The organism is Mesorhizobium sp. KACC 23794, from assembly GCF_052180275.1.
In the GTDB taxonomy this organism is placed as follows: Bacteria; Pseudomonadota; Alphaproteobacteria; order Rhizobiales; family Rhizobiaceae; genus Kumtagia.
Genome location: NZ_CP197465.1, coordinates 5,762,418 through 5,819,787, shown reverse-complemented (window position 1 = coordinate 5,819,787; position 57,370 = coordinate 5,762,418). Strand labels below are relative to the sequence as shown.

The 57,370-nt window shown below is 61.2% G+C and carries 51 protein-coding genes and 1 pseudogene (2 of these 52 only partly in view); 19 read left to right on the top strand and 33 right to left on the bottom strand.

Features of this window, described 5'->3' with window-relative positions:
* From ACSBOB_RS28345 to ACSBOB_RS28335, 3 genes are all read left to right on the top strand, one after another.
* On the top strand, positions 1-328 hold the 3' portion of the coding sequence (locus ACSBOB_RS28345) for a MarC family protein (RefSeq protein WP_442579360.1). Its footprint begins 260 nt before the window's first position; only the last 328 of its 588 coding nucleotides appear in the window; its start codon lies off the left edge, out of view; its stop codon occupies positions 326-328.
* Between the two features lie 165 nt (positions 329-493).
* Positions 494-1,846, top strand: a complete 1,353-nt coding sequence (locus tag ACSBOB_RS28340) for an amino acid permease (protein WP_442579359.1) — start codon at positions 494-496, stop codon at positions 1,844-1,846.
* 62 nt (positions 1,847-1,908) lie between these two features.
* Positions 1,909-2,361, top strand: a complete 453-nt coding sequence (locus tag ACSBOB_RS28335; RefSeq protein ID WP_442579358.1) for a hypothetical protein — start codon at positions 1,909-1,911, stop codon at positions 2,359-2,361.
* Between the two features lie 111 nt (positions 2,362-2,472).
* On the opposite strand, the gene ACSBOB_RS28330 is transcribed toward ACSBOB_RS28335, so the two are convergent.
* The 7 genes from ACSBOB_RS28330 to ACSBOB_RS28300 all read right to left on the bottom strand — a co-directional run bounded on the left by ACSBOB_RS28330 (position 2,473) and on the right by ACSBOB_RS28300 (position 13,396).
* Positions 2,473-3,240, bottom strand: coding sequence for a TorF family putative porin (locus ACSBOB_RS28330; RefSeq protein WP_442579357.1), 768 nt, complete (start codon positions 3,238-3,240; stop codon positions 2,473-2,475).
* Between the two features lie 186 nt (positions 3,241-3,426).
* Positions 3,427-4,362 carry an amino acid ABC transporter substrate-binding protein gene (locus ACSBOB_RS28325; protein ID WP_442579356.1) on the bottom strand — a complete coding sequence of 312 codons (936 nt, stop codon included), beginning with the start codon at positions 4,360-4,362 and terminating at the stop codon, positions 3,427-3,429.
* A gap of 20 nt (positions 4,363-4,382) precedes the next feature.
* The gene (gene potE, locus ACSBOB_RS28320; RefSeq protein ID WP_442579355.1) at positions 4,383-5,741 is read right to left on the bottom strand and encodes a putrescine-ornithine antiporter; all 1,359 of its coding nucleotides are present in this window, start codon (positions 5,739-5,741) and stop codon (positions 4,383-4,385) included.
* Positions 5,742-5,774: 33 nt separating this feature from the next.
* Positions 5,775-8,138, bottom strand: a complete 2,364-nt coding sequence (speC, locus tag ACSBOB_RS28315; protein ID WP_442579354.1) for an ornithine decarboxylase — start codon at positions 8,136-8,138, stop codon at positions 5,775-5,777.
* Positions 8,135-10,396: an Orn/Lys/Arg decarboxylase N-terminal domain-containing protein gene (locus ACSBOB_RS28310; RefSeq protein ID WP_442579353.1), complete on the bottom strand. Its 2,262-nt coding sequence runs from the start codon at positions 10,394-10,396 to the stop codon at positions 8,135-8,137. The genes speC and ACSBOB_RS28310 overlap by 4 nt, the downstream gene beginning before the upstream one ends.
* Before the next feature lie 248 nt (positions 10,397-10,644).
* The gene (locus ACSBOB_RS28305; protein ID WP_442579352.1) at positions 10,645-12,072 is read right to left on the bottom strand and encodes a spinster family MFS transporter; all 1,428 of its coding nucleotides are present in this window, start codon (positions 12,070-12,072) and stop codon (positions 10,645-10,647) included.
* A gap of 1 nt (position 12,073) precedes the next feature.
* On the bottom strand, positions 12,074-13,396 hold the full coding sequence (locus tag ACSBOB_RS28300; RefSeq protein WP_442579351.1) for an amino acid permease: 1,323 nt from the start codon (positions 13,394-13,396) through the stop codon (positions 12,074-12,076).
* A gap of 93 nt (positions 13,397-13,489) precedes the next feature.
* Between ACSBOB_RS28300 and ACSBOB_RS28295 the strand changes: the two genes are divergently transcribed.
* Together ACSBOB_RS28295 and ACSBOB_RS28290 are read left to right on the top strand one after the other, a co-directional pair.
* The gene (locus ACSBOB_RS28295; RefSeq protein ID WP_442579350.1) at positions 13,490-14,416 is read left to right on the top strand and encodes a cation diffusion facilitator family transporter; all 927 of its coding nucleotides are present in this window, start codon (positions 13,490-13,492) and stop codon (positions 14,414-14,416) included.
* A gap of 247 nt (positions 14,417-14,663) precedes the next feature.
* Entirely contained in the window at positions 14,664-15,194 is a 531-nt protein-coding gene (locus ACSBOB_RS28290; protein WP_442579349.1) for a hypothetical protein, read from the top strand.
* Between the two features lie 209 nt (positions 15,195-15,403).
* On the opposite strand, the gene ACSBOB_RS28285 is transcribed toward ACSBOB_RS28290, so the two are convergent.
* Entirely contained in the window at positions 15,404-16,063 is a 660-nt protein-coding gene (locus tag ACSBOB_RS28285; protein ID WP_442579348.1) for a VIT1/CCC1 transporter family protein, read from the bottom strand.
* Between the two features lie 265 nt (positions 16,064-16,328).
* Between ACSBOB_RS28285 and cax the strand changes: the two genes are divergently transcribed.
* The 3 genes from cax (at position 16,329) to ACSBOB_RS28270 (ending at position 21,352) form a co-directional block, all read left to right on the top strand.
* Complete coding sequence (gene cax / locus ACSBOB_RS28280; protein ID WP_442579347.1) at positions 16,329-17,399, top strand: calcium/proton exchanger; 1,071 nt, start codon at positions 16,329-16,331, stop codon at positions 17,397-17,399.
* Positions 17,400-18,059: 660 nt separating this feature from the next.
* Positions 18,060-19,328, top strand: a complete 1,269-nt coding sequence (locus ACSBOB_RS28275; protein ID WP_442579346.1) for a tyrosine-type recombinase/integrase — start codon at positions 18,060-18,062, stop codon at positions 19,326-19,328.
* A 275-nt stretch (positions 19,329-19,603) separates the two neighbouring features.
* Positions 19,604-21,352 (top strand): HsdM family class I SAM-dependent methyltransferase, encoded by a 1,749-nt coding sequence (locus ACSBOB_RS28270; protein WP_442579345.1) that lies wholly within the window; start codon positions 19,604-19,606, stop codon positions 21,350-21,352.
* On the opposite strand, the gene ACSBOB_RS28265 is transcribed toward ACSBOB_RS28270, so the two are convergent.
* The 12 genes from ACSBOB_RS28265 to ACSBOB_RS28210 all read right to left on the bottom strand — a co-directional run bounded on the left by ACSBOB_RS28265 (position 21,278) and on the right by ACSBOB_RS28210 (position 36,042).
* Positions 21,278-22,066, bottom strand: a complete 789-nt coding sequence (locus ACSBOB_RS28265; RefSeq protein WP_442579344.1) for a hypothetical protein — start codon at positions 22,064-22,066, stop codon at positions 21,278-21,280. The two genes, ACSBOB_RS28270 and ACSBOB_RS28265, sit on opposite strands and share 75 nt — an antisense overlap.
* A 62-nt stretch (positions 22,067-22,128) precedes the next feature.
* Complete coding sequence (locus ACSBOB_RS28260; RefSeq protein ID WP_442579343.1) at positions 22,129-24,351, bottom strand: hypothetical protein; 2,223 nt, start codon at positions 24,349-24,351, stop codon at positions 22,129-22,131.
* 2 nt (positions 24,352-24,353) lie between these two features.
* Positions 24,354-28,163 carry a DEAD/DEAH box helicase gene (locus tag ACSBOB_RS28255; RefSeq protein WP_442583863.1) on the bottom strand — a complete coding sequence of 1,270 codons (3,810 nt, stop codon included), beginning with the start codon at positions 28,161-28,163 and terminating at the stop codon, positions 24,354-24,356.
* The gene (locus tag ACSBOB_RS28250) at positions 28,132-29,037 is read right to left on the bottom strand and encodes a hypothetical protein (RefSeq protein WP_442579342.1); all 906 of its coding nucleotides are present in this window, start codon (positions 29,035-29,037) and stop codon (positions 28,132-28,134) included. Before ACSBOB_RS28250 ends, ACSBOB_RS28255 begins: the two co-directional genes overlap by 32 nt.
* Positions 29,034-31,844 carry a hypothetical protein gene (locus ACSBOB_RS28245; protein WP_442579341.1) on the bottom strand — a complete coding sequence of 937 codons (2,811 nt, stop codon included), beginning with the start codon at positions 31,842-31,844 and terminating at the stop codon, positions 29,034-29,036. Before ACSBOB_RS28245 ends, ACSBOB_RS28250 begins: the two co-directional genes overlap by 4 nt.
* A gap of 320 nt (positions 31,845-32,164) precedes the next feature.
* Complete coding sequence (locus ACSBOB_RS28240) at positions 32,165-32,542, bottom strand: DUF6527 family protein (protein ID WP_442583862.1); 378 nt, start codon at positions 32,540-32,542, stop codon at positions 32,165-32,167.
* Positions 32,542-33,963, bottom strand: a complete 1,422-nt coding sequence (locus ACSBOB_RS28235) for a ThiF family adenylyltransferase (RefSeq protein WP_442579340.1) — start codon at positions 33,961-33,963, stop codon at positions 32,542-32,544. Before ACSBOB_RS28235 ends, ACSBOB_RS28240 begins: the two co-directional genes overlap by 1 nt.
* Entirely contained in the window at positions 33,960-34,340 is a 381-nt protein-coding gene (locus ACSBOB_RS28230; RefSeq protein WP_442579339.1) for an E2/UBC family protein, read from the bottom strand. Before ACSBOB_RS28230 ends, ACSBOB_RS28235 begins: the two co-directional genes overlap by 4 nt.
* A gap of 6 nt (positions 34,341-34,346) precedes the next feature.
* Positions 34,347-34,607 carry a multiubiquitin domain-containing protein gene (locus tag ACSBOB_RS28225; RefSeq protein ID WP_442579338.1) on the bottom strand — a complete coding sequence of 87 codons (261 nt, stop codon included), beginning with the start codon at positions 34,605-34,607 and terminating at the stop codon, positions 34,347-34,349.
* Between the two features lie 32 nt (positions 34,608-34,639).
* Entirely contained in the window at positions 34,640-34,867 is a 228-nt protein-coding gene (locus ACSBOB_RS28220; protein ID WP_442579337.1) for a DUF2188 domain-containing protein, read from the bottom strand.
* 102 nt (positions 34,868-34,969) lie between these two features.
* Positions 34,970-35,692, bottom strand: coding sequence for an ImmA/IrrE family metallo-endopeptidase (locus ACSBOB_RS28215; RefSeq protein WP_442579336.1), 723 nt, complete (start codon positions 35,690-35,692; stop codon positions 34,970-34,972).
* A 2-nt stretch (positions 35,693-35,694) separates the two neighbouring features.
* A complete protein-coding gene (locus ACSBOB_RS28210; protein WP_442579335.1) occupies positions 35,695-36,042 on the bottom strand; it encodes a helix-turn-helix domain-containing protein in 348 nt (115 codons plus the stop codon).
* Between the two features lie 192 nt (positions 36,043-36,234).
* Between ACSBOB_RS28210 and ACSBOB_RS28205 the strand changes: the two genes are divergently transcribed.
* The gene (locus ACSBOB_RS28205) at positions 36,235-37,062 is read left to right on the top strand and encodes a type IV toxin-antitoxin system AbiEi family antitoxin domain-containing protein (RefSeq protein ID WP_442579334.1); all 828 of its coding nucleotides are present in this window, start codon (positions 36,235-36,237) and stop codon (positions 37,060-37,062) included.
* Positions 37,059-37,937 carry a nucleotidyl transferase AbiEii/AbiGii toxin family protein gene (locus ACSBOB_RS28200; protein ID WP_442579333.1) on the top strand — a complete coding sequence of 293 codons (879 nt, stop codon included), beginning with the start codon at positions 37,059-37,061 and terminating at the stop codon, positions 37,935-37,937. Before ACSBOB_RS28205 ends, ACSBOB_RS28200 begins: the two co-directional genes overlap by 4 nt.
* A 6-nt stretch (positions 37,938-37,943) precedes the next feature.
* Here the strand turns inward: ACSBOB_RS28200 and ACSBOB_RS28195 are convergent, their stop codons facing one another.
* Together ACSBOB_RS28195 and ACSBOB_RS28190 are read right to left on the bottom strand one after the other, a co-directional pair.
* Positions 37,944-38,993: a PIN domain-containing protein gene (locus tag ACSBOB_RS28195; protein WP_442579332.1), complete on the bottom strand. Its 1,050-nt coding sequence runs from the start codon at positions 38,991-38,993 to the stop codon at positions 37,944-37,946.
* A 177-nt stretch (positions 38,994-39,170) separates the two neighbouring features.
* Positions 39,171-39,776 carry an abortive infection family protein gene (locus ACSBOB_RS28190; RefSeq protein ID WP_442579331.1) on the bottom strand — a complete coding sequence of 202 codons (606 nt, stop codon included), beginning with the start codon at positions 39,774-39,776 and terminating at the stop codon, positions 39,171-39,173.
* Between the two features lie 27 nt (positions 39,777-39,803).
* On the opposite strand from ACSBOB_RS28190, the gene istA reads away from it, so the two are divergent.
* The 4 genes and pseudogenes from istA (at position 39,804) to ACSBOB_RS28170 (ending at position 43,806) form a co-directional block, all read left to right on the top strand.
* Positions 39,804-41,333, top strand: a complete 1,530-nt coding sequence (gene istA / locus ACSBOB_RS28185; protein WP_442583861.1) for an IS21 family transposase — start codon at positions 39,804-39,806, stop codon at positions 41,331-41,333.
* Entirely contained in the window at positions 41,323-42,135 is an 813-nt protein-coding gene (gene istB / locus ACSBOB_RS28180) for an IS21-like element helper ATPase IstB (protein WP_442577702.1), read from the top strand. Before istA ends, istB begins: the two co-directional genes overlap by 11 nt.
* Positions 42,136-42,192: 57 nt before the next feature.
* Positions 42,193-42,519 (top strand): annotated as a pseudogene (locus tag ACSBOB_RS28175) (transglutaminase-like domain-containing protein); the annotation flags it as partial.
* A 216-nt stretch (positions 42,520-42,735) separates the two neighbouring features.
* Positions 42,736-43,806, top strand: a complete 1,071-nt coding sequence (locus ACSBOB_RS28170; protein WP_442583860.1) for an AI-2E family transporter — start codon at positions 42,736-42,738, stop codon at positions 43,804-43,806.
* 100 nt (positions 43,807-43,906) lie between these two features.
* On the opposite strand, the gene ACSBOB_RS28165 is transcribed toward ACSBOB_RS28170, so the two are convergent.
* From ACSBOB_RS28165 to ACSBOB_RS28150, 4 genes are all read right to left on the bottom strand, one after another.
* The gene (locus ACSBOB_RS28165; protein WP_442579330.1) at positions 43,907-44,413 is read right to left on the bottom strand and encodes an Hsp20/alpha crystallin family protein; all 507 of its coding nucleotides are present in this window, start codon (positions 44,411-44,413) and stop codon (positions 43,907-43,909) included.
* Positions 44,414-44,531: 118 nt separating this feature from the next.
* Positions 44,532-44,981 (bottom strand): Hsp20 family protein, encoded by a 450-nt coding sequence (locus tag ACSBOB_RS28160; RefSeq protein ID WP_442579329.1) that lies wholly within the window; start codon positions 44,979-44,981, stop codon positions 44,532-44,534.
* Positions 44,982-45,383: 402 nt separating this feature from the next.
* Positions 45,384-45,662, bottom strand: coding sequence for an usg protein (locus ACSBOB_RS28155; protein ID WP_442579328.1), 279 nt, complete (start codon positions 45,660-45,662; stop codon positions 45,384-45,386).
* A gap of 21 nt (positions 45,663-45,683) precedes the next feature.
* Positions 45,684-46,028, bottom strand: a complete 345-nt coding sequence (locus ACSBOB_RS28150) for a hypothetical protein (RefSeq protein ID WP_292772849.1) — start codon at positions 46,026-46,028, stop codon at positions 45,684-45,686.
* 334 nt (positions 46,029-46,362) lie between these two features.
* On the opposite strand from ACSBOB_RS28150, the gene ACSBOB_RS28145 reads away from it, so the two are divergent.
* From ACSBOB_RS28145 to htpG, 5 genes are all read left to right on the top strand, one after another.
* On the top strand, positions 46,363-46,677 hold the full coding sequence (locus ACSBOB_RS28145; protein ID WP_442579327.1) for a co-chaperone GroES: 315 nt from the start codon (positions 46,363-46,365) through the stop codon (positions 46,675-46,677).
* Positions 46,678-46,736: 59 nt separating this feature from the next.
* A complete protein-coding gene (gene groL, locus ACSBOB_RS28140; protein WP_442579326.1) occupies positions 46,737-48,368 on the top strand; it encodes a chaperonin GroEL in 1,632 nt (543 codons plus the stop codon).
* A 68-nt stretch (positions 48,369-48,436) separates the two neighbouring features.
* The gene (locus ACSBOB_RS28135; RefSeq protein ID WP_442579325.1) at positions 48,437-48,664 is read left to right on the top strand and encodes a hypothetical protein; all 228 of its coding nucleotides are present in this window, start codon (positions 48,437-48,439) and stop codon (positions 48,662-48,664) included.
* Positions 48,665-49,130: 466 nt separating this feature from the next.
* Positions 49,131-49,436 (top strand): DUF982 domain-containing protein, encoded by a 306-nt coding sequence (locus ACSBOB_RS28130; protein ID WP_442579324.1) that lies wholly within the window; start codon positions 49,131-49,133, stop codon positions 49,434-49,436.
* A 107-nt stretch (positions 49,437-49,543) separates the two neighbouring features.
* Positions 49,544-51,436 carry a molecular chaperone HtpG gene (gene htpG, locus ACSBOB_RS28125; protein WP_442579323.1) on the top strand — a complete coding sequence of 631 codons (1,893 nt, stop codon included), beginning with the start codon at positions 49,544-49,546 and terminating at the stop codon, positions 51,434-51,436.
* Between the two features lie 115 nt (positions 51,437-51,551).
* Here the strand turns inward: htpG and ACSBOB_RS28120 are convergent, their stop codons facing one another.
* The 7 genes from ACSBOB_RS28120 to ACSBOB_RS28090 all read right to left on the bottom strand — a co-directional run.
* Positions 51,552-52,187: a hypothetical protein gene (locus ACSBOB_RS28120; protein ID WP_442579322.1), complete on the bottom strand. Its 636-nt coding sequence runs from the start codon at positions 52,185-52,187 to the stop codon at positions 51,552-51,554.
* The gene (locus ACSBOB_RS28115; protein ID WP_442579321.1) at positions 52,184-53,131 is read right to left on the bottom strand and encodes a DUF72 domain-containing protein; all 948 of its coding nucleotides are present in this window, start codon (positions 53,129-53,131) and stop codon (positions 52,184-52,186) included. Before ACSBOB_RS28115 ends, ACSBOB_RS28120 begins: the two co-directional genes overlap by 4 nt.
* A 56-nt stretch (positions 53,132-53,187) precedes the next feature.
* On the bottom strand, positions 53,188-54,192 hold the full coding sequence (locus tag ACSBOB_RS28110) for an ATP-dependent DNA ligase (protein ID WP_442579320.1): 1,005 nt from the start codon (positions 54,190-54,192) through the stop codon (positions 53,188-53,190).
* Positions 54,189-54,812, bottom strand: coding sequence for a cupin domain-containing protein (locus ACSBOB_RS28105; RefSeq protein WP_442579319.1), 624 nt, complete (start codon positions 54,810-54,812; stop codon positions 54,189-54,191). The genes ACSBOB_RS28110 and ACSBOB_RS28105 overlap by 4 nt, the downstream gene beginning before the upstream one ends.
* Positions 54,813-54,981: 169 nt before the next feature.
* Positions 54,982-55,365 carry a GFA family protein gene (locus ACSBOB_RS28100; RefSeq protein ID WP_442583859.1) on the bottom strand — a complete coding sequence of 128 codons (384 nt, stop codon included), beginning with the start codon at positions 55,363-55,365 and terminating at the stop codon, positions 54,982-54,984.
* Between the two features lie 46 nt (positions 55,366-55,411).
* The gene (locus tag ACSBOB_RS28095; protein ID WP_442579318.1) at positions 55,412-55,708 is read right to left on the bottom strand and encodes a PRC-barrel domain-containing protein; all 297 of its coding nucleotides are present in this window, start codon (positions 55,706-55,708) and stop codon (positions 55,412-55,414) included.
* Positions 55,709-55,843: 135 nt separating this feature from the next.
* Positions 55,844-57,370 carry the 3' portion of an FAD-dependent oxidoreductase gene (locus tag ACSBOB_RS28090; protein ID WP_442583858.1) on the bottom strand. The gene runs 6 nt beyond the window's last position, so the window shows 1,527 of its 1,533 coding nt (coding positions 7-1,533); its start codon lies beyond the right edge, outside the window; its stop codon occupies positions 55,844-55,846.

The window sequence follows — 57,370 nt, the reverse complement described above, 5'->3', positions numbered from 1 at the left end:
CGACGTTTTTGAGCAGACCGTCGGGCTTGCCCTGATGCCGATCGCGTACCCGATCATCGTCACCCCTCAAGGGGTGGCCGCAGTAATCGTCTTCGCAACGCTTGCCGACGGCCAATTCGAAGGCAGTACGGTGGTGATCGGTATCGTCCTCCTGATCCTCGCCCTCAATTGGATTTCGATGCTTTTCGCCGCAACGATCCTGAAATGGGCTGGTACGATCCTGCAGATTTTCGGAGTGGTTCTTGGCGTGACGCAGGTTGCGCTTGGTCTTCAGATCATCCTCCACAACCTCAGCCTCATCGGCGTTTTTGCGGAGCGCGGTCAGTGACCTGCCGCTTTCTTTGCCGGATGTGGCGAAGGCCAAGTTGACCGTAAGTTACCTCGGTCCAACGCCATCTTGCGATAGTGTGAAGCAGGCCAAACCATTCAAACATGGCGCTCAGGCGATGCTTCCGATCCCATACTTCCTCGCAACGGCTCGAAAGCCGTTTTGATGTCGCGACAAGACAATGCGACCTCGATAACGGCACAGGATAAATCCAGCGGGCTCGGACTGGCCGCGTGCACGGCTTTGGTCGTCGGCAACATGATCGGATCGGGCATATTCCTGCTTCCCGCATCCTTGGCAGCCTTCGGGCCGATATCGCTGGCCGGATGGGTCGTGACATCGTTTGGCGCATTGGTTCTGGCGATCATCTTCGGCAGGTTGTCGCGGATCGTGACAAAGACCGGTGGCCCATACGCCTATACCGAAGCGGGTTACGGTGAATTCGCCGGCTTCATCATTGCCTGGGGCTATTGGATCGCTCTTTGGACAGGCAATGCGGCGGTCGCAGTCGCTTTGGCTGGATATGTTGGCTATCTTTTTCCGTCGATCAGGGATTCGAACACCTACAGCCTCCTGGTTGCGCTGGCGGCCATCTGGACCCTTACGCTGGTGAATGTCCGCGGCGTGGCGGGGGCCGGTCTCGTTCAGATTGCGACCACCATATTGAAGCTGGTTCCGCTGGGGTTGATAGGGACGGTTGGCTTTTTCTGGGTCGAACCGGCCAACTTTTCACCGCTAAACACCAGCGGACAATCCAATCTCGCCGCCATCTCGGCGGCTGCGGCGCTGACCCTGTGGGCCTATCTCGGCCTCGAGTCGGCCACGGTTCCTTCAGGCTCGGTCGTCGATCCGGAGAAAACCATTCCCCGCGCCACAATCGTAGGTGTGCTGATCGCAGCGGCGGTCTACATCGCGGTCACCACCGTTGCCATTGGCGTGGTGCCTTCAGCGACGCTGGCGACCTCATCGGCTCCGCTTGCCGAAGTCTCGCGTCGGATGTGGGGAGAGGTCGGGGGAGTGCTGGTCGCCATCGGCGCGATTATCTCCACCTTCGGCACGCTCAATGGGTTTACCCTGCTGACCGGGCAGGTCCCCTACGGCGCGGCTCTCGACCGCGTCTTCCCGGAACGCATGGGGCATCTTTGCCGCTACGGAACGCCTGCCAACGCGCTGATCTTCTCGAATGCGCTGGCATCGCTGCTTGTCATCATGAACTTCGCACATGGCCTTGTCGGGGCCTTCAATAAGATCATCCTGCTCGCGGTCATGTCGAGCCTGCTGCCCTATGCGCTCTGTTCGCTCGCCGAGATGATGATAGCGCTGCGGACGGGTCGATTTACCCCCGGTCCCGGCAAACTGAAGATCGCCTTGCTTGGGCTCGTGGGCTTCGTCTACGCGGTATGGGCGGTCTATGGAGCCGGTGCCGAAACGGTCTTTCTCGGATTCCTGCTCATCCTTGCCGGCGTCCCCATCCATGTCGCGATCAAGTGGCGATATTCCCGGTTTCAGAGCGGGTAAACCGGCGACGAGCGAGTTTCGGAGAAAATGTCTTTCGGGAGAGGTTAGCCGCGATGCGAACGTTGAAGGACACCAAAAGGCGTGGAAAGCCTGCATCTCTGGTGTATCGCTGGAGGCTATCGGCGAGCCTCGTGGTGTTCGCGTCTGTGCTTACGGGCGGCGAGGCGCTGGCTCAGTCGGAGGGCGCGCTTCAAGGGGCGTGGAGCATGGTCGGCACTGAGTGCCCGCAAGTGTTCGAGTTCTCCAACGGCCAGCCGGAATTCCGCGACAGGGGTTCGTCCGTCAACACGGGTATAATCATCCGAGGGAAAACAATGATCGGACCGATGTCGACTTGCAGCATCGGCCGTGTAAGCGAGAACCAGGGCCTGTATAAGGTAAGCCTGAACTGCGCCAGTTCGATTATGTTCGACGAGATTTCGGTCTCTCTCAAACTGGTCGACGCTCAACATTTCCATCGCATCGACCCGGATTTTCCCGAGATCTCGCGCGAATATCAGAAATGCTCGCCTTAACCTCGAGTCCGCCGGGGCTCGATCGGAATGGGATAAGGCAATTGCCTGCCCCACTACATCGTCCCGGCTGCCCTATGGAGCCGGCCGGCAAAATGTCGTGTAGCCACTTTCCTATTTGCCAGTCATCCAGTCCTTGGCTTCCGACCAGCTCGTGTCAAAGGATATTGTCGCGACGACGCGCGAGTCGCAACCGTCCGAGAAACCGCTGCGGGCGACGCATTCGTTATCCGAGAGATCCGTGCCCCAGTAGCGCAGATCCAAAGTGACGGCCTTCCAGTTGTAAGACAGGCCCGCTGTCCAGGCGAGCTGCTCGAAAGCGTCGGGGTCCTCGAAGAACTGGTATCCGATGCCGCCATAGACCGAGAAGTCATTGGGCAACGGCACCCTGACGCCGGCAGCGACCCAGGTGGCTGTGTTTCCGCTCTGGTTGTAGTCCGGCGCGAAGAAGACGCGCGCGCCGACCGTGAGCTTGTCGTCGAAATTGTAGTCGGCCTTGGCGAAGATTTCGCCGTAGTCGGGACTGACATGCTTCGGCGAGTAGAAATAATGGACATAGCCGAGGTCCAGGGAAAGCTGGCCGAATTGCGGCCTGATACCCGCCGCGACATCGATCTCCGCGCCCTCGAACCCTTCGCCGTAGTCGACGTTGGACGCCCAGACATTCACATAGGCCGTGCCGATAGTAGGCAGCTCGATATAAGGTTCGATGTAGCCTTGAATTGCCGGCGAGCTGTTGTTGTTGGTTATGCCGCGCGAGACATAGTCGGTCGTCAATGAGACTCCAAAGGCGATGTCGAAGGGAACTCCGGGCGTGGTCGCGAGCGGGGCGTACTCCTCGCCGGGCGCGATATCCTGCTCCGCGGCCGAAGCGCATGTCATCACCTGACTTCCGCAGAATACAAGTACAGCGAGAAAGGCAATTGTCCTATGCACGCTGCGCGACAGATAGAGCGAAAACTGTTTCATGAATCGTCCCCTTCGAATCATGGTGATGCCGGTACGATACCAAATATCCTGACCATTGTTGCCGTGAAGTGGTTCAATTCCGCGCGAAGCTTCAAGAACCTACTCCGGCAGGGCGCTCTGACGGATGAAGGTGACGATCCTGTCATCGGGTGCACCGAACCATTTGGTATAGAGTTCCCGAAAGTCGGTGGATGGAAAGAATTCGCTCAGCGCGCGATCCACCACGAGCCTGAAATCGTCGTCGTTTCTGGCCATCGCCAAGGCAACGGGCTCGGATGTGAAAAGCCTGTCGAGGATGATCAGGTCGTCAGGCGACGGACTGCCTGCGGCAGCTTCGATCAGGGTAGGACGTTCGCCGAAGAAGACGTTCGACGTGCCATCCAGTACGCTCGACACCCCGGCCTTGTAGTCGGCGACCGGAACAACGGTGGCAGTGAGCTGAAAATGCTGGAGCCGCTCCGATAGCCAGGCTTCGCCCGTGGTGTCCTTGACCACCGCGAACGTCTTGCCGGTCACGATCTGGGCCGGCGATCCGCGCCAGATCGGTCCCGACGCCGGACGCCCCGCAAGCACATCCTGCAAGGCCTTCGACGAGTCGGCCCGCAGCATCGCTGCGATGCCGCCCGGATAGATGGGGATGGAGAAGGAAGCCTGCTTGCGGGCCTCCAGCGTGACGGAAGAGCTTGCGCACACGAGATCGATCTTGCCCTGTTCGAGCGCTGCAAAATGTTCCCCGAGCGTTATGGGCACCCACTCGACGTCCAACTCGGCTACGCCGAGTTCGGCCTTGATCTCCTCTGCAACCTTGCCGCACAGGGCGACCGAATAGCCGGCCGGCCCGCCGCTTCCTTCCGCGAAGGAAAACGGGCGTGCGTCCGCCCAATAGCCAAATGTCACCTTGCCTGCCTGGCGGATCTTGTCGAGGGCCGCCGCTTGCACGGAGGTGGCGCCGAGAAGCATCGCGTTGAGTGCAAAGCCTGCCGCAAGCCAAGCCACGACCCGATAGCGGCGGTGGGTGTTCCGTTCATTGGACATGACCGATCTCCTCTCGACGCCTACTCTGCCGCAAGCCCGTGCACGGCAGGCTTGCGTCCGCTCGCCGCTTCCGTTCGTGCCGAGAAACGAGGAGCGATGAAGCCCCAGATGATGAAGGTGATGGCGGTCACCAGCATGCCGCCCATGACAGCGGAATGGCCGGACGCATAGAGCGCGTAGGTGCTGTAGAGCATCGCCACCAGGGCGATGGCGACGTTGAAATTGTACTTTGCGCCGCCGACGCCAGCCGACTTCATCATAATGATCAGTGCCGACAGCGAGATGATGTAAGGTATCACATTGGTCACGACCGCGAGATTGACCAGGGCGGAAAACTGCTCGCTCAGGGTCGGCGATATGGTCGACAGAGCGAGCAGCGTCTGGACTATTCCAAGCACGATCATCCCGGTGACAGGCGCGCCCATTCGGTTGACCTTGCTAAAGAAGGCGGGGAACATCCGTTCATCTGCAGCGGATTTTCCGGTCTGGGCAAGGGTGAACTGCCATCCCAGCAACGAGCCCAGGCAGGCGACGATCGCAAGGATCATGATGATCGAGCCGACGACCGGACTGAACATGTGGGCATAGGCCAAGCCGAACGGACCTGTCGATTTGGCGAGTTCCTCGTTCGGCACAATGCCTTGGATGACCGTTGTCGAAAGGATGTAGATGACCGCCGCGCCGAGCGTGCCGAACAGGCATGCCAGCGGAACGTCGCGCTTCGGATTCTCGACCGCGGCGGAGTTTTGCGCGGCCGATTCCATGCCGAGGAAAGCCCAGAGCGTCAGCGCGATACTGGAACCCATGCCTTCCGCCAGGCTCAGTCCATGCGGGTTCCAGGCGGCCGCGAAGGTCGCCGAACTGAACCAGAACCAGCCGATGATCGAGAGTAGTCCGACCGGAATGATGACGCCCCAGACGGTGAAGGAACCGATGCGCCCGGTGACGCTCGGACCGCCGAAATTCGCGGCCGTGGTCAGCCACAGCAGGGCGATGACCCCGATGCAGGTGGCCACCGGCGTCGATGAAAGCCAGGGGAAGAATGATGCGAGGTATCCGACGGCCGAGATGCCGATCGCGACGTTGCCGATGGCCAGCGACAGGAAATAGAGGAGGAAGACGAGGAAATAGCCGGATTTTCCATAGGCATCTTCGGCATAGGCAGACATGCCGCCCGGCCGTTGATTGAATAGCCCAGCCTGCGCAAAACCGTAGGCGATCGCCATGGAGCCCAGCGCGGTTACGATCCAGGACAGCAGCGAGATCGCGCCGACCTTCGCCATGTTGGTCGGCAGCATGATGATGCCCGAGCCCATCATGTTGACCGCGACGATGAAGGTCAACTGGATCAGGTTCATGCGTTTCGGCTGTTCAGCCATAGCCAGTCCTCCCCAGTGTCTCGCCCCGGCCGGTCACGCTCGGACCACGTAGGTGTGGAACTTGATGCGGCCGTCGATCTTCTCCTGGAAGACGCCCTGCACCTCGTAGTTGAAGCCCGGAAATCGATTGAACGACTCCTCGAAGGCATGGAAATAATCCAGCATCGGCTGGGCCCGTTCGTCCCAGCGCTCGCCGGGCACGATCACGCCAATGCCGGGCGGGTAGATAAGCGCGAGCGTGGCCGACACGCGGTCCTTGATGTCGTCCAAGGGGACATAGTCGACATCGTTGGCCACCAGCGCCGCATAAGCATCCTCCGGCGACATGGCGAGTTCCGGAAAACTCGTGGCCCGGAAGCATCGCCGCTGCAGATCCTTGATGTTGGCGGAGCGGTAGAAGTCATGCATCTCGTTGCAGATCTGGCGGATCGTGTATCCGGCATAACGGGCACTGTTGGCCGCGCAGACCGTCGGCAGCACGTCCGGCAGGGGCGCGTCGCGGTCCCAGAGGTTCTTGAAACGGACCAGCTTGGCGATCAGCGTGTTGAGCTTGCTCTCATCCTCGGCGGGCGTCATCAGGAACAGCACGCTGTTGAGGTCGCACTTCTCGGCCACGACGCGCTGCTCGCGCAGATAATTGGCGACCACGGTCGCTGGCACGCCGAAGCTCAGATAGTCGCCGGTCGTGCGATCAATGCCCGGGGTGAGAAGGGCCAGCTTGTTGGGGTCGACCATCGCATAGCCGTCGACATAACCCGCGTAGCCGTGCCAGCGTGCCTGCGGATGGAAATTCCAGCATTGCTGTTCGCGCTTCAGCACGTCGGTGGGCAGGCTTTCCCAGGGAACGTCGGTGACGTCTTCCGTAAACGCCGACTTACGGATCGTCACTTTGTCGGGCACAAACGGGTCGAAGAACCATTTGTCCTGCTCGTCCCGGCCGTTCTCACGATAGTACTGGCCGAATTCGCGGAACTTCTTCCGGCATTCGATGCCCAGCGCGATGCACCGGTCCCAGAGCATCTCGCCGGCCTTGCCTTCGTGGATCTTGGCGTTGACCTCGATGGAGGCAAACAGCGGATAGAACGGCGATGTCGAGGCGTTCATCAGGAACGATTCGTTGAAGCGCTTGTGCTCGACATAGCGGCGCTGGCCGCGAATGTGGTCGTCTCGTTTGTGGATCTGCGACGCCTGCGAGAAGCCGGCGCCCTGCTTGTGCACAGACTGGGTGGAAAACAGCCCCGCCATCTCAGGGTCCGGCGCTTCCAGCCGCATCGGGCTGTGGTCTTCGAAGAGCGGGTGGAACGCATTGTAGCCGATCCACGCCTCGTCCCAGAGCACGTAGTCGCAGAGATGGCCGATCTTCTCCAACACCTTGCGGACGTTGTAGACCGTGCCGTCATAGGTCGCGAGCTGGATGCAGGCGAGCCGGAACGGGCGATCGACGTCGGCGCGCGCCTTGTCCTTGAGCAGGGGATTGGCGCGGATCTGGTCGCGCAGATAGGTCTCGTCCCAGGCATCCCAGTCGACCGCGCCGATCATGCCGAAGGCGTTGCGGGCTGTCGGCAAAAAGATCGGAATGGCGCCGGCCTGCACCAAGGCGCCCTGGTGCAGGGATTTGTGGTTGTTGCGGTCGAACAGGACCAGATCGCCGCGCTTCAGCACAGCGTTCGTCACAATCTTGTTGGAGGTGCTCGTGCCGTTCAGCACGAAGTAGGTCTTGTCGGCGCCGAACACTTTTGCCGCATAGCGCTGCGCCTCGACAGCCGGACCCTCGTGGATGAGCAGATCGCCGAGATCGACATCGGCATTGCAAAGGTCATTGCGGAAAATGCTCTCGCCAAAATGCTTGAAGAAGAGCTGGCCGGCGGGAGATTTCCGGTAGAACTGTCCGCCCTGGTGACCAGGGCAATCGAAGGCGATGTTGGCTTCGCCGTCATAGGCCATCAGCCCGCCGAAGAACGGCGGCAACAGGGTCCGCCCGTACATCATCAGGCTGGCGATGACCTTCTTGGCGTAGAAGGCCGGTGTCTGCTGGCCGAGATAGATGTAGCCGTCCACCTGCCCGGTAAGGTCGAGCACAGCCATTTCCGAAAGTTTTCGCGAATCGGCCAGCGCCCAAAGCGGTGTCTGGAACCCGATCCCGCGCACGGCAAGCGCCAGTTCGCGCGCGCTTTGCAAGCGATCCCCATCGACCATGGCGATGTATGCGCCAACCTCCGAATCCTCGGAGACGTCACGGGCAAAATTGTCGCTGATTTCGATTTCGAAGTTTTCCGCGGCGATGTGGTCGAGAAGCTCCCTGGTTTGAGGGTTCTTCTCGTCGACGATGGCAACGATCTTCAGCAGATGATTGAACGGTATGGCGACCGTCGGAGCCTTGACGTCGCGAGGGATCATTTCCGCGCGCCCTCCCTGATGCAGTCGATCAGGTAGCGGCGGCCATTTGGTGTGTGCTCGAAGCGCAGGCCATGGATGTCGGTTTCGAAACCTGGGAACTTCTTGTCGAAGTCCCGCGCATAGATCAGGTAGTCGTGGATGGATTTGGTCGCCGCCGTGATCCGTTCGCCGGGCATGATCAGCGGGATGCCGGGCGGATAAGGGACAACCATCACGCCCAGCGTGCGGCCCATCAGGTGGTCGATCTCGACGCTCTCGACGTTGCCGCGCACCAGGCATTCGTAGGCGTCTGCCGGCCGCATCGCCATCTCGGGCAGGGTCGTATACATGTCCCGCTGCGCCTTGGGCAGGTTGTCCTCGCGATAGGTGCGATGCACCATGTCGCACAAATCCTTGAGACCCATATTCGCATAGGCATCGGGATGAGCCTCCGCCAATGACGGCAGCACGTTCTTCAGCGGGGCGTTGGCGTCATAGAGATCCTTGAAGTTGAGCAACTCGGTGACAAGCGTACTCCACTTGCCCTTGGTGATCCCCATCGAGAACAGGACGAGGAACGAATAGAGCCCGGTCTTTTCGATCTCGATCCGCCTCGAAGAAAGGAATTTTACGACAACCGCCGCGGGAATGCCGAAATCCTGCATGTCGCCATTGGCGGCCAGGCCGGGGCTGAGGATCGTCACCTTGATGGGGTCGACCAGGACGTGGTTCTCGGCCAGGCCCTCGAAGCCATGCCAACGCTCGCCCGGCTTCAGGATCCATTCGGCCTTGGTTTCCGCCGGCCGCTCGGCGATCGCGTCGGGCTGCCAGACGTCGAACCACCACGAATCCTCGATCTGTTTTTTGACGGCGGACATTGCGCGGCGGAAGCTCAGCGCCTCCTCGATCGTCTCCTGCACGAGGGCGCGGCCCGCCGGCTGCTCCATCATCGCGGCGGCGACGTCGCAGGAGGCGATGATTCCGTATTGCGGCGAGGTCGACGTGTGCATCATGAACGCGTCGTTGAAACGGGCCATGTCCAGCCGCTTGGTCTCGGCATGCTGCACGTGGATCATGGAAGCCTGCGACAAGGCCGCCAGCAGCTTGTGGGTCGAGTGCGTGGTGAAGGTTATGGCTTTCTCCGGGCGGGCCGGATTGCCGGACGAAATACCGTGATAGCCGTCGTAGAATTCGTGGAAATTGGCGTAGGCGTACCAAGCCTCGTCGAAATGCAGGATTTCGACCAAGTCGCCGACCAGTTCCTTGATGGCGTCCACATTGTAGCAGAGGCCGTCATAGGTCGAGTTGGTCATCACCATCAGGCGGACTTTGCCGTTGGTCTCCTTGGCGAATTTGCTTTCAGAAATCTTCTTTTCGATCGACTCGCGTGTGAACTGGTCCCGCGAAATCGGGCCGATGATCCCGAGGCCGTTGCGCGACGGGATCAGGTAGATCGGCGTCGCGCCGGTCATGATCAGCGAATGCAGGATCGACTTGTGGCAGTTGCGGTCGCAAAGCACGAGATCGCCGCGGCCCACCGTTCCGTGCCAGACGATCTTGTTGGCGGTCGATGTGCCGCCGACCACGAACAGCGTCTCGTCGGCACCGAAGATGCGCGCGGCGTTGCGCTCGCCTTCGGCGATCGGCCCGGTATGGTCGAGCAGCGAACCGAGCGAGCCAACCGACACGGATATGTCGGAACGCAGCGTGTTCTCGCCGAAAAACTCGTAGAAAAGCTGGCCCACCGGGCTCTTGCGGAACGCGACGCCACCGCCGTGACCGGGAGTATGCCAAGAATAGCTCGCCTGAAGGGTATACTCCATCAACGCCTTGAACATCGGCGGCGGCAGCCGATCCAGATAGAGTTCCGCGGCGCGCACGATGACGCGCGCCATGAATTCCGAAGAATCCTCGAACAGGCGCATAAATGCGTTGGCGTGCTTCAGCACGCTCGCCGGCACCATCTCGGCCGTCATCTCGTCGCCGAACAGGAAGATCGGCAAGCGGTTGTTGCGGCTTCGCTTTGCCGCCAGCACCTCCTCGAGGATCTGCCATTTGGTCGCCGAGTCTTCGGACCCGTCGACGGACACCAGCCAGCAGGATTCGTTGTTGAAGATCTTGGCGAGTCGCTGGGCGTCCTTGTAGGTGACGCCGGCCACCACGCGAAACCCTTCCTTTTCGATCGCGGCGGCGAGTTGCTGCATGCCGCGGCCGGCGGCATTCTTGCCTTCATAATCCTCGTCGATGATGGCGATCGGAAACGCCTGGACTTCCCGCATCCGTTCCTCCGCTCTGCGTCAGGCGGCTTCGTTCTTATTGCTGCACCTGGCGCGCATGCTGGTGGGCAAAGCACGAATACTGCCGACACGACGGTCGCGCCGGTTGCGGGACACATCAACCGGTCGGCGTGTTAGTTACAGTTAATGGTCAGGTGCTTGCGGAGACGCAACGGAAATACTTGATCGGCCACGGAAACGCCGCCGCGGAAGCTGTTTGTGGCGCACTTGATTCCGAAAAAATATGTCGGCTAACCATTGCGGACGGCGATGGTCTTGACCTGCGGACTGCCATCGCAGGGCAGATCCTTGGTCACAGACTGAGCAGCACGATTTTGCGATCGGGCAGCCATCAAGATCGCGACGCCCGTTATGGCCAAGGTTGCCGGGATCAGGAACATCGCGTCATGCAGTCCCAGCGCCCGGAAATGGTCCGTCATTTCGGACACGCCGGCTTGCTGCATCGCCAGAATGGAGAGGTGATCGGAAAGAAACCCGATTAGGATCGGGCCAAACACACCTCCCGGAATTGATAGAGCCGCCAGGAACACGCCCATGGCTGTCGAGCGGAGCTTTGGCTCGACAATCTCCTGGATGGCCGGATAGAGGGAAACGTAGTGTGCGTATTGAAAGAGCCAGCCAAAGCCAAAAAGTGCAACGAACAACGAAGCATGGTCTGCCGGCAGCAGCAACGCGAACAATGTCAGCGGGGTGGCCAGTGCAAAGCAGATGGCGCCCATCACCAGCCGCCCGGCATTTATCCGCTGGTTCAGATAATCGGCCGCCCATCCCCCAAACGTCAGACCGAACAGGCCCGTCACGCCGACGACGATTCCGGCCGAGATCGCCGCGGTTTTAAGATCCAGGCCGAAGTACCGCTGCATCAGCGCCACGAGGAAACCGTTGGTCGCGTAGAACGATATGTTGGAGGTGATGCCTGCAACGATGATCCAGCGCATCGTGGTGATGTTGAGAATGCCGAGAACGGAGGACGAGGCTGAACGGCTAATTTCGTTAGGAGTCTTGGCCGCGCTGCGCTCCGGTTCGGGGATAAGAAACATCAATCCGGCTATCGCAAAGCCGGCAACCGCCGCCAGTGCGAAGGCTGCACGCCACGATCCGAAGGTTTCCACGATGTGGCCGATGGTAAAGAAAGCAAGCAGCAGGCCCAGCGGCAACCCGAGCATGAACAGGCCGGTCGCACGCGACCTCCTGTTTGCGGGAAACAGGTCGCCGATCATTGAATTTGCCGCCGGAAGGTAGCTTGCTTCGCCGATTCCGACGCACATGCGCGTGAACAGGAACGCCCCGAAACTCCAGGAAACGGCGCCCAGGCCCATGAAGGCGCTCCAGAACGTCAAGCCCCATCCCATGACCTTCCGGCGTTCCATCGAATCGGCCAAAAGTCCGAGAGGGATGCCGGCAATGGCAAAGACGCCCGTGAAGGCTGCGATGATCAAGCCGATATGCAGATCATCGAGGTTCCATTCGGCACGGATCGGCTCGACCAGGACGGCCGGAACGGCGCGATCGAAGAAGTTGAGGAGATTGCCGAGAAATAGAATTGCCAGGACGAGGCCGGCATTTGTCGCTCGCCTTTCGTTGCCCGACACCATGCAAAGTCCTGAAGACGTTTCCAAAACGTCCTCCTTACCGCCGGTCTTGTGGAGCAAGGTCATTTTACAACTGTTCGGGCGGCGCACCCGAATGCTGCCGCTGCCAGACGAACACGGGAATACCGAGCAGCAGGAGGACCAGTCCATAAAGCACCGGTTCGGCGCCGCATCCGTAAAGCGTGAACATTGCGAATACGAACGCGATGATCTCCACCACCGTCACCCGCGGTATCCTCGCCCCGTTACCGACCCGCGCCGCGACCAGACCGCTCGCCAGGGCACAGAAGGCATAAGGTATAACGGCCGCCATGGTGCTCAGCCCGACGACGAGACTGTAGAATGCCGAGAAACCCTCGGAGCCGGCAGCCTGGAGAAGTACCAGCACCGTCGCCAGCGTCGCCGAAACGACAATTCCCGTGGCAGGAACGTTCCTGGAAGAAAGTTTGCCGAATAAGGGTGGAAACAATCCGTCGCGCGCCGCCGCCATCGGCACCTGGCCCATGAGAAGCGTCCAGCCGTTGAGCGCGCCGATCGAGGACAGGACCACCGCGATGGAAACGGCGATCTCGCCGCCGCGGCCCCACATCACATTGGCGGCGTCGGAGAATGGTGCCACTGACCCGACAAGTTGCTCGCGCGGCAACAGCCCCATGACCACGATGGTTCCTAGCACATAGAGGGCCGCTGCGATGCCAATTCCGAGCACGGTTGATCGGGAAATGGTCCGTTCCGGGTCACGGACGTCCCCGGCCGGCACGGTGGCCGACTCCAGGCCGAGATAGGCGAACATCGTCAGCGGCGCGAGTGCGGCGCATGCTTGCAGGAGCGGGACGCCGCTGGGGTTGAAGTCGCCGAAATGCGAGGTGTCGATGTAGAAGAGCCCGAGGATCGCGATCGCGCCGAAGGGCACCAGCTTGGCGTAAGTCGTCACCTGCGCGAAACGGCCGGCTGTGCCTACGCCCCGCAGGTTGACGAATACCACGAGCCATATCGCGCCGAGTGTGAGCAGCACGGCCGCACCGCGTCCTCGAAAAGCCGGGAACAGGTCGATGACCACGCCGGCAAAAGCAACGGCAATAACCGGCAACGACGCCCAGATCGATATCCAATAGCCCCAGGCGATGAGAAAGCCGGGGAAGTCACCATAGGCGAGGCGCGTATAGGCGTAGGGACCGCCGGTCGCTGGCGCGAGTCGCGCCAGCTTCGCGAAGGTGAGGCCCAGGCAGATCGCGCCGGCCCCCATGACGATCCAGACCAGGATCGCGAGATTGCCATAGGGAGCGACCGCGGCAGGGGACAGATAGAAGCCGGAGCCGACCATATTACCGACCACGATGGCCGTGCACGCCGCTATTCCCAGGCTCTTGACGTTGTTTCCTGCAGCCATGGTCGCCTCCGTCCCCGCGCTGCGAAGTCACCGCCTCTGCCGGCTGCTGTTTATGATAGTATACTTTGACCGCGAAAACATGCGAGAAATGAAATGCTCAACGAACAACGCCTTCTGCGCATTTCCATCTATGCGACCGTCGTCGTTGCCTCATTCGGCGTCGTGCTGGGATTGCTGTCCGGCTCGTTCTCCATCGTCTTCGACGGTGTCTATTCTCTCGGCGACGCCGGCATGACCGCTCTTGCCCTCTGGATCTCCAGCCTGATCGTGAGGTCGGCGCAGCATGAGAAGCCTTATGGAAGGCTTCACGGTCGTTTCACCATGGGCTTCTGGCACCTGGAGCCGATCGTCCTTCTGCTCAACGGCACCTTGCTGATAGCCGTCGCGGTCTACGCGCTGATCAATGCCATCGCCAATATATTGGAAGGAGGCCACGAGCTTCGGTTCGACTACGCCATCATCTACGCCGTAATCACGGTGGTTATTTGCCTGACCATGGCCTGGCTGGAGGGGCGGGCGAACCGTCGGCTGCAATCCGATTTCATCGCCCTGGATGTCAGAGCCTGGATCATGTCCGGCGGCATCACGCTCGCTCTGCTGATTGCCTTCGTCACCGGCTATGCCGTGAAGGGAACACCGCTGGACTGGATCGCTCCTTACGTGGATCCGGCAGCCCTGGCGCTGGTATGTGTCGTCATCATCCCCTTGCCGATCGGCACCGTGCGGCAGGCGCTTTCCGACATCCTGCTGATCGCCCCCACCGACCTGAAGACCCACGTCGATCAGGTGGCCGCCGAAACCATCAAGCGGCATGGCTTTCTTTCCCACCGGGCCTATGTCGCGCGGGTCGGGCGCGCGATCCAGATCGAGATCTACTTCATCGTTCCTCGAGGGCAGCCCCCAAAGGCCATCGAGGAATGGGACCATATACGCGACGAGGTAGGCCAGGCGGTTGGTGAGGAGGGGCACGACCGTTGGCTGACCATCGCGTTCACAGGCAATATTTCCTGGGCCGAATGAGCAACGACGTCTGCCTGTCGCACGATCTGAGGCAATATTCAGAGATATCGAAATCGAAGAGAAGTCTCTCGGATGCGGCGCGAACCAGCAAGGGACACCGGCTCGCTCATTTGATTGAGCCCCTTCCCCGGGAGGTGTCGGGCTCTCAAAATCCGAAATTCATCGACAAACACCGCCACTCGTGCGACAATTATTCTGTCGTTTCGTGCAAAAGCGCCGTTACCGCGCCTTCAGCGAGGACATCACCATGAAAACGTTTCGGATGCTATTGACCGCGACAGGTCTCGCGATGGCTGTTTCGGTGCTCGGCGTCACGCAAGCCAATGCCGCGCCATTTCCCATTCAAAAGACCATCGACGTTCAATCTGACGTCGTTCAAGTTCGGGACGGTGTCAGATGGCGCCACAATGGCTATCGCGGATACCGCAACTATGGGCGCGGATATCGCTACGGGGGCTACCGGGGTTATCGCTACTATGGAGGCGGATACCGTTACGGCAATTACTGGGCGGCTCCGGCAGGCGCCTTTATAGCGGGCGCTCTCCTTGGCGGCGCGATTGCGAACAACGGCTATTATTATGGCGGCGGTTTCTACGGCAGCGGGTATTATCCGGGCGATTATTATGCCGGCGACGTATACCAGCGGCGCGTTTACTACCCACCACGATATTCCTACCGGCGGGGTTATGCCGACGGCTACCGGGCTGGTTACGATGACCGCGTCTACGGTGGGGGTCTTTCCTGCACGCCGAGGCTAGCAGACGCGGGCAACTGCTGAGCCAAAAGTGGGGTCTGCCCGACCGCTGTCCATTTCGACGCAATTGGCGAATTCGGACGCCGCTTGAACTCAGAGTGCTTGCCGGCTCGATCTTCCCTGCGGTCGGTGGTGCGGAACGAGGGCGAAAGAAGATTGGCAGGCTAGCCTTGTGGGCTTCCTGCTCATGCCGGTCGTATTGTAGCGTTCGACAGCGACCCAGAAAGCCAAATTCAACCGCCAAGTGCTATGGTCAACCCCACCAGCAAGCTGCCAAGCAGCACGAACCACCCTGCCGCTACCCAAGGCCGGTAGCCAGCCAAGCGACCGAATGCGTAGCCCGCACAGGACATCATGGCAACGGCAATGGCGTTCGACGTCCGCAGCGCCGCCCCGATGTCGCTGAACAGCATGAACGGCACTATGACTGGGAGGGTGGCGACGAATACCAGTAGGAAGACGGCTATTGCACCCAGCCAGTCTTCTTTCTGCAACCTTGCTCGATCGCTTGGCTCGGGCATTCGTGCGACTTCCGAGCGAATCCGCTCGACGTCCGCGCGCCTCAGCGCTGACAGGACAACAGGCGGCAGGACTTCGGCGATGATGCGCTCCGCTTCTCCCGTGTTCGTAGCCCGTCGCAGCGCAAGACTGATGCGTATATCCGTTGCCCGTTGCGCAAGCGAGTTCAACAGATACATGATGGCGTCGATCAATCCCCAGGCGAGATTGCAGCCGATTGCTCCGATCAGCATCGTCCGCACCTCCGATTGTCCTGACTCGGCGGCACTGAGCGAGCCGGTGAAGGTCAGGATCATGATCAGCCCGAAGAGCACTTCTGATATCCGCTCGATCGGGTCGAGGACTCGCTTGGAGGATTCCTGCTGAATGCTCACGCGTTTTCGCCCTCGAAAATGCCCATGATGCCGGAAGTTACATCGCAATACGAGATCAAGTACCGCGCTCCGGGCAATCTACAAGCGCCCAAATCAGCTCGTCACCGTTCTGCACAGAGCGAGGCAGGGCTTGCTGCCGATAGCCGCCTCTGATGGCAACAGTAAGTTACGCTCAAATGCTCGCGTCCGCTCGCGCTTCAGTGCATGGCTATCCCGATACGCCTGATGACGATCCCAAAAGGCAACTGTTGAGGTTGGGCGACAAATGCTGAACTGGCTGCTCGCTTTTGTACCCTTAACCATCGCTCTGGAATATCTCGCCCCCGAGCAGCATTTCTTCATTTTCATCGGATCGGCGATCGCCATCCTGCCGCTCGCCGCCTGGATGGGCCGATCAACGGAGCAACTGGCGGAACGGATGGGCGAAGGCGTTGGAGGGTTGCTCAATGCGACCTTCGGCAATGCGGCTGAACTCATCATAGCCCTCGCCGCGCTTCGTGCCGGATTGCACGACGTGGTCAAAGCATCGATCGCCGGGTCCATAGTGGGCAACATCCTGCTGGTTCTCGGTGCGGCGATGCTCGCAGGCGGGCTGCGCCATCCGGAACAGAGCTTCAATGCCCAAGGCGCCCGATCGCAGGCGACAATGCTGACGCTGGCGGCAATCGCGCTCATCTTGCCCGCCGCATATCAGGCAGGGCTCGGCACCGGCGCGTCGCCGGCGCTCGGCGCGTTGAGTGTTTCGATATCGATCGTTCTCCTAGCCGTCTATGTGCTGTTTCTCTTCTATTCGCTTGTGACGCATTCGTCGCTGTTTGCCGGTTCGCACGAGGTCGGGGGTACGAGCGATCACCAGCCGTGGCCGATCAGGCGTTCGGTCATGATCCTGGCAGTTGCAACAATCTTCGTCGCCTGGATGAGCGAGATCTTGGTGAGCGTCATCGAGCCGACTGCGCACAAGCTGGGTCTCAGCAATGCCTTTGTTGGTGTATTCGTGGTCGCAATCCTTGGTAACGCCGCCGAGCACGCCACCGCGATCACGGCTGCGAGCAAGAATCGCATGGACCTTTCGTTGTCGATCGCAATTGGCTCCAGCGTGCAGGTAGCCTTGTTTGTGGCGCCCCTGCTCGTCTTGGTAAGTCTCTTTGCCGGTCCTGCCGTAATGGATCTGGCTCTGCCGGCAGGCTTGGTACTTACAATCCTGCTTTCTATCCTGGTCACTGGCCAAATTGCTGGCGACGGCCGTTCTGACTGGCTCAAGGGCGTACAACTGCTCGCGGTCTATCTGGTTCTGGGGATCACGTTCTTTTTCCTACCCGCCGCGATTGGCGACTAGCTGGTGTCTTGTCGCAGCCGGCCTGAGGTGCATCTGAACCTCACCTATCGCAGGTCCAACCGGCTCTCGGCGGTAGGATGGGGGCTGTATCGCCTAAGATGCAACCACCATCATTCTGGTAAAAACGGGGACGCATCCAGAGCGCAAAAGAGACGCGCCTGCGCACAGCCGAACAATAGCCGAATAGCTGATAAAAACTTCGAGATTTTCGTAGATCTTTGAATTTGATGATACGTCCAATGGAACCCCTCTGCGCCGTGAGAGACAGCAAATTAAACGGCGCTGTCGCGGGTACGTAATGACGTACGAAGTCCCTGCGCAACATTTTTGACAAAATTCAATTGGCCAGGCTAGCGGAGGAAAGGTCGGCGGAAAGCCAGACTGAAGCGAATTGTGGTCGCCAAATGTGTTGAAGTTATTGTAATTTTTGAAGTGGTTTGGTGCCGCTTGCGTGACTCGAACACGCGACCCCATCATTACGAACTTCATGGAGAGTGTACGCCACGGTACGCAACAACACGAAAAATGTCGATTTTACAGATAGTTATTGACATCAACATACGAGGGGTTATCCTTCCATAACCTACGAAACGAGTTTTCTTGGAGACATTTTGGAGACACTGGCCCGTCCTCAGAGTTTTGTCTCCAGGAGAAAATGGCATGCCGACCACCAAGCTGACAAAAAGGGCCGTCGACTCATTCGCGCCGGCGTCCGACAAGCAGATCGTCTACTGGGATAGCGAAATTCGCGGGTTTGGTGTCCGCGTCCTGAAATCGGGCCTCAAGACGTTCGTCCTGCAGTACCGCAATTCCGAGGGGATCAAGCGCCGCATCAATCTGGGCCGGTTCGGCATCATGACCGTTGAGCAGGCGCGAGATTTGGCCAAGATCAAGCTCGGGCTGGTCGTGGCCGGTGAGGATCCCGCCGACGAAGCACGCCAGGCTCGCAAGGGCATGACGGTTGCGGAGATGTGCGACTGGTATCTCACAGAAGCGCGTGCCGGAAACATCCTCGGCCGAAAGAACCGACCGATCAAGGCATCGTCGCTGAACATGGACGAAAGCTCCATCAGGACCCACATCAAGCCTCTCCTCGGAAAACGCGTTGTCCGCCATCTGACGGTCGCAGATGTGGAGCAGATGCAGGCCGACGTCAGGAACGGAAAGACCGCGAAGCCACGCCCCGAAGGGCGTGGCGGCAAAACCTCTGGCGGTGCGGGCGTCGCAGGTCGGTGCGTGGGGACGCTTCAAGCCGTCATCGGCCATGCCAAGCACAAGGGACTTCTCGCTGAGCACCCGACGAAGGGAGCGAAAAGGCTTAAGAGCAAGAAGAAGGACCGCCGCTTGAGCGTCGCGGAAATCGAAGCCCTCGGCACGGCCATCGCCTATGCTGAACGCAACGGTGAGAACCCGACGGCTCTCGGTGTCGTGCGCCTACTCCTGTTGACCGGCTATCGGCGTGAAGAAGCGCAAGCCATGCACCGCATATGGGTTCACCCGGAAGGCGGCTATGTGGCCTTCCCGGACACCAAGGGTGATGCGCAGCTCCGTGCGCTCGGTCCGGCGGCCGTCCGTGTCATCGAAGCTCAACCCTGCGCCATCGGCAATCCGCATGTGTTTCCGTCCGCGGAGACGGACGGGTCCTTTACGGCGGTCAGCTCGTGCCTGGATCGCGTCTGCAAGCTCGCCGGCATCAGCGGAGCGACACCGCACACTCTCCGGCACACCTTCGGCAGTGTTGCAGGGGACCTCGGCTTCTCGGAGTTGACGATCCGCGCCATGCTTGGCCACGCATCGCAAAACGTTACGCAGGACTACGTGCACATCGACGAAGCGTTGAAGCTCGCCGTCCGGATGACATCCGACGAAATTGAAAAGCTGCTGGCCCAGGGCGCCAACAAGCTCGCAGCGATTCCTCTGGCCGCGTGAACCGTGCCGCGCGAATGAATGCAGCGAGCGCGGCGACCGTATCATTGCGATGGGACCGCGAGTTCGTGACGACACTACAGGGAGATGGCTGGGGGCCATCGACCTTTGGCGCCTGCTCACCCGAACCGAATGACTCTGTGCAAGTGAGTGCACCGTGACAAAACGCATCATCGCGCCAGGGAGTGCAAAAAGGCCGGGCCTTTTTGCACTAGGGCACGATATCCCTGCAGACAGGACCATCCTCCGACGCTACGATGCGAGCGGGGGGTAGTGGTATGAAAGAATTCCTCAGTTTCCTTCGACGAGAGCGGTCCGCAATACTTGCGGCCTACGACACTCCATTCGCGTTCTGCCAAGCCCTTTCCACCCGGAACGCGCCATCTGGCCTCGGTGCTCAAGCTGCTGTCCATCTTGTGGACATGGCCCCCCACCTTCGCGATTATGCGATCGCGAGCGGCTACGCCCTGCTGATCGGTTCCACACGCCGCAAGGCGCTGTCGGCCTACTTCACTCCGCCCCCCCTCGCGAAGGCGGCGATCAGCGCAGCCGAGACGTTTCTGGCAGCGCGACCCGACGGGCTCGTGCTGGATCCGGCCTGTGGAGGGGGGTCTTTTCTCGTCCCAATTGCCGAGCACCTCATCCGGCGGGAGGCGAAGGGCAAGAAGCCAACTAAGGAACTGTGCGCAGGCGTGCTCCGCCGAATGCGCGGACTGGAGATCGATCCAGGCCTGGCGACACTGTCCGAGCATTTGCTGTCCGCCATGCTCGTCCGTGAATTTGGCTACAAGCGGCCCAAAGCAAGTGTCGCCGTGAGGGCGGCGGACTCTCTCACGGTGGCGATCGAAGAGCGCTTCGATCTCATTATTGGGAATCCTCCTTATGGGAAGGTCGGGAAAGGCGCCGACGGCGCGATACTGTCGCGAGCTGGTTTCGCCAATATCGGCGGCCACACAAACCTCTACGGGCTTTTTCTGCTTCGATCGCTCGACTGGCTCAAGCCGGGGGGCGGCCTTGTCTTCATCGTGCCGACGAGCTTTGTTGCAGGTCCGTACTTCTCGGGCTTGCGGCGGGAGATCCTAGCCCGGGCTCAGGTCATCCGCATAGATCACCACGAGCAGCGCGAAGACCTTTTCATCGATGCCGTCCAGGACGTGTGCCTTGTCGTGCTACGACGGCGCGCCCTGTCTCGCGAACAGATCGATAATCCTTATCAGCTCGGTTGGATCGACGCGGCTGGCGCCTGCCATGAGCTTGGATCCGCGGAGGCTACCCCGGACGGAGAACCGTGGACGCTTCCAGTTCGGGTCGGTGCCGTGCAAAGCAACGACGCGAAGCGGAGCGACGCATCCCCGCGCTGCTACGTGCTGGCCGATTATGGCTATCGGCTTCGGGTCGGGAAGGTCGTCCCGACACGGGAGCGCGATCGTTTGCTGGCCGCTCCATCAAAAACGAGCCTGCCGCTTGTCTGGGCCTCCGACGTACGGCCAGATGGCAGCTTCTCGTTCGCATCCGCCCGCCGCGCCACGGTCTGCCCGTGGTATGAGCCTCCAACTCCCGCTCCAGCATATGCAACCCGCGCAACCTCGATACTCGTTCAACGAACCAGCAACCGCGATCAGCCGCGGCGGCTGAACGCGGCCGTTGTCAGTCCATCCTTCCTCGCGGCGCATGCCAAACGCGGCTTTGTCGCCGAGAACCATGTGATTGTTCTTGAGGTCACATCCGAGCCACCGCCCGTCTCGCCGCAAACTGTCGCGTCGCTTTTGAACTCGGCTGTCCTCAATCAACGCTTTTCAGCGGTATCCGGCAGTTTTAGCGTGTCCGCGAAGCTTTTATCCCGCCTGGCATTGCCGGATCCCGAGTTGCTGCGTTCCTGCGACGGCAACGATGAGGCTTTTGAAGTGCGTCTTCGCGAGGCGTTCACGCAGGTACCGCACGTCCTGGCTCCCTCAAAGACGCCGGGCGACACGCATCACGGCGTCGACGAGCCGGGTGACCTGCTGCGCCGCGGCGCCGTCAACTAGAAGGCCGGTCTCCAACGACGTTCCGTCGCCGGAGCCCAAGACGTTGGCGGAACCAACATACGCAAGCGTATTATCGGCTAGCAGGATCTTGGCATGGAAAGTCTCGACTGGAAGCGCGCGTCCTGAACCGTGCGAATGCGGCAAGTGATAGTCGTAGACGCCGATGGCCCCGGCCACGATCCAATCGTTTTGATGCACTCCCAACTCAACCGCATATTTGTCGGCGTCACGAAGCACCAGGGCCTTTTGGACAAGCGGAGCTGCCGCTTGCGTGACAGCTTTCAACCAACCAAACCCGCGCGAGTCCAGGAAAGGCGTCATGACCACCAATCGCTCGCGGGCAGCCCGTGCTACCCTCAGAAAGGCGTCATTCGTCGGCAGATAACCGCCCGGTCGGCCAGGCGAACTTCCCAATTCCGGCTCCAGACGACTCGGTGCCATGGGCATGGTCACTGCCAGCTCGACGGAGTTGGCCTCAAGGCGGAGACGGCGATAGTGCTCAGCACCCCGGAGCATGACGGCCAAGCGGCTGAGTTCCGCAGGCGCCTGCAGACTGATCCAGTGGTCGGCGACCGGCGACTTTGCGCAAAGACCGGCCGTTGCCAACCCCGCAAGCACCGGGACGGCATCGCCGGGATCTATGCCAATCGCCGCGGCGCTGCATACGTCCTCGGGTCGCCAAGGCTCCAATCCGAGCGTCGCAATAGCGTCCACGAGCCGGGCAGCCAGGCCCGGCCATGGCGCTGCGCATCGTATGACGTCAACATCCTGCGCCATTAGCCGGTGTCTGAAGTCGGCCGCGTTGCCCTCAGGTCTCGAACGACCTCGAAGTAGCCTTGTAGTGGGGTCTGATCCATGTCCCAGAGGGGCGCCCGCCCTCCGACAAGAGCGGCACGCGACAGAAGTTGATTGCCCGCTATGCACGAGGTTTCAGGGATCATCACGCATGCCGGGCAAGCGCCACCGCGATGGTCGCAAAGCGTGCCAGAACCGCACCGCAGTTCACGCCTCGCGACGAGGTAGTTGAGGAAGGCCCCATTGTGATCCCGCCACATGGACGAGATGTTGCCCAGGTCTTCAGTCATCCCGCGTCGGTGCACGACGAAAGCCAGATCGGCGGGGAAGATCGCCTCGCTCATTGAGCCCAGGTCGAGCCCGGAAAATCGGGCGACACCATGCATAACATGGTGCGCCATCGTATGAAGCAGGAGGTAAGTGGCCGACGCCGGGTCGCGCGAACGGACTCGCGATGCCTCGTCGCGCACCCCGAAATCCCGGAGGAACAATCCGAAATCCCGGTAGTTTTCTATGACCACCGACCCTAGGGTCCGCGGGGCGGTCGGTGCGACAGGCAAGACGCCGTTCCGGCGCAGAAACTCGGCGACGGCATCGGCCTGCAGGCGCACATAGATCGCCTCGTTCTGCTGCTCGATGACATAAATCGGCCGTTTGTGGTTGGGCAGGGGTGGAAAACCCATCAAACGAACCGGCATGCGTCGGTCCTTTTGGACCGTCTCCGGCGTCGCCGATACGCGGGTAAAGCCAAACGAGAACTCAACCATGTCGAGGTTGCGCACCAGTCGAGCCTCGGCGATTCCGGCACGGTCGAGATCGTCCGCGACCCTTGCCTCGTAGGCGCGCTCGAGTTCCTCGATACCGTGCTCGGCACATAGATCCGGGTGAGCGCGTCGCAAATCCGCCGACGCAGCGGTAGCGTCTATTCGCTCGCGTCGGAGAGCATCATGTTCGATCGTCGACCGGATCGGATCGTAGCGCCGCGCGTAGTTGAGCCTCTCATGAACGCGCTCGATCAGCGCGGCGCTGGCCTGCGCCGTCCTTCGCACAAAATCCGACTGCAACCAGCCTTCGCGCATAAGCCGAGCCGACTCACCGAACACATCGGCAAGCTGCAAATTGCCCGCCGCTCGCATCGCGTCCTCCTGATCCCGCATCGCCTTGTATCCGGGCCACAGCGCCGCACGGCCACCCTGTTGCAGTTGCTCCCGCATCTCATCGTCGGTCGGATCGACTCCGCCGAACCCGTGCAGCGTGGCAACCTTCGAGATCAACTCGTCACGCCGGCTCGGCTTCATCAGCGCAACGACGTTCTGGTCATTGTAGACGATAAACCGCGCCGCCTGGACGTAGAACACCGGTGAGGCCCGATACGAGATCGGGATCATATTGATCTCGCTCCATTCGTGCGGGACCTGTTGGTCTATTCTGGGCTTGAGCAAATTGAGGCTGAAGGGATCTGTCTGGTACACCTCCCGCTCAGCACGGCAGCCCGTGCATCGGAAGCGCCACCGGGAAAACTGGTTGCCTTGCTTGATCAGTTCAAACTCTTCCGAGCCGCACTGACACCGCGGAATCTTTCGCACCTCACCCGCTTGGTCAGCGGTGTACCTGAAAGGCGAGAGGCCCTCGAGCCCGCCCGACCAATGAACGTAGACAACATCGAGTTGGCGCCACCGCGATTCGTGGGTGTCTGCCCCATCCTGTCCGCACCTATGGCTCAGCGGCTCGGCCACCTGATGAGCCGGCGAGATGTATTCCTTCACCTTGCCGCAGGTGTCGCAGCGATAGACGAGTGGCCCGGGCAGATAGCCCATTCGTTCGGGGCGCATGAACTCAAACCGATCAAGGGCGATCTCAACGGAGCGACGCACCGGATTGTAGAAGCAGCTATCGAGAAGCTGGACCTCATAGACCGGCGCGGGCCGGTTGATCGCCATTCCGCGTGCGAGCCAGTTCTGACAATATTCCTCGAGGTTCTCGACGATCTGATCACGCCGGGTGGGTCGCGCCGAAAAGTCGATCGCCGGTCCGTCGATCGGAACAGACAGGCATGCACCCTTGCCGCCCTCCCAGGTAAACATCGACCCCGGTGCATATGCCGTTGCCAGCTGAGGCTGTGACCGCGTCATCGTCGGTGGATACGTGCGGACCGCGCCGGTGCCCCGCGATCCGCCGGTCGTAGCTGACCCTTCATCCGACATCTTCAGTCCTCCACATCATTCATCGGCGGATCAGCATCGACCTCCGAGCGCACCGCCATGCGCTGGCCGCGAATAACGCGCATTACCTGCCGCACCGTTTCCAGGTTCACGTTCCGCCCGCGGTACGGGTCCCGCCATGCGCCCTGGATCACTCCCCCAGCGTCGACGTCACGCAGTGACGTCATCGGCTTTCGAATTTCGCGCGTCTGCACACTCTCCCAGAAATTCGACAAACGGCTGCTGTCCGAGCGAGATGTGAAGACGTTGAGGAGATCGAGCACACGGTCTTCGACGAAGCGTCCGTAATGTTCGGTGTGTGTGGCCGCTCCGATTCTGCCTTCACCTCGCCCGTCGAGGCCAATAGCGTCGAGGGTAAAGGCCGTGACCGCCCGAACCGCTGCGGGGTAGCCACCCGAAAACCTTTCCGCCCAGGCCTTGACGGCCGCCGCAGTCGTGAAGTGTCGGGCAGTGCCCTTGCTGGCGTCCGAGGCCCTTGCAAAATCCTCCTGCTCGACGACGGCGCAAAGGTAGGCCTGGATCGCACTCGGAATCATCCTGCGGATCGCACGATCGGCCCACCGCTGCACAGCGGGGGGCGGGATCATGCGTTCTAGGAATCTGTGAAACTGGTCGTGCGTCTCAACCACATATCGATCTCGACGACTGTGCGGCGTCGGAACGAGGAGGCTAAAGCCGACATGCGTCCGCCCGACACGGCTCGATGCTTGGATGTACTCCGCGACATCGGTAGGCAGACCAGCAAAGAACATCGCATTGAATTTGTCGACGTCCACGCCGTGACTGATTGCTGATGTCGCCACGATGTTGCGCAGCCCGGAACCGAGCTGCGGGAAAGACTGTCCATTCGGCACAGTCCCCTCGGCCTTTTTCATCACATCCTGGATTTCCGCAACGGTGACACCACCCGAAATCAGAGCCGTTTCAAATGGCTGGTCGCCGATCCCGTCAGCGCGGTGATCGCGCTCGACCTGCGACTGCAGGGTCTCGATGATCTGATCGCCACCCTTCTTGTTGGTGACGTAGGTGAGCGAGATTCGATGCAGGTCCACAAGAGTGGCCAGCACGTCAGCTGTCGCGCCCGCAGCGGGAAGCAAAGCTCGAAGAGCCTCCGCCCTTAACGGCGTCAGTGGATCATCGCCGGGCAAGGCAGAGATCATCATCTCGACCGCATCAACAGGCCGGCCGGATTCCACCAGCAGGTTCCACAAACGAGTGATGGCAAGATGATAGGCAGAGACCACCGCAGACGTGGTCATTGTGTGCGATCGGCCATTCGTCATTATCGACGCATAGACACGCATCCGGGGCGCCGAAAGCTCCGGCCGCAGGCGCTCGGGCAACGTGGCTGCGTAGTCAAGGCGGGAGGCGGGACGCGGGCGCCGCGGCGCCGCATAGAATGACTCGTACAGGTCCTGGCCCGGACACGGGAACCTAAGCGACTCACGCTGATACAAGACGCGGAGTTGTCGGTCGGGATCCGAGATCGTCGCTGTCGCCGCGATTACCTTGGCCAACCGCGGTCGCCGATCCTGCGAACCCGGATCCGGTCTCCAAGTGACCACCAGGTCGCGAAGGACGCCGGAACCGAGCTCGCAGAAGATCCGCTCGAGCGTGGTCTCGAAAAGTCCCGAGAACGTGCCGAGACTCTCATCCAGGAGGTGGCCCTCGTCTTGAATGATCAGGCTCGGGAATGGATCGTGAAAGACCTCCACACCGCCTGCATAGGCCGGGCGCACCCGTGTCAGACCATCATTGTCGGCTGCTGCAAGCGCCCGTTCGCCCCGCGGCATAAACAGATGACGGCTCTCCGGATCCATTCGCCGGGCGCAACCGAACATTCCAACGATGGCGTTGATCGTCCGGTCGTGCTGACCGATCAGCGCGAGCTTGTCGACAGTCCCCAACACGACCGAAGGGGCACGTTGATAGATCGTGTCGTCGGTGAGCAAGAACGGCAGGGGCACCCGACTTGCAGCCGGTGGATTGGCACGGTTCCATGCGCAAGCGTCGTTGAAGCAGACGATCCCGATCCGTCCTGACTGCGCCGCGTATTTCCGCATGCCGGTCGCTTGTCCGCAGCAAGGGCAGGAGCGAAGTTTGTCGAACGACTCCAATGCCTCGCGGTAGCGGGTTGATCGCCGCCGTGCAGCGGCTGCCGCTTCCGATGCGCCGGCGGGCGGATTGAGTAATGTGGCATCGGTCTGATGTGCCGCCGCGGTGACCGGGGGGACGCCACCGAAGCCCTGTGCGACACGATTTGGCGTGTTGCCAGATCCGACCCAGAATCCCAGCTCGAACGGCCAACCAGGAATTCGGTGGCGCAATCGGACGAGCTCGGCCTGCACGAGTACCCGCATGAGGCGGCGCGCCTGCTGGAGCGTCAACAACCGCAACGGATAGCGGACCAAAGCCGTAACGCCGCGGACCTTGCCCCGCAGCCGATCCAGAAAGAGATTAAAGATCAGCAGGCCGAAGAATGCTTCGGACTTGCCGCCACCGGTCGGAAAATAGAGCAGGCTCGCCGACAGCTCGTCTCGAAAAGCGTCGAAGCGGTGCTCGAACTCGGGCATGCGTGACGCCAATGTAGGGATGTGCGCCAGGATGAAGGCCAGTTGAAAGAGGCGCCAGTCCGTGAATCTCCGTCCCCCATACTGCGCAAAAGTCTCATTGGTGCGTAACCACGCCATCCAAGGCGCGGCTCGACGCGCAAGATCTGACGCGCCAGACGCAGTATCGCCTTGCGATTCCAACGTACGAGCCGCTTGACGCGACTCCTTAAGAAGCTCAATCCCAGCGCGGATATAGCCACTCTCGCGGCGATAGGCTTCCAGATCGATCTGTCGCGAATTCTGGTCCTCCTCGATCCCAACCGGCCGTTCTGCCTGTTCTCTGATCCAATCATCGTAGGCGTCAGGCAACGCCAGCAGGCGATCAAGATCCATTCCCGGGTCGGCCAGTTCGGCGTAACGTGTCGGCACGCCGGCGATAACCCGCGGGTCGATCCGCGGCTGCACGTAGCGGGGCGCCCAAGTCGTGCTCAGGCTAACCGTATCCGGCGCTCCGTCGACTTGCCGGACGCCGCAGTTCAAACCCATCGCAGGATATTCGAGCCACTCGCGGAACCGATATGACGGCTCGATCCGGTCCAGCCGTAGCGAACGATGAGCCGCCGCCGGAACCGCCACAGTCAACTCGACTTGGAAAATACCGTGCTCGAAAGCCGTAGCATCGGCACCCGCGGGCCGAGATGCACCGTTTTCGATCGCGATGCGGACGTTCAGGCGAGAGGGGTCAACAAAGTCGACATCAGCATCGACGACCAACGCAACGCCGGTGAGGTTGGGGCGGACATCCGACAGCACCGCAGGACGACGGGCCCGCAGCGCCGCCAGGTACCCTTGCCAACTCGGTTGATCAGCAAAGTGACTGGGTAGGACACGCTCGCTGGGCCGGTAAGCATCCCGTTGCCCTTCCTCCGAGGCGATCCAGGCGGCGACGACCGCATCGAGAGACGAAAGCAGATTGGCGGAGAAGGCAGCGGAAGCAGCTTCTATCGATGATGGGTCGTCAACGGCAAAGCGGATCTCAGTCAGATCAAGCCGTACCCTCCGCCACTTCTGGGGTATTGGCTGCGGCTGCGCGTGATGATCTTCGATCCGGCCTATTCCATGGCGCAAAGCGCCAGCCGCGCCAGATCCTGGGGCAGGACCGCCGCTTTCGGATTCGGCAGCTGTTTCATGAATTTCATCGACCGCGGCGTCATCCCCATCCGGCGCCGCCACGTCGTCCACACCCCGCAAGATCAGCAGCTCCGACCGGACGCGAAGACTGTCCCTCATCGCCTACGGGTATGAGGTTGATGCCAAGATCGGCGAATGCCTGGTCGAACGCCGCACGTCGTATCGCGGCGACCGCCGCGATCCGCCCTCGCTGCGCCGCAGAGCGGCGATCGAGCGCCGCATGTCGGGTCTGAACGATTTCTTCAGCCCGCGTCGCCGCCTGCGCAGTCGCCCGAACCAATCCCCGTGCCTCGGGGTCGTCAGGTCGCTCCGCCGCAGCTTCTGTCGCCGCGTCCGCTACATCGTGCGCCTGTTCGGCGGCCGCGACTGCGTCTCCAGGCCGCTCGTCCGGCTCATCGTCCGCTATCGGCGCTAGCGTTGCGATGCCAGCGTTGATGTAGTCTCTCGCGCGCCGCTCGACCTCCTGCCGCGTCTGACGAGACAGCTGAACCTGAGGCATCATGTCGTGCCGCGGATCCACGACGTCATCCCAGGTGGGCAACACGCGGAGGTACACCGACGCTCTCGGCCGAACGACAACCTCGGCCCGCTGACCCGCGCCAACCTGGAGATCGATGCCCATGGTCGCGAGATGGATGTCGCTGGTTTCATCCTCGAGTCCGGTCTCGTCGAAACGCGGCAGCAGAAAGCCGCTCACGAGCCGCGCGGACGGACGTGTCCCATATATTATGTCGCCTTCCGCACTCTCGCCGGTGCAACGGGCCACCGTAAGTCCCAGCAAGGCGTCGACGATCGCTTCCTTGGCTTCAGTCAGGTCAACACCGTCGCGCTGCAGCATCTGACGCTCGACAGAATCGAGATCGACCGCGTTGGCGGTCAGTTGCGGCGGCGCTATCCCAGCAGTTGGCGCACTTGAATCGCTCATGCGACCTGGCCTTCCTTGTTTTGATGGATTTCTCGACCAATCACAGCGTCAAGGTGATCGAGTGCCTTCTTTCGCAGTGCTGCGATCTTTCGCTTGGTATCCGGATCCAACCCCGACGCAGCACCATGCGGGTCGACAAGAACCGAAACGAATGCGCGGGCCATCAGGGCACCTGCCTGCCGCCGATCGCTGCGGAGTTGCTCGACACCCTCGAGCCAGAGTTTGTCGGCCAATCCGCTCAACCCGAGGACGCTCATGAAGGCATCAAACTCCCTTTTTCGTTGAGGCGCGTGTGGCCGCAGCCGTTCTGGCGGCAGTAGTTTGTGCTCGGCCACTCTGATCCAGTCGACCACTGCAGCCTGACTCATGTCGCGCGCGCCAAGCGGCCGCATCGCCGCCATCAATGTCCGGGCCTTGGCGGCTAATGTATCGCCGGCAACTTGCGGCAACACGGCCTCGACCGCATTGTGGTAGACGGTTACCCAACTCCGGGCGAGAACCTCAACCGGCAGGACGCGCCTTGCTTCCTCTACGAACGACTGGTCCGGCACGAGGATAGAGGTTCCTTTGGTTATGTCCCGCGCAATCGACCGCTCGAACGGATTGATCTCGGCGTCACGCCTGTGACGCACGATGACGGAACCTGGCCGCGCGCGAAGAGTACGACCACTCTGCAGGCTGAAGATGACAAGTTCGCGGGTATCATCGTCATCGCCAACGGTTAGGTCGACGACATCTTCGCTGGGGAGCATCACGGGACGCGCCTCAAGTTCCAAGTCCACCGCCCCCACGGCACGAGCGTCGGCTTCCGTTTGAGCCGCCGCCGCGATCGCCGCCAGCCGCCCGCCAATGCGATCCGCTCCGGCCAGGTCCGGATGCGAGCCCAGGCCCCGATGCGTTGCTGCGATCCTCACGGCGAAGCTCCGATCGCACAGCAAGACAAGCTCATTGGGCAACCATTGCCGAGCCACCACCCGAGCGAACGCTTCCGAAGTCGGCGCAACAAAGACCAACCGCCTCAATCTGTTTCGGTCCGGCAGAGCTTCGATCGTGTGAAGTTCCGCTTCGAGCTGGACCGAAGTCGTAAATACAATGTGCCGGGTTCGCAGCCGCTGGCTTGCCAGCGGTCCGAGCTCGTCGTCCGCTGCGAGGCGCCGCTCAGCCAGCATACGATCCGTGTCCGAACCGAACACGATGATGCTTCGGCTCGACTTGCGGACCAACTGCCGCATGAATTCGACCAGAAGGGAACCGATGGGTGTTTCCCGATCGAGCGCATCAAATGCACGCCGCACCGCCTCGTCGGCGGCCATAAAGCGGCCTCGCTCCGGTCCGCTCGCACCGCTGCTGATCGCGCGCTGCAGTGGAGCCAGCACGGTTGCCGCCGAGCGACGCTCGAGAAATATGTTTGCCGCCTCTTGGCCGTCAGCTTCGCACAACATGTCGTAGGCAACACCGAGACCACACGGGAGTGCCAGCGCGCGCCGAATGTTGCCGATGCCACGCAGGAGGAGCCCGCCAATTGCAGAATCCGTGGCACCTCGAGCCGCGTCTGAAAGCGCCCTGATAGCTTCGCTGGCATCGCCCGCGGCAGCATGTACTCGGGCAGTGATGGGAGACACTGCCTCGATTGGCGGGTCGGCGGTGAGGAGATCGTCGCTGAGCCGCACGAGAACCGAACTCCCCACGGCATCGCTGTCGCGGCCTTTAAGGGCGGAGATCATCCGCGTGACGCGCCTTTGAACGTAGCCATCCTGTGTCACCGCCAGTACCGGAACCTCAGGAAACCGGGCTGAGGCCTCTTTGAGAAAACTCCCCGTGGTCTCCTCCCAACCGTGGCCGAGCCTGGTTAGGGCGGGGGGACCCAGATCGAGCAAGATTATGTCGGGCCGGCGGCCGTCGGGCTCCTCGGCACCCAGAATCGGGTTGGCCAGTACCTGCTTCAGATTGGAACGCGACGAGATGCCAAAGAGCGCAAACGGCGCGGTGCGGGGTTGACAGATTTCCGGCCGATAATCCCGCAACTGGTCAAGCGCAGCACCGTATCGAACGCGACCGAACAGCTCAGCGGCAGGTTGCTGAAGGAGCCGCCCCGACGCGCCATCGTCTATGAATGTGGAATAGATCTCGGCAAGCGTGGGGTGCGCCAGATGAGGCTTGTCGGAATCACGTAGGCTTAGCCGCGAAAGATGCCCCAGGGTTTCATGCAGCTTCCCCAGTTCGGGAGAGGCCTCCGGCTGACCGACACGTCGTCGGGTCAGGTGGCGGCTGTTCTGTCGGATGACTTCAATGCGGTCGACAAGGATTGCACGTTGCGCCACCCCCGTTCCCCCGCCGCGCCACGGAAAATACAGGGTTCTAAAGTCGGGTACGGCATCGCACCAACTGTGATGGTCGGTCGTTCGGGCCGTTGGGCTGAACAGCAAGGACAGCATGGCGAGCGGGTGGAGGACTGAAACGTCGCGCTGCCCGAACGGCCACTGCAAGACCACGTGGGACCGGCCGCTCACCAATGTGGTCAGGAAACTCCGCAGCAGGACTTGAGTTGGCCTGTTCAGCGCCTCTCGAGGACCGACATCGATGTCGACACTTGGGCTCAGGTTCATAAAACGGAGGCGTTCAGCCGCGGCCATCGCGGCGTCAACGCTGAGGTGCTCACATCGGCGGCGTCGCGGCTCGGGAGCGCGAGACGCCTCCGCCGCGCTGGCACGATTGCTCTTCAGTCGTTCGACAAGTTTCTGGCGGTCAGCCGCGGCGCGGCTTTTCCCTTCCTTGATCTTGTCGAGCCTGTCCTCCCCCCACTTCACATGTCACCTCATCAGATGGGAGTCAGCCAAGCCCAAGCTGTTTCGAGGGCGGCGCGATCAAGACGTCTCATGCGCATAACGCGCCCTTGCAGCAGGTCCTGCATATTCGGAAAGGCCATTGAGCACCCCAAGAAACTTCTCCACACGGTGGTCGAAAATACTGAAATCGTAGCCGGTTAGTCCCTGCGACACGACCTAGATCAGATGACATTGACTATATCGTCTCAGGTCACGGGCGCAGAGGTCAATTTTGAAGACGCGTTGTCAGCTCGCTGCCAGCAGCCGGACCGCGTTCGGCTTTTACCCACTGTCATATATTTCTACGCCTCCGTGATGGGCTTGCGGCCGGTGTCGCCGCACCAGTGGACCGCGCCCTTCTTGATCCAAAAGTGCGCATGGGACCCGTCGAGCTGTCGCACGGACGGGGTGATCGTCGGGCGTCCGAGCAAGTCGACAGCGACGCTCCAGCGGGGATGACGCGACGGCATCAGTGATAGCTGAATGATCTCCGTACGATCGGCAGGGCAACGGAAGTACGCCCACTTCGTGAACGCCTTTCGGCCGACGATGTAGAGCCGGTGGTCGCCCATCGTTTCGGGGTCGGGGTGGTCGCCTACGAACGCCGCGGTGAACGCAGGGCGCGGGATAAGGCGCAGCGTGACGAACAGCCAGCAGAGGAAGGCGGCGGCGGTGCGCATCACGCGACGCGCCCCAGAAACGGTTCGACATCGCCGCAGCCCCAGACATCCTCGGTTGCGCATATGGGGCACGCCGGGCGCGGATCATGACGCGGCCGGCGGTCCTCGCCGAGGTGAAACTTCCTGACCCGGTGCGCGGTCGACCCGTCCGGGTCCCGGAAACCCTGCAAGCGCTGGATCATCTCGTTGACCGCCATGCACGCCAGCTCGGTCGTGAAGGTCACGACGGCCGGCGCCGGGTTGCGTTCGCCCACGACATAAGCTTCGGCCTTCCGCTGTTCATAGGCCTCGGGGTCCGCGCGCTTCATCGCCTCCCCGCGGGCGGCCTCGGCGCTGACGATGTCGCGGCATATCAGGCAGGTCTCGCGCGGCGTTAGAACCGACACGCGCCCGTCGAGCGCTCTCAACACGGGCGGCGCGCCGCGGTCGACATCGATCGCGAGGCCAACATCGATGACCGGCACGAGATAGTAGTAAGCAAGGCGATTCAGAAACAGCCGGCCTTCGTGATCGTCGGTGCAGCCGAATATGACGTCGCACGAGCGCAGGGCGTCCCGGCATTCCGGGTCACCCACCCACGCCTCGATCGCGACGACCTTAACGCCCAGCCCCATGGCCGCGATCGACTCCGCCACCACATCGACCTTCGGCCGCATGGCGTCGGCATCCTGCTGGCGCGCGCCGTGCAACCGGTTCAGGTTTGTCCGGTCAACGATGTCGTTGTCGATGACGACGATCTGGCCGACGCCGAGGCGCGCCAGCAGCATCGCGACCGCGCTCCCGGTGCCGCCGCAGCCGACGACACCGACGCGCAGCCGCGCGAGGTCGTCGTTGAGAGCCCGCCCGAAAGCAAGCGCCTGGCGGTGGAAGGCCGGAAGGCTGGCTGTGCCGCCTCGCCCTTCGTAGTGGAGCCCGAAGCGCCGCCCGAGGATGCGCACTATTCGCAGCGGTGCATGCGCACCCGCGCGCGGCAGCAACCACACCCGCCCGGCCCACTGGCCGTCGGCCGTCAGCAGAAGACTCAGCATCTTCGTGCCATCGCCGTTCCGGTTGACCGCAAGCTGGACGAGGTCAGGCTCGTTGCTGTCGTCCTGCGACGAAAACCAGGTCATTGCCTCTGGATGGTTGTGCACGACGGCGACGACGTAGCCTTGCGCCGCCGCCTCGCGCAGCGCGCGCACATAGGATGCGGTACTCCACGTGATGAGGCCGGGGCTGGAGGCGAGCACCTGGTCGTCGGGCACCGGGATGACGCGCACCGAGTGATATCTCTCATGGGCTTCGCGGTCCCAAGGGTCACGCCGGATTGCCGCGCGGCTGCACAGCACATAGGCGGCATGCTCATTGCCGTCACCGCGCAGCAGATGGGCGCGCAGCAGGTCGGCGTGGTCCTCCCGCATCGTCAGGCTGTAGGTCGTCATGCCGCCTTCTCCAGCGCATCCTCGATGCGCTTGATCATCGTCCAGATGCCGTCGATGCCGGCGCGCCACTCGTTGTTATGGCGCGACCAGCGCTGCCAGCTCTGGCCGGCAAAGCCGTGGGCGACATTGGCGGCGTTCGGATAACGGCCACCGCTGCGCAGCTTGACCCAGGGCAGCAGATAGAACATGTCCGGCGCGACGTCCGGATAGCCCGGAGGCAACTGGATCAGAATGTCGGCAGCGGCGCTGTCAAACCGTCCGTCCGGCAGGTGCCGCCCTTTCAGGATGACGCCCTTGACCGCGCCATCCTGCCGTTCCTCGAAGCAGATGCCCTTCTCGGCAAGGTAGGCGCGGTCCGCGGCGGGCAGGAAGCTCATGGCCCTTTACCCCTCCGTCGTCGTTTTCTTGCCGGTGAAGAAACGCTCGACCTGCGGAGGACGCAGATCGACCTTCTTGTCGTCGGCAATCAGGAGGTCCTCGGGGCCGGGCACGTCCTGCCAGGCATCGTAGGTCGCGTGGTCAACACCGGCGATGCGCTTGATCTGCGCGCCGGTTATAAACGGCTCTGCCCAATCGTGCGGCTTGCGGTCGACGATGATCTTGTAGGACGGGCGGGGTTTGGGTTCGGTGAGTGCCTCGGTCATGGCAATGCTCCTTTCTGTGAGCGGTCTTGCGGTTAGCCCTTGGGCGGGTGCGGGTCGCCGCCATGCGAGTCGCGCTCGCGGATGCGACCGTCGCGGCCGTGAATAAGCAGCTCGCTGTTCTGGTTGCGGGCAATTTCGCGCCCGCGATCGATCGCCTCGCGCTGCGTGTCGTGCTCAGACGAGGCGCGCCCGCCGCCGGCGGGCTTGACCGCCCACCCGCCGTTGCGGGGGACGATATGCTGGTTGCGGCCTTTGCTCATGACGTGGTCCTCTTGCGTTAAGCGAACCGGCTTATCCGCCGATCCGCTAAATAGCGTAACAAAACGGCGCGGAGAGTCAACGGGGGCAACGCGCCCTCCTTGTTAGGCGAGGTCGAACAGGGAGGGGCCGGCGCTTGCGGAGCCGAGGATTCCGAGTTTCCGCAACCGGATGCGCGCCGCGTCGGGCGAGACCTCGAAGGCGGCGCGGACGGTTTCGATCAACGCGCGGCCGTGCGCATCGGCCTGGCCGATGACACCGAACAGCTTGTGCGATTCGCAATAGGTGGCGATCAGGGCGCGAACCCGGCTTGCCGGCATCAGCAGAGCGCCGCCCGCATAGCCCGCTTGCCATTCCATCCAGTCGGTCTGCGCCGCGTCGAGAATCTTGTCGCGGAAGCAGACCTGCATATTGGCCCGCGGATTGGCCTTGAGGAGGTCGGCGCTTGGAGGTTCGAGGTCCCACAGAGGGGCATGGAAACGCACGTGGCCGTATTCATGGGCGAGCGTCATGCGCAAGCGATTCTGCCGGTTGTCGGCCACCGAGAGCGTCTCCGAAATAAGCACCTTCGGCTTACGGCCTGGCTGGAATTGTGTGACGCCTTCGACATCACGGCCGTAGCCGCTCAAGTCCGCATACTGGTCGAGCGACTCGGTGTCACGTTCGATCAGCACAGTCAGGTCGTCGGTCGTGAGCGGATAGGCGACCGCGCCGTGGCGCTCCTTGAGGAACGCGCCGACGATGGTCTCGCACTCCCGGTCGAGTTCCTTCGGCTCGTAGTGTGGACGCTGCGTGAAGCGCCCGGTGCGGTCGGCGACGTAGCGCACTATCAGGAACCTCCACCCTTGCTGCCTTTTTTGTCGAGCGTGCGGCGGAAGGCGACCATGACTTCGGAAACCTGCTTTTCCGATAGCTTCTTGTCCCTTATGTCGTCGGGGTATCGCCCGGCCAGATAGTAGAGCCAATCGCGGTCGATGCCGAGCGCGTCGGCGAATTGCTGGACCATGCGGTCGGAGGACGGGCTGCGCCGATCATGCTCGATGTCGTTGAGGTATTGCGGCGAGATCGGTTCTTCGTCCTCGCGCAGCACCTTTGCGGCGAGGTCCTTCAGAGCCCATCCCTTGGCCTTGCGCGCGTCGCTGATCGCGCTGCCGAAGGTCTTGTCGGTCGGTGCCATTCGTTCTCCCAGTGTGACGCTGATACGCTGATCAGCGTATCAGCGGACAGGGATTCACGTCAAGGGAGAGTCAGGAAAGAGGCGAAGTGAATCGTTATGGAATCTCCGCTTGTTCCGCGGATATGCTGAAACGCTTTACCATTCAATCACTACTCATGTTGAAAAATCCGCGCCTCCAGCGGATAATATGACATGGTTCACGATCAGCGCTCCGCCCTGTCCACCTATGTTTCCAGCCTGTTGTCTGCGGGCCGCGTGGTCTTTGCCGGCGGCGAGGCTGCAAAGGCGCTCGGCGTTCCACGCGGCGCGTTTCTCGATGCCGCCGAGCGGCTCCAGAAGCGCGGACACCTTCTCAATCCACGCCAGGACTTCTACGTGATCGTTCCGCCGCAGTTCGCCACATGGGGGGCGCCGCCGCCGCCGTGGTATATCGACGCCCTCATGAAGCACGAAAGCCAGCCCTACTACGTTGGGCTCCTCAAGGCCGCCGAGCTTCACGGTGCGACGCATCAGGCGGTCATGGAGTTCCAGGTCGTTACCGCCAAGCGCCTCCCGAAAATCCGGGCGGGCCGCAATCTCATTGTCTTCTACTATCGCAAAAACATGGAAGCGGTTGCGGCGGGCGTCGCGGAACGCAAGACGGACACCGGCACGATGCGCGTGTCCGATCCTGCCCTTACGGCGCTTGATCTGCTGCGCTATCCGCGCGCCGCAGGCGGGCTCGATAATGTCGCCACCGTCCTCACCGACCTTGCCCCCTCGATAGACGGCGACCAGCTTGCTGCCCTGTCAGCAGCCGCCGAGCGGCCGGTCGTGCAGCGGCTGGGGCATCTTCTCGACCGGCTCGGACAGGAGGGGCTGACCGCCCCCCTGCATGCGGCCCTCCAAGCCCGGGGAGGGGAGGCCTGGACGGAGCTCGACCGCAAGGAGGCCGCCGATCCGGATTTCGCGCCGCCGCCGCTCGAGCGCGATTCCCGATGGCGCGTCATCGTCCGTCGCGCCCCGGAGATCGACGAATGATCCCCGCGCAGAATATCGTCGCCTGGGGCACGGTCGTCCCTTGGGCCGACCAGCGCCAGGTCGAGCAGGATCTTATCATCAGCCGGGCGATCGTCGCCATCTTCGCGAATCCTTTCCTGCGCGAGGCGTTGCGCTTTCGCGGTGGCACCGCGCTCAACAAGCTGCACTTCCCGGCGCCGCTGCGCTACTCGGAGGACATCGACCTCGTCCGCACACAGGCGGGCCCCATCGGGCCGGTGCTCGACGCCCTGCGCGCCGCGCTCCAGCCCTGGTTAGGGCAGGCCAACTACGACCCCAGTATTGTCGCACCCAAGCTCCGCTTCCGCGTCGAGGCCGAAGACGGGAGCGGCGTCCCCATTCGCCTCAAAGTCGAAACGAACACCAGCGAGACCGAGGCGTTCGATCCGCCACTGGCGCTGCCGTACGCGGTTGATAGCCCTTGGTTTGGCGGCCAGTGCGACGTGCCGACCTTCTCCCGCGAGGAAATGCTGGCGACAAAACTGCGGGCGTTGCTCCAGCGCGACAAGGGCCGCGATCTGTACGACCTCGATCACGCGCTGGACGTGTTTCCGGATATCGACGTCGCCAAGGTGGCCACCCTCTTCGGGAGGTACGTCGCCCTGTCGGGGCAGACAATCTCGCGGGCACAGGCGCAGGAACGCATGTTTGGCAAGCTCGCCCGACCACGGCTCCTGCTCGACATGAAGCCGCTGTTACCGGCCGCGCAGGCCGAGGCCCTGACTGACGCCTCGACGCTGACCGCCTTCCAACGAGTCTATGAAACCTTCATCGATCGCCTGCCGGGCGATGCCTGGGCACGCGCCGACGAAATGAAGGAGCGTTTCGGGCTCGCACTACCGAAACCGGGATCGTGAGGGCGGCTATTCGACGATAACATCCCGCGTCAGCAGCTCGGTTTCCTTGAAGCGTAAGGTGGATAGATCGATCGAGATGTATAGTTTTAGCCGAGCGTGGGTACGCGACCATGTTTCCGACGCGGTAGGGATCACGTCATCGTCCTTATCGCGCAACTCCTCCTCGTCGATGTAACGCACCCTCGCATTGAGTATCACATTCGCCTGCACGATCAGTCCGATCTTGGTCTCGTCGAACGCGGCGACATAGTAGTCATCGACGCTGACAATCTCTTCCAGCTCGGCCCCTCTTACGGCGCCTTCCGTCAGGGTGCCGTAGTAGACGAAGTCAACGAAATCCAGGTCGGCCTCTATTGCCTCGGTGAATTGATGATCGAAGTCCGGCGCAGCCAAAACATCATCCGCGATCGCTTCTAGGTCGGCGCTGCTCGCCGCTGTTGCAGCGGCAAGAACCTCTTCGATCGTCTGCAGCGGAATGAGAGCACTGTGGTTACCGGCGGCGCGGCGCAGAGCAGCGTCACGGCTAACGACGTACATTAGAATCTCACTGGTCTTGCAGTAGCGCGCGAGGCCTTCGATCACAAAAGCGTCGGGAAACTCCTTACTGCCGTGGTCGTCAAATGGCGGTTGGGCTGCGAAATAGCGCTCGAACACTATCCGGGCTGGAACATCGAGCGCCAGGATCGAGTGGGCGCGGAACCGCTTCAACAGGCCGTCAAGGAAGCCCGACCACGCAGCGTCGGCAGCGTCCGAGCCATCCACTTCATTAACCGTTGTGTTCTTCCGACCGCTGATTTGGGCGATCCGATTGAAGTCTCGCGCCAGCCGTTTTGCTTCGGCAGCGTATTCGAGTACGGCTCCTTTGAGCTGCCTTTGAACCTCGGCCAAGGTAATATCCGACACGTGCAGGACGATCCGTCCCGCTTCGATCTCTTTGGCCAACAGCGCGAAGGATGTGTTCGAGATGTTGAAGCCGGCCCTGCGATAGACTTCGGTGTCCAGAAATACGTGCCGCGTCCGCAATGGCTCTGTCGGGTTGCGCGCCGGTTTCGTCATATCGTCTCCCCAGCACTCCAGCGTTGTCGTACTTCCGGATGCGCGGATGTCTTGTCTCGATCGTACCCTTCCTGGGCGAGTTCGTCGCACATCGCAACCCAGGAAACAGCGCTAGGTCGAGGACGCGAATATGAGGTCCGGCGTGACTTAGCTTCTTCCCGATCCGAAGCGCTGGTCCTAATCCCGCAAGGGCAGCGCACGATGCTGCTGCTGTTCCCAGGTCTCGATTAGGAACAGGGCGAGCGAACTCGCCGATGTGATTGCGAGGCGGGCGATGCGCGCGTCGATGCGTTTAAAGCCGCGCTCGCGTCCGTGGGCGTCCCCGGCGTGCGTACGCAGTGCGCCAATTCCCTTTGCAACCGATGTCAGGCCACCGAGTACCTGCCGGACATCCTGCTCGACCTCAGCAGGCAGGTCGGTGCGCCCCGGAGAGAGATTGAGCGGCTCCTGAACGGCGCGGATGAGGCCGTCGATGTCCTTCTTCGGCGGCAGAGGAAGACCAAGCTCGATCAGGATGGAGCGGCAGACAGATTCCAAGAGCGAACAGGCGGCGGTCACCGCGTCTTCCGCATCGTTCGCCGCGTTCGCGAGCGCCCTCGCAATGTCGAGCTCGACCGTATCGAAATCTAGAATGCGCACCTTCGTCGTAAAGGCTGTGACCGCGGCGCTAGCCGCATCGCGCGGCACCAGATGAGCTTTGCCTGTTGATTGCCTTTGAGAACTGACCCGGCAGCGCAGGATATTTCCATCGAGAATTGACCCATGTTTGAACCACCCCTGCATGACAGTGGGGGCATTGGAGTGATCGACATGGCGTTATTGAGCGTAATCCGACGCTGGCATTTTCGAGAGAATCTATCGATCCGTGAGATTGGCCGTAGGACTGGCCTGTCGCGGAACACCATCCGCAAATATCTACGCTCTGATGGCGTGGAGCCTCAGTTCAAGGTTCCGGAGCGGCCGAGCAAGCTTGACCCGTTTGCCGACCGTTTGTCGGCCTGGCTGAGGGCGGAAGCAAAGAAGAACCGCAAACAGAAGCGGACCGTCAAGCAGTTCCATTCCGATCTGGTGAGCCTTGGCTATGAGGGGTCTTACGGTCGTGTTGCTGCTTTCGCCCGGGAGTGGAAGGCAAATCTTCAGAGGGAATTGCAGACGACAGGACGAGGGACATTCGTGCCGCTGGCGTTCGAGCCTGGAGAGGCGTTCCAGTTCGATTGGTCCGAGGATTGGGCCATCATCGGCAACGAGCGCACCAAGCTGCAGGTGGCGCATACGAAGCTCAGCTACTCCAGGGCCTTCATCGTTCGAGCCTATCTGCTGCAGACGCACGAGATGCTGTTCGACGCCCACAATCATGCCTTCCGTGTCTTTGGCGGCGTTCCCCGGCGCGGCATCTACGACAACATGCGCACGGCGATCGACAAGGTCGGGCGCGGCAAGGAGCGCGACGTCAACGTCCGCTTCATGGCGATGGCCAGCCACTACCTGTTCGAACCCGAGTTCTGCAATCCAGCGTCAGGCTGGGAGAAGGGGCAGGTCGAGAAGAACGTCCAGGATGCGCGTCATCGCCTGTGGCAACCCATTCCGCGCTTTGCCTCGCTCGAAGCCCTGAACGACTGGCTGGAGCTTCGATGCAAGGAGTTTTGGCAGAAGACCCCGCATGGAAAGATGCGCGGCACCATTGCCGATATCTGGGCAGAGGAATCCCAGGCCCTCATGCCGACATCACGTCTCTTCGACGGGTTTGTCGAATACACCAAACGGGTCTCCCCGACCTGTCTCGTGCATTTAGAGCGCAACCGCTACAGCGTTCCGGCATCCTTTGCCAATCGGCCTGTCAGCGTTCGGATCTATCCGGATCGCATCGTTGTTGCCGCGGAGGGTTTGATCCTCTGTGAGCATCGCCGCATCATCGATCGCTCGCATGATCGGCCGGGTCAGACGATCTATGACTGGCGCCACTATCTGGCTGTTGTTCAGCGCAAACCAGGCGCGCTGCGCAACGGAGCACCGTTTGCTGAACTCCCCGATGCGTTCAGGAATTTGCAACAACACTTGCTCAAGAAGCCAGGCGGCGATCGCGAGATGGTCGACATCCTGGCGCTCGTCTTGCAACACGACGAGCAGGCCGTGCTATGTGCCGTGGAGATGGCGTTGGAAGCCGGCGTTCCAACCAAAACCCATGTGCTGAATCTGCTCCATCGTCTGATCGACGGCAAATCGCTCACACCCCCGACCATCAGTGCTCCTCAGGCCCTAACGCTCACCAATGAGACGAAGGCAAACGTCGAGCGCTACGATGCCTTGAGGAAGGCCGCAGAGGTGCGCCATGCGTCATAACCCTGCCAGCGGCGCAATAGTCATCATGCTTCGAAGCCTGAAGATGCACGGCATGGCGCAAGCTGTCGGCGAACTCACCGAACAGGGGGCGCCCGCATTTGAAGCCGCCATTCCGATCCTGTCGCAACTGCTGAAGGCCGAAACGGCGGAACGGGAGGTCAGGTCCACAGCCTATCAGCTCAAGACGGCGCGCTTTCCAGCCTATCGCGATCTCAATGGCTTTGACTTCGCCAGCAGTGAGATAAACGAGGCCCTGGTGCGTCAGCTTCATCGTGGCGAGTTCATCGATGACGCCAACAATGTTGTCCTCGTCGGCGGCCCAGGCACAGGCAAAACCCATATTGCGACCGCGCTTGGCGTGCAGGCCATCGAGCATCATCACAAACGGGTTCGCTTCTTCTCGACTGTCGAGTTGGTCAATGCGCTCGAACAGGAAAAGGCACAGGGACGATCAGGCCAGATCGCCAATCGCCTCGTGCATTCCGATCTCGTTATCCTGGATGAGCTCGGCTATCTGCCGTTCAGCGCATCAGGTGGCGCATTGCTCTTCCATCTGCTGAGCAAGCTCTACGAACGCACCAGCGTGATCATCACCACAAACCTCAGCTTCAGCGAGTGGGCGACCGTTTTTGGCGATGCCAAGATGACAACCGCGCTTCTCGACCGGCTGACCCATCACTGCCACATCCTGGAGACCGGGAACGACAGCTTCCGGTTCAAGAACAGCTCTGCCCAAGAGCCGAAAAGAGCAAAGGAGAAAGCTAGAACCTTGACCGTCCCCGCAGAACCAAAACATACATGAAGGGCGGGTCACTTCTCGGTGAAAATGCCGGGTCAGTTCTCAGTGAAAATCAACAGCGGCTTCACCGACAGGACAGGCGTGTGCCGCGACTTTGCCCATCTTGCGATCACGCTCTGCCGTTGCATGAACATTCCGGCACGCTACTGCACGGGCTATCTCGGCGACATCGGCGTTCCGCCCGTTCCCGATCCGATGGATTTCAGTGCCTGGTTCCAGGCTTATCTGGGCGGCAACTGGTACACTTTCGATGCGCGCCACAACAAGCCGAGGATCGGGCGGATCCTGATGGCGACCGGCCGGGATGCCACGGACGTGGCGCTTTCGACCAGCTTTGGCCAATCGCAACTGGTAAGGTTCGAGGTTGTCACAGACGAGGTGACTTAAGCCGCGGTCGCCTTGAGCGGGCCGATCGCCGTGACGCCGGTCTTTGTCTTGGGCGAAGCCCCCTGTTTATTGCGGCTCAAACCTAACACCCAGTCAGCCAGCGGTGACCGAAATAGTGGCGTGCCAACCAGCCAACCCATATGGTTTGTGGGTTCAAGGCAACATTTCCCGGAGGGATTTTGAGGCTGCTGAGGACCTAATGGGGCTGCAAGACGCATAATGGTATTTGACCGACCAGTTGAGCAGATCTTGGGAATTGGCGCACTCGTGCTTCTAGGCGTCGGGTGCATTGTTGTTCTCTGGCCATTCCTCTCTGCCCTGATTTGGGCGGCTGTGCTCTGCTTCTCCACTTGGCCAATCTACATCTGGTTCGAGGGACTTTTGGGAGGAAGGAGGACGCCTGCCGCGCTTCTCATGACACTCCTTGTAGCAGCCGTCGTCGTGGCTCCCTTTGCTATCTTGGTGGCAACACTGGCCGATAGTGTGGCCACCGTAGCCCAGGCGGTGAACCGCCTTCTTGAGCAAGGCCCACCCGCGCCGCCTGCCTGGGTAGCCGAAATCCCGTTCATAGGAGAGCGCCTGGCACTCTACTGGCAGGGCCTGGCCTACAATGCACCGGCCTTCCTCGTCGAACTGACGAAGCTGATCCGTCCCGCGACCGACATCGCGGTAGCCAGCGGTGCCGTTCTGGGCGTCGGACTCCTCGAACTGGTCCTAAGCGTGTTCATCGCGTTCTTCTTTTATCGGTACGGGCGCCAAATGGCAGCTTCCGCGCACGGCAGTTCCGAGCGGATCGGTGGCACTCGCGCCCGCCATCTGCTTTTGGTTGCCGGATCAACAGTCACCGGGGTGGTCTACGGTGTAATCGGGACGGCTATTGCGCAAGGACTGTTGGCCGGGCTCGGGTTTTGGATAGCTGGTGTGCCCCAGGCCCTGCTGCTCGGCTTCATCACCTTTCTTCTGTCCTTCGTGCCCGCCGCCCCTCCGCTGGTCTGGGGGTCTGTCGCGCTGTGGTTGTTCTTTCAGGGAGAGGTTGGCTGGAGCATCTTTGTCGCCGGTTGGGGTCTGCTGCTGGTGAGCAGCATAGACAACCTGTTGAGGCCCTATCTTCTCACGCAAGCGAACAGTCTGCCCGTGTTGCTCAGTTTCTTCGGCTTCCTCGGCGGCATTTTGGCCTTCGGCTTCATCGGCGTATTCCTCGGCCCGGTGCTGTTGGCTGTTGGATATAGCCTGTTTCTCGAATGGCAGGCGACGGACAGTCAAGAGAGGCAGCCTCATGTTGATTGATCTACCCGCGGAAGACGTCGCGTGCCGCGCACAGCGCAGTGTCAAAAACATTGTGGGAGGCGGCCGTCCTGGTCGCCTCCGGCCTCCTGGATTGTTATCGTCAGCCCTTGATTGCGATCCGCTTGGCCTGCGATTGTGCCTTGGCGGTTTTGGGCAAGATCACCGTCAGCACGCCATTGCGGAAGTGTGCATCAACCTCGTCCTGCTCGACCTCGTAACCGAGCGGGATGCGGCGCTCGAACCGGCCGTAAACTCGCTCGGAGAACTGGCGGTCCTTGTCCTCAGTTTCCGAACGCTTCTCACCCTTGAGCGTCAGCACACCGTCATCGAGCAGGACCTCGATGTCCTTCTCCTCCAAGCCGGGCACCTCCGCCGTGATGCGGATTTCCTTCTCAGTGTCGGAAATCTCGACGCTTGGCCAATTGACGCCACGCGCGGCAAAGCCGCCAAACGGCGGCAGCCGCGTATCGAAGCCGCGGAAGACGTCGTCGAACAACCGGTTCATCTCGCGATGCAGTGCCATGAAAGGATCCCGGTCGTTATCGCGATAAACGGCCGGCGTCTGGTTATTGTCCCGTCTCCACGGGATGAGATCACGAATGGTCATCTATCTTCTCCTTGTGCTTGCATAGAGCAGAACGGTCCTGGACGCCGGCAATGCTGCCGGCGCCGGGGGGATCATCATGTCTCTGGTGAGCTGCGCCCTACGCGGCCTGCTTCTTCGCCTAGATCTGCGCGACCTTCGCCGTGGCATCGCCGGCTGCTATGGCGATGCGCCGGGGCTTCATCTCCTCAGGCACCTCACGCACCAGGTCGATGATCAAAAGGCCGTTTGCCAGCGAAGCCCCGCCGACCTTGACGTGATCGGCAAGTTCGAAGCGGCGGGCGAAACGCAGCGCCGCAAGCCCACGGTGCAGGTACTCGGCGCCTTCCTCTTCGTTCCGCTCGCCGGTGACGACCAGAAGGTTCGGCTCCAGCGTGATGTCGAGATCGCCCTCGGCAAAGCCCGCCACCGCGATGGTGATGCGATAGGAGTTCTCACCGGTGCGAGCGATGTCGTAGGGCGGCCAGTTATCGACGGCCTGAAGCCGGCTCGCGTTTTCGAGCAGGTTGAAGACCCGGTCAAAGCCGATGCTCGACCGGTAGAGCGGGGAGAAGTCGAATGCGGTTCTCATAGCTATATCCTCCAATGAGCAACATAGACATGAGGAGCGCCAAGAAGCCGGCGCTCCCTGACTGTACCGGCCCCGTCTGGCGACCGGCAAATTGGATTTGGGAACTGTTTTTTGTTGCGTCAAGACCTCGAAGAGATGCTGAAAGCGAACGGGAAACTGTCAGGGCGAAACATCGCTCGGAGGCAGCGTGGCCACTGCGATGCTTTGGGCGGACGACCCGTTCTCGGGCCTGTCAACGAGACCGCAATCGCGGAGATATTTGCGACCGGGCTTCCTTCAGGAACTGTGAAAGGCCTCGGCTTGGCACGAATACGAGAATTGATGGGTGAACGCCGGCCGGTACCGGGAATCGTTGCTGCGCTGGTCGAACTGCCAGATCCGGACGAGCGTCAATAGCGCCTTTCAGTGTATCGCTATGAGCCCGTCGATCGCCTTCCACTCGGACGGCTTGATCAGACGATTGTGCGCGACGCGCACCGAATGTAGTGCCCCCTCCAGTTCACGTTCCCAATAGCTGAGGAAACTCTTCAACTCGGGAAACTCGGGCGCGAGGTCGTAGTCCTGCCAGACATAGAGCTGCAACAGGCTCGGGTGATCCGGAAGATGATAGTGGATCTCGGCTGTCGTGAGGCCGTAGCCTTCCATCTGCAGGCGGAACTCCCTGCTGACCCTCGTCACCATATGATTCTCCTTTTGCGAACCTCAGGCATCCAGCCTGTCGAAGCTGTGAGAGAACTCGCACGATGCGGATTGGCGCGCCGATGCATCGCTGTCGAGCTGCCGCAGCGCATCCATGATCTGATCGAAGGAGATTGGCTGCTCAGCACCCGGCGGCTGCCGCAGCGCCGGCATCGATTCCACGGCGCAGGCATCCGAAGCCCAGGACGACAGGATTGCGCGCTTTTCCTGAAGTTCGAGCGTGGCGTCGCTGAGCACGTCGTCGGGGTGCTTGAAGTGCCTGGCCGGCGACAGCAGGCGGTCAAGCGAAAGGTCGGACGTTTCGGGGGCGAGCGAGGGAATGATCGGCGAGAATTTCTGTCGGTTCATCGATGTCCTCCGTCTGCAAAAAACTCCTCAATTGCGTTCAGTTTCCGGCTGCACAGGGGCGGCACTGGGCTCGGATAATTTTGTTGGATCGCCGCGAAATTTCAAGCAGGAAAATTACAGCTCGAACGAAATAGCTGCGTGATAACAGTCTGTTGGCACCTGAAAAGTTGCGAGTGCTAAAATTTTTGTGCCGACCTCTTGAAACCGGAAAATTCCAAAACTAGCTCGATATTCGCGCGATGCCCGAGAGGCGTCGGCGCACCCCGCATCGAACCGATATTGCCGGCCGGGTGCGGAGGAACCTCAAAATCTGTTTGTCCATGAGGAGAACGACATGACGTTCCGTCCATTGCATGACCGTATCCTGGTCCGCCGCATCGAAGCCGACGAAAAGACGGCCGGCGGCATCATCATCCCCGACACCGCCAAGGAAAAGCCGCAGGAAGGCGAGGTCGTCGCCGTCGGCCCAGGCGCCCGCAACGAGGCCGGCCAGCTTCAGCCGCTCGACGTCAAGGCGGGCGACCGCATCCTGTTCGGCAAATGGTCCGGCACCGAGGTCAAGCTCGACCGCGAGGACCTCATCATCATGAAGGAAAGCGACGTGATGGGCGTGATCGAGCAGACCGCCACGCTGAAGAAGGCCGCCTGACGGCTTCTTCGAACGTCAACCAGTCAATGAAAGCTGCCTAACTTTGAAGGAGTGATCCAATGGCTGCAAAGGAAGTAAAGTTTCATACCGAAGCCCGGGAAAAGCTGCTGCGCGGCGTCGATATCCTCGCCAATGCGGTGAAGGTGACGCTCGGTCCGAAGGGCCGCAATGTCGTCATCGACAAGTCGTTCGGCGCGCCACGCATCACCAAGGATGGTGTGACGGTCGCCAAGGAAATCGAGCTCGAGGACAAGTTCGAGAACATGGGCGCGCAGATGGTGCGCGAAGTGGCGTCGAAGACCAATGATCTTGCCGGCGACGGCACCACCACCGCGACCGTGCTGGCCCAGGCTATCGTCAAGGAAGGCGCCAAGGCGGTGGCCTCCGGCATGAACCCGATGGACCTGAAGCGCGGCATCGACAAGGCGGTGGATGCTGTCGTCGCGGAACTGAAGAGCAATGCCCGCAAGGTGACCAAGAACGACGAGATCGCTCAGGTCGGCACCATCTCGGCCAATGGCGATGCCGAGATCGGCCGCTTCCTTGCCGAGGCGATGGAAAAGGTCGGCAACGAAGGTGTCATCACCGTCGAGGAAGCCAAGACCGCCGAGACCGAACTTGAGGTGGTCGAGGGCATGCAGTTCGACCGCGGCTATCTCAGCCCGTACTTCATCACCAACCAGGACAAGATGCGCGTCGAGCTCGAAGAGCCCTATGTGCTGATCCACGAGAAGAAGCTGTCCAACCTGCAGGCGATGCTGCCGGTGCTGGAAGCGGTGGTTCAGTCGGGCAAGCCGCTGCTGATCATCGCCGAGGATGTCGAGGGCGAGGCGCTGGCGACGCTGGTCGTCAACAGGCTCCGTGGCGGACTCAAGGTGGCAGCCGTCAAGGCGCCGGGTTTCGGTGACCGTCGCAAGGCCATGCTGGAGGACATCGCGATCCTCACCGGCGGCACGGCGATCTCGGAAGATCTCGGCATCAAGCTGGAAAACGTGACGCTGCAGATGCTCGGCCGCGCCAAGAAGGTGGTGATCGAGAAGGAAAACACCACCATCGTTGACGGTGTCGGCCGCAAGGAGGAGATCCAGGGCCGCGTCGCCCAGATCAAGGCGCAGATCGAGGAGACGACCTCCGATTATGATCGCGAGAAACTGCAGGAGCGATTGGCGAAGCTGGCCGGTGGCGTTGCCGTCATCCGTGTCGGCGGCTCGACCGAGGTAGAGGTCAAGGAGCGCAAGGATCGCGTCGATGACGCGCTGCATGCAACGCGCGCTGCGGTCGAGGAAGGGGTTCTGCCGGGTGGCGGCGTCGCACTGCTGAGGGCCGCCAAGGCTCTTGATGCGGTGCAGGTCGATAATCCCGACCAGAAGACCGGCGTCGAGATCGTGCGCCGCGCCATCGAAACCCCGGTTCGCCAGATCGCCGAGAATGCCGGCGCCGAGGGCTCGATCATTGTCGGCAAGCTGCGCGAGAAGAGCGAGTTCGGCTGGGGCTGGAACGCCCAGACCAATGAGTTCGGCGATCTGTACAGCCAGGGTGTCATCGACCCGGCCAAGGTCGTGCGCACCGCCCTCCAGGACGCGGCATCGGTCGCCGGTCTGCTCGTCACCACCGAGGCGATGGTGGCCGAGAAGCCGAAGAAGGAAGCGCCGGTTCCTGCAATGCCGGGCGGTGGCGGAATGGACTTCTGAGATCTCGATGAAGCTGCCCGCTCCCTGATCGGGGGCGGGCGTCTGTCAGACCGACTTCGGAGGATGCCATGAATATGATGACAGGTATTGGAAGCGTTCCGTCTCCGACACATCCGGCCAAAGAGTATCTGGCCCACGAAACGGAGTGCAGGAGCGCGCTGAAGCCGCTGCTGGACGAACTGCTCGACATGGCCGAATCCGCCGGTTGGAGCCGCCGGACGGCTGCTTCGACACTGATGTTCCTCGCCGCGCAGCACGTGTCGGCATCGGCGACATCCGTGAGCAGCGGATCGTGAAGCGCAGGCCTCGCTTCCGGGCGAGGTCTTGCCGGTCTTGAGGATGGTGGAAGCCCGCGCGAGCTCCACCGAACCGCAGGGAGGTTCGACATGATTCCAGGACGATTGCGTGAATGTCTGAAGACTCTGAGATGGAGCGCGGCAGACCTCGCCGAACAAATCGGCTGTCCCGAAAGCGAGGTGACTACCTGGCTTGACGGACGGGCCGTCGCGCCGATTGCAATAGCAGCCTGGCTCGAGGCACTGGTCAAGGCCCACAGGCCTCTGCCACCGCCCTGCTTAAGCAGCCCGAAATCCACTCCGGTCAACGGACCGATCAAGGTGGCAGATGTCGATATCGCCACCCGGAAAATCACGCATCCGGGGCAGGACGGCATCATCGTGCAGTCCGCCTATCCACGCCGTGCCACTCACGCGACTACCGCACTTCACGCGCCGCCAGGACATCGGAAGGGAGTTTCGAACCATGCAACACAACCGCTTTGAGGAACCCGTCACGGTCCTGGTCGGCATGGGCTTGCCCGCAAGGATCGAGACTGTGATGGAAGCATACGCCCTGCTTCAGGACTGGCCTGCTGCGAACCGCAACAGCGCTCATGCCATTGCTCTCAATGCCTGCAAGGCCGGTATTGGCGGCGAGATAGATGCCGAGACGGTGCGATCAACGTTCGCCGCCTTTGCCCGTCGCCACGACATACTCGTTCCGGACATGGACGCGCTGATGCCCGCAGTATCGACAGCATCGTCTTCCAGCGCAAATACCAGGACTTAAACGACAGGGTTAGGCCACCGGCGTGGGCAAGTCGGTGGCCTATTTGCAAATCAAGCGCTTTTTGCCATTGCTGGCCGGTTGTAGATCGATTGCGTAGGAAATTCGAGATGACGACAGATACCAAGGAGACGGAAACCAGAACATTCGAGGCGGATGTCTCGCGGCTGCTCCACATGATGGTGCATTCTGTCTATTCCGACCGGGACGTCTTCCTGCGGGAGTTAATCTCCAATGCCGCCGACGCCTGCGAAAAGCTGCGCTACGAGGCGATCGGCCGTCCCGAACTGCTCGGCGACGATCCGAAGCCGCGCATTACGATCGCCGCCGATCCCGATAAAAAGCAGCTTGTCGTTGAGGACAACGGCATCGGCATGAGGCGCGACGAAATGGCGGAAGCGCTGGGCACTATCGCCCGATCAGGCACGCGTGCATTCGTGGAGCGCCTCGAAGCCGGCAAAGCAAACGAAGACGCGCAACTGATCGGCCAGTTCGGCGTCGGCTTTTACTCGGCCTTCATGGTGGCCGACAGGGTCGATGTAATCAGCCGTCAGGCGGGCAGCGGGGAAGCCTGGCTCTGGTCCTCCGATGGTAAGGGTTCCTATGAGATCGGTTCGGTTGCACCTGGTGAAGCGCCCAAGCGCGGCACCCGTGTCGTGCTCCATCTCATGGAGGACGCCGCCTCCTATACCGAAAGCTATCAGCTCGAACGGCTGGTGAAGTCGCAGTCCGGTCACGTGCCGGTACCCATATCTCTCATCGAGAAGCCCGGCTCGGAGGCGCGTGACATCGCGGACGGCACCGCTCTGTGGGTAAAACCGAAGAGCGAGATCAAGCCGGAGGAATACACGGATTTCTACCGCAGCGTCGCCGGCCAGTATGACGAACCGGCCGCGACGATCCATTTCCGCGCTGAAGGCCGGCAGGAATACAGCGTTCTGGCTTTCGTTCCCGGCTCACGTCCGTTCGATCTCTTCGATCAGGACCGCAAGGGGCGTGTGAAGCTTTACGTGCGGCGCGTTTTCATCACCGACGATGCCGACCTCCTGCCGCGTTATTTGCGCTTCGTCCGCGGGCTGGTCGACTCGGCCGACCTGCCCCTCAACGTCTCGCGCGAGATGATCCAGGAAAGCCCATTGCTGGCCGCGATCCGGAAGGGTGTGACCAACCGTATCCTCGCCGACCTCGCCAAGCTGGCCGAAAACGATGCCGCAGCCTACGCGAAGATCTGGGAGAATTTTGGGGTCGTCCTGAAGGAAGGACTCTACGAGGACTACGAGCGGCGCGAACAGTTACTCAAGCTGGCGCGCTTCTGGTCGACCGGCTTCGGCGAGGAACTGCGCAGCCTCGCCGATTACGTGGCGGCGATGAAGGAGGGTCAGAAGGCGATCTTTTTCATGACCGGCGAAGATCGCGCCCGGCTGGAAGCTTCGCCCCAGCTTGAAGGTTTCAAGGCACGCGGCATTGAAGTCCTGCTGTTGATGGATCCGGTCGACAGCTTCTGGGTGACGATCGCGCCGGAGTTTGAGGGAAAGCCGTTCAAATCGGTAACGCAGGGCGCGGCTGACCTTTCGGACATCCCTTTGCTCGACGGCATGGCAAAGTCCGACACCGAAACGTCATCGGAAATCGCCACGTTTCTGGCCTTCGTCAAGACAGTGCTCGGTGACGCTGTATCCGACGTGAAGCCCTCCGACCGGCTGACGGAAAGCGCGGTCTGCCTGGTCGCGCCGGAGCATGGCCCCGATCGGCAGTTCGAGCGACTGCTCAATGCGGCAGGCCGTCTCGACAAGGCTGCGAAACCTGTTCTGGAAATCAATCCACGGCATGAGCGCATCGCAGCACTTGCAAAGCTTGGAAAGGATGAACGGGCCTTCAAGGAGGACATTGCACATCTTCTCTACGACGAGGCCCGCGTCCTCGACGGCGACAAGCCGGCGGATGCCAAAGCATTCTCGGAACGACTTTCTCGTCTCGTTGTCCGAGGGATGCATAGAAGTTGATCGAGGCAGGTTGGCTAAGCAGCAAGTTGTGATGGATCGCTGCGCGCTAACACGAGAGCGCGCGGCGCGTCGCTATTCCTCCCTGTTTCATACAATAGCCATTGAAGACGGGCCGCTAAGGATCGCGCAACAACCCATCCTTATCGAACGCGTCCCATCCGTTCAGACTGTTCCCTGTTTCATTGTGCGCCCTCTTCGTCCCCACAGGAACGACTTGCGGGGCCCCGCTTGACCGCGTCCGCGCCGCCTTGCCCGCGCCCCGCCGTCTGTTCCCTGCGACCTCCAGCGCGTCCTCCTCTCGCCATAGGGTCGGGAGGTCGCGATCAAGCACGTCTTCGATTTCGCGAGGATCGAAGATGTGGAAGGTAACCTTCCTGGCCCGACCTCGCATCTTGACTGTCCGCGTCCCGATACTCTTGAGCCGGCCATCTTTCAGCCATTTCTGTCGCTCCCGAGAAGAAATGGAAAGGATGTCCTCCGCCTCGCGGGGAAGGACGGGCAGCGCTTCGACCCGCTCAAGCACCTGATCGATTTTCGCCGAGGCCGCCTCGAACTGATCGCGCTCATGCTCCTCCATTTGCATCGCCACGTTCCCGGCTTCAAAGAAAACGCATTTTCGCGCTGCCAAAGGTAACCGGGCTCGAATCTCGCGCTCGATGCGCCTGGTTCTAACCGAGGAGCCCAACGTGGCCGACGCCGGCAGCGGCCAGTTGGCAGATAGGAGATGAGAAGTCGCAGTTGGCATGCTCATCGGGAACTACCCAGCGATTTTGGGTTGCCCGTTTCGGCTTCGGGTCGGTTGAACCCTACTTCCTCCAACAAGCCGCGCATCGTCAGCGCATTCCTTGGGGCAAACCCCTCGTAGTCGTTGTTGAAATAGACCCAGGCTCTCCGCGCGCCGCTGGTGCGAATCTTGTCGGCCCACTCAGTCAGTTCGCTGTCGGAATAGTCATGGCGGTACCAGCGCTTCGGACCGTGCAGCCGCACGTAGACATCATCGGCGGTGCGGACCAGCGCGTCCGGAAGTCGAGGCCCGCTGCAAGAGCAGAATACCGTGCCCGTCCCGCGGAAGGCGGTATAAACGGTGTCGTTCCACCAACTGGCATGACGAAACTCCACCACGTTGCGTCGACTATGGTCAAGCTGACTCAGAATGGCGCCTAGCCGGGCCTCGGTGAAGTGATAGCTGGGCGGCAGTTGGAAGAGGAAGCAGCCCATCCGCTCACCGAGAATGTCGGCGATCAACCCAAAGTCTTTGACCAGAACCTGGATGTCTTCGAACTTCTGGATATGCGTGATCAGCTCACAAACCTTAACCGTGTATAGGAAAGTTTGCGCTCCACACTGGCGCAGCCAGCTTTTCACATTCGCGACGGTCGGCCACGAATAGAAGGAGGCGTTGATTTCAACGGTGTCGAAGCGCGCGGCGTAGTGGCCGAACCATTCGCTTGTTGGAAGCGCTTCTGGGTAAAACGGTCCACGCCATTTCCAATAGAACCAGCCGGAACAGCCGACAAAGGCCGATGCCGCCAAAGCGGTAGACCGGCCTTCCGGAGCCGTCGCCGCCAGCCGGGCCAGGTGCATCTTTTCAGCGCGTCCGATGTTAGCCGCGCGCTGCTTCTCTCGTCGCAGTCTGCGCCTTTCCCGGCGTTCCTCGGGTCCGATTTTGCGCGTTATGACGGCAGTTTCGTTCATGGCAGACCTCCAACCCTCAACGGCGGAGGCGGCCATATGGCTCCGTGTCAGAACCTCTACCTCAGTTGATCAAACGTGCATTGGCGAGGAGCCTTATCCGGTCGCCATCGCAGCAATTTTGTGCCGTGACGGAACCGGTTGTTCGTCACATGGTCAAAGCGCACTTCAACGACCAGTTCAGGTCGAAGCGGTTCCCAGGCAGCACTTCGTTCCGTGCTCCAGCGGCTCGGTCCTCCGGGTGCATTGCCGGTGAAACCGGGAGATTCTCGAAGTCCTTCCAAACGGCGCGTCAATTCCGGACGGGCGGCGTTGGAGATCGTGGAGGTGAAACCGACATGGTCGAGCCTGCCCTGCGAGTCATAGAGGCCAAGCAGCAATGACCCAACCTCGGGCCTGTCAGCAAGATAGCGGAATCCCCCGACCACGCAGTCGGCGGTTCGCATCGGCTTGATCTTCACCATGGCACGCTCGCCGGGCCGGTAGGGGTCGTCCAGCCGCTTCGCCACAATGCCATCCGTCCTGCTGCCCGCGCTCTTCAGCCATTTCATTGCCTGCTTGGCATCCACCGTGGCGGGAGAGAGTTCGAGACCTGCGGCGTCCGATGATTTGACAAACGCCTCCAGGACGGCACGTCGTGCGGCGAGCGGCTGGTCGAGCAGAATTTCTCCGTCGGTGTTGGCCAGCATGTCGAACAGCATCAGCTTAGCAGGCGTTTCCGCCGACAGCTTGCGAATGCGGCTTTCAGCAGGATGCAGACGCATCTGCAAAGCGTCGAAGGAATATTCGCCGAATTGCTCGATCAGGATTTCGCCGTCGACGACGAATTGCGGCACAGACATGCTACGCAAGTGCGCGACAAGCTCGGGAAAATACCGCGCTAGCGGCTTTCCGGACTTGGCGCGAATGTCCACCGCATCTTCGGCTTTGAAGGCTAGGCAACGAAAGCCATCCCATTTCGGCTCATATTGCCAGAGGCCCGCCTCATCAGGGATGGTGGTCGCGAGTTTCGCCTCCACGGGCGCCGTGTCGACTGGCAGAAGAAACTTGGCGGCAGCACTCATCGCATGGTCCGCGCACGGCGCGAGACCGCCCACAGTTCGAGTAATGGTCCCCTACCGCCATAGACTGGGTCCTTTCGCGGCTTCCTGACCCTTGGAATGTCCTGAACCGCGCGCGCATGATCCTCGCTGCTGGTGCATTCGTCGTAGCTCCCATCTGGCGGATAGGCGCCGACGACCAGAAAATCCTCGCTTGCGCCAAGACACTGATGCCCGGTACCGGCAGGCAGCACAGCAACGTCCCCCTCCTTTATCGTCAGTGTACGACCGCGCTTGCCGCCGAATTGTACCCTGGCCGATCCACGCGCGATGCCGAGCACTTCATGGATGCGCGAGTGGTAGTGAACGTAGTCGTAAATCCCGTTCCGCCAGGAACTCTTCCAATCATTCCGCCGGAAGAGATCTTCGAAGATGGCGGCAGGATCAGACTCTGGCGGCAAAGCGGCGGCGCTTCGATAGACGATCAGCGGCCAGTAGGGGTGATTGGGCACAAAGCCGTCGTCCTTGAAATAAAATGTATGGGCTTTGCGCGGGCGGCGGAGGCGTTCCAGATCGTTCTGCGACGGCCTCTGCCAGCCGGTCACCTTCTCGACGAGTTTCTTTCCATTTTCGAGAATAGGCATGTCTACTTTCCCAGGCCTCGCATCGCCGATGCAAACGCGGCCTCTGCACAGCAGTTCCGTGATGAAGGGCCGCACCGCCGCGCACGGTCAAGTTACGGGAACGATTGAGCGAGTTCCGGGTCTATGGGCTACAATACAATTCTGAAGTCTGCTCGATCATGTTATTGGGTCAATTTCGATCCTGCTCGAACTGCTCGGCCCACGGAAGCGGATGCATCCAGACCTCACGCCGGCCGACCCAAAGCTCGTAATCCGGGATGATTGCGGTCGGCGCGTCGTCGAGAGATCCAAGCATGATCTCTGCCTCGTCATCGCGAAGCCACGCGATACGGGCACCGCAGGCGGAGCAAAAACTGCGCTCGGCAAAGACCTTCATCTCGCCGGAACATTCAAACGCTGAAGCTGGCCACACCCCGAAAGGGGTAAAATGGCTGCCGCTGGCTTTGCGGCAATCCAGGCAATGGCAGATGCCGGAACGAAGCGGCTCACCGTTCAGAGTGTAGCGTACTGCCCCACATAGACACCCACCGGTCCGTTTGACCTCTCCAAACATCATAAGCACCTCGGTCCGAGAGAGGTGTGAAAGACGAAACCCGGTTTCAATCTCTGTGCTCCGGCATCTCCTTCAGCTGGTCTTTTGTCCAGGACGTTACGGCGTGAATGTCGCCGTCCTCGTCGCGCATGAAATCGAGTTCGCTGGCAGGCACAGCGACCGGTTTGGCGCCGATTCCGAGAAAGCCGCCGACATCGATGACGACCTGCGCCGTTCCGCCGGCGCCGTGAACGTGAGACACGGAGCCGAGGTTCTCGTCGTCCGGCCCGTAGATCGTGGCCCCTTCAAGGTTGGCTGGATTCAATTCCGCTTCGCTCAGACGAACATGATTGCTGTGATCCATGGCAGGGCTCTCCTTTTGAGTTCGGAGATAAATTCACAGGCTGGCGAACCGTTCCCACTCTGGAAGGTGCGGAGATCGACGAGGTCGCCTGCCAATATTAGGGAGGGTGTTCGGCCCGTTCCGTGCCTTTGCCGATCAAGCCGCCATCAAAGGAGAGACTGCCGGGCCATTCAAGACCGTGCCGTCCGGGGCGAAATGCGAGCCGTGACAGGAGCAGTCCCAGCACTGCTCTGTAGAATTCCAGGCCACCTCGCATCCAGAATGCGTGCAGGTCGCCGAATGCTGATGGAGTTTTCCATCGAGATCGCGACAAGCGGCGATCCTGCGCAGGCCATCGCGCAGAATCCCGCCTTGCCCGGGTTGCAGCTCCTCCACGGACTTCAACTCGCCGGGCAGCACATATCCCGCGAGATTCCTGACCGCGGACAGATTTTCTCGGACGTAGTTGACCACGCCCGAGGGCGTCTTGCGCGCCGGCTCATACACCGCCGTCCATGGGTTCTCTTTGCCCGAAATCAGATCTTTCAGGAGGAGGCCGGACAGCACGCCATGCGTCATGCCCTGGCCGGAGTCGCCGGTGACGACATAGACGGACTTGCTGCCGGGATTGAGACCGATGAAGGCACAGTAATCGATCGTATCCAGAACCTGTCCCGACCAGCGCGTGACCGCCTTGCCCAAGTTTGGCACGAGCGCGCGTATCCAGGCTTCAATCGCCTCGAAACGGATGTCGCCCTCGTCGGCCTCGCCGGATTTGTGATCGGCCCCACCAGCGATCAGATAGTCGACCGATCCCGGACCAGGATTCATCCGAACATAGTGATAGGGATCGCCGGTGTCCCAGAACAGCGCGTCGGGCAGGGTGCCGCGCGGCAGGGTGAAGGCCATTGCATAGGTGCGATAAGGCGACATCTTGCTATGGAGCTGGAAACGATCGTTGATCGGCGAATTCGTCGCCACGACCGCCGATCCCGCTTGGATCACACCGCCGTTCTCGGTGGAGACGCGCACGCCGCCCTCAGGCAATTCCTCGACGGAGATCACGGGGCTATTGGCGAAGATGCGGCCGCCTTTGTCGCGGATCGCTGACGCTAGGCCACGGAGATATCGCAATGGATGGAAGGTGGCCTGGTTCGGATAACGCAGGACAGGCGCCTTCTCAAAACCATTGAGCGGCACACCGGTCACGAGCTCGGCGGCAGCCCCGACCTTTCGTGCCGCATCGAATTCCTTCTGGCGCTGATCGCGGGCTTCCTTTGGCTCGACGCCCATCGCCGGGAACAGGAAGGCGTCGAGACGGCGGAAATTGCAGTCAATGCCAAGCTGAGCGACGTTCTCCTCGATGCGCGCGACGGCCGCCTCCTGGCTTTTCTGGAAGAGCCGCGCGGTCTCTACGCCTCGAAGATTGATCAGCGTGCTCAAGCCGTCGTCGCAGATCGGCGCCAGGTGTGCTGTCGTTCGCGAAGTCATGCCGCCGGCAATCGGCCCGCGGTCGATGACGATCACCTTCTGTCCGATGCTGGCGAGTTCGTAGGCGACCGACAGCCCGGCGATACCGGATCCGATGATGACGGTATCGCAGCTCGTCTTGCCCGAAAATTTCGGCGCGTCAGGATAGACCTCCACTTTCATCCAGAGCGATCGGGTCTGTGCACCACGCGC

Excerpts from the sequence above, each read along its gene's own strand:
- ACSBOB_RS28210 (WP_442579335.1), bottom strand. The coding sequence starts at position 36,042 with ATGGCACCGACCGACAAGACCTTCGGCAGCGCGATCAGCGACGCGCGC.
- ACSBOB_RS28130 (WP_442579324.1), top strand. The coding sequence starts at position 49,131 with ATGCAACACAACCGCTTTGAGGAACCCGTCACGGTCCTGGTCGGCATG.
- ACSBOB_RS28275 (WP_442579346.1), top strand. The coding sequence starts at position 18,060 with ATGCCGACCACCAAGCTGACAAAAAGGGCCGTCGACTCATTCGCGCCG.
- ACSBOB_RS28305 (WP_442579352.1), bottom strand. The coding sequence starts at position 12,072 with ATGACCTTGCTCCACAAGACCGGCGGTAAGGAGGACGTTTTGGAAACG.
- ACSBOB_RS28295 (WP_442579350.1), top strand. The coding sequence starts at position 13,490 with ATGCTCAACGAACAACGCCTTCTGCGCATTTCCATCTATGCGACCGTC.
- ACSBOB_RS28205 (WP_442579334.1), top strand. The coding sequence starts at position 36,235 with ATGGTTCACGATCAGCGCTCCGCCCTGTCCACCTATGTTTCCAGCCTG.
- ACSBOB_RS28330 (WP_442579357.1), bottom strand. The coding sequence starts at position 3,240 with ATGACATGCGCTTCGGCCGCGGAGCAGGATATCGCGCCCGGCGAGGAG.
- ACSBOB_RS28145 (WP_442579327.1), top strand. The coding sequence starts at position 46,363 with ATGACGTTCCGTCCATTGCATGACCGTATCCTGGTCCGCCGCATCGAA.
- ACSBOB_RS28135 (WP_442579325.1), top strand. The coding sequence starts at position 48,437 with ATGAATATGATGACAGGTATTGGAAGCGTTCCGTCTCCGACACATCCG.
- ACSBOB_RS28160 (WP_442579329.1), bottom strand. The coding sequence starts at position 44,981 with ATGAGAACCGCATTCGACTTCTCCCCGCTCTACCGGTCGAGCATCGGC.
- ACSBOB_RS28165 (WP_442579330.1), bottom strand. The coding sequence starts at position 44,413 with ATGACCATTCGTGATCTCATCCCGTGGAGACGGGACAATAACCAGACG.
- ACSBOB_RS28220 (WP_442579337.1), bottom strand. The coding sequence starts at position 34,867 with ATGAGCAAAGGCCGCAACCAGCATATCGTCCCCCGCAACGGCGGGTGG.
- ACSBOB_RS28195 (WP_442579332.1), bottom strand. The coding sequence starts at position 38,993 with ATGACGAAACCGGCGCGCAACCCGACAGAGCCATTGCGGACGCGGCAC.
- ACSBOB_RS28190 (WP_442579331.1), bottom strand. The coding sequence starts at position 39,776 with ATGCAGGGGTGGTTCAAACATGGGTCAATTCTCGATGGAAATATCCTG.
- ACSBOB_RS28240 (WP_442583862.1), bottom strand. The coding sequence starts at position 32,542 with ATGCGCACCGCCGCCGCCTTCCTCTGCTGGCTGTTCGTCACGCTGCGC.
- cax (WP_442579347.1), top strand. The coding sequence starts at position 16,329 with ATGCTGAACTGGCTGCTCGCTTTTGTACCCTTAACCATCGCTCTGGAA.
- ACSBOB_RS28100 (WP_442583859.1), bottom strand. The coding sequence starts at position 55,365 with ATGTTTGGAGAGGTCAAACGGACCGGTGGGTGTCTATGTGGGGCAGTA.
- ACSBOB_RS28120 (WP_442579322.1), bottom strand. The coding sequence starts at position 52,187 with ATGAGCATGCCAACTGCGACTTCTCATCTCCTATCTGCCAACTGGCCG.
- ACSBOB_RS28230 (WP_442579339.1), bottom strand. The coding sequence starts at position 34,340 with ATGAGCTTCCTGCCCGCCGCGGACCGCGCCTACCTTGCCGAGAAGGGC.
- htpG (WP_442579323.1), top strand. The coding sequence starts at position 49,544 with ATGACGACAGATACCAAGGAGACGGAAACCAGAACATTCGAGGCGGAT.
- ACSBOB_RS28105 (WP_442579319.1), bottom strand. The coding sequence starts at position 54,812 with ATGCCTATTCTCGAAAATGGAAAGAAACTCGTCGAGAAGGTGACCGGC.
- ACSBOB_RS28115 (WP_442579321.1), bottom strand. The coding sequence starts at position 53,131 with ATGAACGAAACTGCCGTCATAACGCGCAAAATCGGACCCGAGGAACGC.
- ACSBOB_RS28290 (WP_442579349.1), top strand. The coding sequence starts at position 14,664 with ATGAAAACGTTTCGGATGCTATTGACCGCGACAGGTCTCGCGATGGCT.
- ACSBOB_RS28150 (WP_292772849.1), bottom strand. The coding sequence starts at position 46,028 with ATGAACCGACAGAAATTCTCGCCGATCATTCCCTCGCTCGCCCCCGAA.
- ACSBOB_RS28225 (WP_442579338.1), bottom strand. The coding sequence starts at position 34,607 with ATGACCGAGGCACTCACCGAACCCAAACCCCGCCCGTCCTACAAGATC.
- potE (WP_442579355.1), bottom strand. The coding sequence starts at position 5,741 with ATGGCTGAACAGCCGAAACGCATGAACCTGATCCAGTTGACCTTCATC.
- groL (WP_442579326.1), top strand. The coding sequence starts at position 46,737 with ATGGCTGCAAAGGAAGTAAAGTTTCATACCGAAGCCCGGGAAAAGCTG.
- ACSBOB_RS28235 (WP_442579340.1), bottom strand. The coding sequence starts at position 33,963 with ATGACGACCTACAGCCTGACGATGCGGGAGGACCACGCCGACCTGCTG.
- istA (WP_442583861.1), top strand. The coding sequence starts at position 39,804 with ATGGCGTTATTGAGCGTAATCCGACGCTGGCATTTTCGAGAGAATCTA.
- ACSBOB_RS28310 (WP_442579353.1), bottom strand. The coding sequence starts at position 10,396 with ATGCGGGAAGTCCAGGCGTTTCCGATCGCCATCATCGACGAGGATTAT.
- ACSBOB_RS28250 (WP_442579342.1), bottom strand. The coding sequence starts at position 29,037 with ATGAGCGATTCAAGTGCGCCAACTGCTGGGATAGCGCCGCCGCAACTG.
- speC (WP_442579354.1), bottom strand. The coding sequence starts at position 8,138 with ATGATCCCTCGCGACGTCAAGGCTCCGACGGTCGCCATACCGTTCAAT.
- ACSBOB_RS28325 (WP_442579356.1), bottom strand. The coding sequence starts at position 4,362 with ATGTCCAATGAACGGAACACCCACCGCCGCTATCGGGTCGTGGCTTGG.
- ACSBOB_RS28270 (WP_442579345.1), top strand. The coding sequence starts at position 19,604 with ATGAAAGAATTCCTCAGTTTCCTTCGACGAGAGCGGTCCGCAATACTT.
- ACSBOB_RS28200 (WP_442579333.1), top strand. The coding sequence starts at position 37,059 with ATGATCCCCGCGCAGAATATCGTCGCCTGGGGCACGGTCGTCCCTTGG.
- ACSBOB_RS28300 (WP_442579351.1), bottom strand. The coding sequence starts at position 13,396 with ATGGCTGCAGGAAACAACGTCAAGAGCCTGGGAATAGCGGCGTGCACG.
- ACSBOB_RS28095 (WP_442579318.1), bottom strand. The coding sequence starts at position 55,708 with ATGGATCACAGCAATCATGTTCGTCTGAGCGAAGCGGAATTGAATCCA.
- ACSBOB_RS28260 (WP_442579343.1), bottom strand. The coding sequence starts at position 24,351 with ATGTCGGATGAAGGGTCAGCTACGACCGGCGGATCGCGGGGCACCGGC.
- ACSBOB_RS28340 (WP_442579359.1), top strand. The coding sequence starts at position 494 with ATGTCGCGACAAGACAATGCGACCTCGATAACGGCACAGGATAAATCC.
- ACSBOB_RS28155 (WP_442579328.1), bottom strand. The coding sequence starts at position 45,662 with ATGGTGACGAGGGTCAGCAGGGAGTTCCGCCTGCAGATGGAAGGCTAC.
- ACSBOB_RS28110 (WP_442579320.1), bottom strand. The coding sequence starts at position 54,192 with ATGAGTGCTGCCGCCAAGTTTCTTCTGCCAGTCGACACGGCGCCCGTG.
- istB (WP_442577702.1), top strand. The coding sequence starts at position 41,323 with ATGCGTCATAACCCTGCCAGCGGCGCAATAGTCATCATGCTTCGAAGC.